The sequence below is a fragment of the Pseudomonas sp. TNT2022 ID642 genome (genome assembly GCF_028656995.1).
Lineage (GTDB): Bacteria > Pseudomonadota > Gammaproteobacteria > Pseudomonadales > Pseudomonadaceae > Aquipseudomonas.
Genome location: NZ_JAMDGW010000001.1, coordinates 230,687 through 288,357, shown reverse-complemented (window position 1 = coordinate 288,357; position 57,671 = coordinate 230,687). Strand labels below are relative to the sequence as shown.

The window sequence follows — 57,671 nt, the reverse complement described above, 5'->3', positions numbered from 1 at the left end:
AGCGCCCTTACATCGAACATTTGCTGGTCAGCGGCGAGATCGATGTCGGCGTATTGATCCTCTCCAACCTCGAAGATCGCCACGCCTTGCAGACCGAAGTGCTGACCCACTCGCCGCACCGTTTGTGGCTCCCGGCCCAGCACCCACTGCTGGAGCACGACAGCATCAACCTCGCCGACGTTGCCCGCGAACCGCTGATTCAACTCAACGTCGATGAAATGGATCGCAACGCCCAGCGTTTCTGGCGCGGTTCCGGGCTGCAACCAAAAATCACCCTGAGAACCGCGTCCACCGAGGCGGTGCGAAGCCTGGTCGCCGCAGGTTTGGGCGTGTCGATTCAGCCGGACATGACTTATCGCCCATGGTCGCTGGAGGGCGACATCATCGAAGCGCGTCCGATCGCCGACCTCAATCAGACCTTGGACGTGGGCCTGGCCTGGCGCCGTGGCACTGCGCGCCCCGCTCTTGTCGACCCATTCCTGACCGTGGCCCGCGAACAACCCCACGGCGGACGCAAGCCATCTATTTAATCGAATGCTGCCTTCAGTATTTAGAATTTGTCGACCTCGGAGCCGCGCACTAGTCTTGCTGCATCTATAAGACGGTCGGCTCCCGATATCAGGGAGCAACAATGGCCACACAAGAAAAGAGATCGCGGAAAATGGCTGGCGTGCAGACCCCGATGTGTACCGCGTTGTTGATCGATGGCGAATTGGTCGCCGGGGAAGGTTTTGTCGAGCCGATTCTCAACCCCGCCACCGGTGAAATCCTCACGCACATCGCCGAGGCCAGCACCGAGCAAGTCGAAGCCGCCATCCTCGCCGCCCACCGCGCCTTCGCCGAATGGTCGCGCACCACGCCGCAGCAACGTTCCAACCTGCTGCTCGACATCGCCAACGCCGTGGAAAAACACGCCGACCACCTCGCCCGCCTCGAATCGCTGAACTGCGGCAAGCCTTTGCACCTAGCGCGTCAGGACGATCTGACGGCGACCGTCGATGTATTCCGTTTCTTCGCCGGCGCGGTGCGTTGCCAGACTGGTCAGTTGAGCGGCGAATACCTGCCGGGCTACACCAGCATGGTGCGCCGCGATCCGATTGGCGTGATCGCCTCGATTGCGCCGTGGAACTACCCGATCATGATGGCCGCGTGGAAAATCGCCCCGGCCCTCGCCGCCGGCAACACGCTGGTGTTCAAGCCCTCCGAACACACGCCGCTGTCGATCCTCGCCCTGGCGCCGGCGCTGGCCGAAATCCTCCCGCGCGGGGTGATCAACATCATCTGCGGTGGCGGCGAAGGCGTCGGCAGCCATTTGGTCGGCCACGCCAAAGTGCGAATGGTCTCGCTGACCGGCGATATCGTCACCGGACAGAAAATCCTCCAGGCCGCCGCGAAAACCCTGAAACGCACGCACCTCGAACTCGGCGGCAAAGCCCCGGTGATCGTCTGCAACGACGCTGACATTCAGGCCGTGGTCGAAGGCGTGCGCACCTACGGTTACTACAACGCTGGCCAAGACTGCACCGCCGCCTGCCGGATCTACGCGCAAGCCGGGATTCACGACAAATTGGTCGCCGAACTCGGCGCCGCCGTCAGCAGCCTGCGCTTCGCCGGCAAACGTGATGCCGATAATGAGATCGGCCCGCTGATCAGCACCCGCCAGCGCGACCGCGTCGCCAGTTTCGTCGAGCGCGCCCTCGGTCAGCCGCACATCGAACGCGTGACCGGTGCGGCGGTGCATTCCGGCGCCGGTTTCTACTATCAGCCGACGCTGCTCGCCGGTTGCAAACAGAGCGACGAAATCGTCCAGCGCGAAGTGTTCGGCCCGGTGGTCACCGTGACCCGTTTCGACGAACTCGCGCAGGCCGTCGACTGGGCCAACGACTCCGAATACGGCCTTGCCTCGTCGGTGTGGACACAGAACCTGGACAAGGCCATGCAAGTCGCCGCGCGCCTGCAGTACGGCTGCACATGGATCAACAGCCATTTCATGCTGGTCAGCGAAATGCCCCACGGCGGGCTGAAACGCTCCGGTTACGGCAAAGACTTATCCAGTGATTCGCTTCAGGACTACAGCGTGGTGCGGCACATCATGGCCCGCCACGGCCAGCATCTCTGACTACGCTAATAACAAGCCGCCAACGGCATGCTTCACCGCGTTCACAACTGCCCCGACCATAATTTAAAGAAGAGGGTTCAACCATGTTCGTGCACAAGACCGCACTGCTCAGTGCAATCACCACGGCCCTGCTGGCCAGTGCCAGCCTGCAAGCGGCCGAGCCGTTAAAGGCTGTCGGTGCTGGCGAAGGTCAGCTGGATATCGTTGCGTGGCCGGGTTACATCGAACGTGGCGAGAGCGACAAAGCCTACGACTGGGTGACCGGTTTCGAAAAAGAAACCGGCTGCAAGGTCAATGTAAAAACCGCCGCCACCTCGGACGAAATGGTCAGCCTGATGGCCAAGGGCGGTTATGACCTGGTCACCGCGTCGGGCGATGCGTCGCTGCGGTTGATCGTCGGCAAGCGTGTGCAACCGATCAACACTGCGTTGATCCCGAACTGGAACACCCTCGACCCGCGCCTCAAAGATGCGCCGTGGTACGTGGTCAACAACCAGACTTACGGCACCCCGTACCAGTGGGGCCCGAACGTGCTGATGTACAACACCAACGTATTCAAGACCGCGCCGACCAGTTGGAACGTGGTGTTTTCCGCGCAGGATCTGCCCGACGGCAAGCCGAACAAGGGCCGCGTGCAGGCCTATGACGGGCCGATCTACATCGCCGATGCGGCGCTGTATCTGAAATCGACCAAGCCCGAATTGGGCATCAAGGATCCGTACCAACTCACCGAAGATCAGTACAAAGCCGTGCTCGATCTGTTGCGCGCGCAGCAGCCGCTGATCCACCGCTACTGGCACGACACCACGGTGCAGATGAGCGACTTCAAAAACGAAGGCGTGGTGGCGTCGAGTGCTTGGCCGTATCAGGTCAATGGTTTGATGAACGAGAAGCAGCCGATTGCTTCGACCATTCCGAAAGAAGGCGCTACGGGTTGGGCCGACACCACCATGTTGCACGCCGAGGCCAAACACCCGAACTGCGCGTACAAGTGGATGGACTGGTCGCTGAAGCCAAAAGTACAGGGTGATGTGGCGGCGTGGTTTGGTTCATTGCCAGCGGTGCCAGCGGCGTGCAAAGAGAGCGAATTGCTCGGCGCTGAAGGCTGCAAAACCAACGGTTTCGACCAGTTCGACAAAATCGCCTTCTGGAAAACCCCGCAGGCTGAGGGCGGCAAGTTTGTGCCCTATAGCCGTTGGACTCAGGACTACATTGCGATCATGGGCGGCCGCTAAGCCCGGGAGCACCTCGGTCTAGCTCCCTTTCCCCCTCGCCCCCCTGGGGGAGAGGGCTGGGGTGAGGGGGTAGCTTTTGCCTTTGCTCTTGATTGAAGGGCAACGGCCAATAAAGCCACCCTCACCCCCCGCCCTCTCCCGGAGGGAGAGGGAGCTAAAAGCAATTTCAGCGCCCTGCACACCTACTGTAGGAGCTGCCGCAGGCTGCGATCTTTTCGACGCACACACGACTTTTTTGAAAGCCCGTTTTACCGGAGCACCGCACCATGACGCTTGCAGTCCAGTTCACCAACGTTTCCCGGCAGTTCGGCGACGTAAAAGCCGTTGACCGGGTTTCCATCGATATCGAGGACGGCGAGTTCTTTTCCATGCTCGGCCCATCCGGCTCGGGCAAGACCACCTGCCTGCGGCTGATCGCCGGGTTCGAACAACCGAGCGCCGGTTCGATCCGCATCCACGGCGCCGAAGCGGCGGGTTTGCCGCCGTATCAACGTGACGTCAACACAGTGTTTCAGGATTACGCGTTGTTCCCGCACATGAACGTCCTCGACAACGTCGCCTACGGTTTAAAGGTCAAAGGCGTCGGCAAAAACGAGCGGCATAAACGCGCCGAAGAAGCCTTGGACATGGTCGCCCTCGGCGGTTACGGCGCCCGCAAACCGGTGCAGTTGTCCGGCGGTCAGCGCCAGCGTGTGGCCCTCGCCCGCGCCTTGGTCAATCGTCCGCGCGTGCTGTTGCTCGACGAGCCTTTGGGCGCCCTCGATCTGAAACTGCGCGAGCAAATGCAAAGCGAACTGAAGAAGCTGCAACGCCAGCTCGGCATCACCTTCATCTTCGTCACCCACGATCAAACCGAAGCGCTGTCGATGTCCGATCGCGTCGCCGTGTTCAACAAGGGCCGCATCGAGCAGGTCGACACGCCGCGCAATCTGTACATGAAACCGACCACCACATTTGTCGCTGAATTCGTCGGCACCTCGAACGTGATTCGTGGCGATCTAGCGCGCCAGATCAGCGGCCATCCCCAGCCGTTTTCGATCCGCCCGGAACACGTGCGGTTTGCCGAAGGCCCGCTGGCCAGTCACGAAATCGAAGTCAGCGGCCTGCTCCACGACATTCAGTACCAAGGCAGCGCCACCCGTTATGAATTGAAGCTGGAGAACGGTCAGACCCTGAGCATCAGCCACGCCAACAATCAGTGGGTCGATAGCAGCGCACAACACCAGACCGGCCAGCGTCTGAGCGCGCGTTGGGCGCGGGAAGCGATGATTCCGTTGCACGACACCGTGACGAGCGGGGTGTGACATGAGCACGCTCGCGATGACTGCATCGCCGCCGTTGCGCCGGTTTTCCAACCTGCTCTACCGCAAGCCCAACCTGTACTTGTCGATGCTGCTGGTGCCGCCGCTGCTGTGGTTTGGCGCGATCTACCTCGGCTCGCTGCTGGTGCTGTTGTGGCAGGGTTTCTACACCTTCGACGACTTCACCATGGCGGTCACCCCTGACCTGACCCTGGCGAATTTTGCCGCGCTGTTTCAACCGTCGAACTTCGACATCATCCTGCGCACGCTGAGCATGGCCATCGTCGTGTCGATCGCCAGCGCCATCGTCGCGTTCCCGATCGCCTATTACATGGCGCGCTACACCACGGGCAAGACCAAGGCGTTTTTCTACATCGCGGTGATGATGCCGATGTGGGCCAGTTACATTGTCAAGGCGTATGCGTGGACGTTGCTGTTGGCCAAGGGCGGCGTGGCGCAATGGTTTGTGCAGCACCTTGGATTGGAGCCGGTGTTGCAGTTCATTCTGGGGATTCCCGGCGTCGGTGGCAGCACCTTGTCGACCTCGCATCTGGGGCGGTTCATGGTGTTTGTCTATATCTGGCTGCCATTCATGATCCTGCCGATTCAGGCGTCGCTGGAACGTCTGCCGCCATCGCTGTTGCAGGCCTCCGCTGACCTTGGCGCCAAGCCGCGTCAGACCTTTATGCAGGTGATTTTGCCGCTGTCGATTCCGGGCATCGCGGCGGGTTCGATCTTCACGTTTTCGCTGACCTTGGGTGATTTCATCGTGCCGCAACTGGTCGGGCCGCCGGGCTATTTTGTCGGCAGCATGGTGTACGCGCAGCAAGGTGCGATCGGCAATATGCCGATGGCCGCCGCGTTTACGTTGGTGCCGATTGTGTTGATCGCGGTTTACCTTTCGATCGTCAAACGACTGGGGGCTTTCGATGCGCTCTAATTCAGAAAAGCAGGGGGAGAAAGCCTCTCTAGGCCTGAAAATAGCAGCCTGGGGCGGGTTGGTGTTTCTGCACTTCCCGATCCTGATCATCTTCCTTTACGCCTTCAACACCGAGGAAGCCGCGTTCAGCTTTCCACCGAAGGGCTTCACGTTGCACTGGTTCAGCGTGACGTTTTCGCGACCGGATGTTCTGGAGTCGATCAAGCTGTCGCTGCAAATCGCCGCCATCGCCACATTGATTGCGATGGTGCTCGGCACGCTCGCATCGGCCGCTTTGTACCGCCGGGATTTCTTCGGCAAACAAGGCATTTCACTGATGCTGATTTTGCCGATCGCGCTGCCGGGGATCATCACCGGGATCGCGCTGCTGGCGACGTTCAAGACGCTGGGGATCGAGCCGGGGATGTTCACCATCATTGTCGGCCACGCGACCTTCTGCGTGGTGATCGTCTACAACAACGTCATCGCCCGCCTGCGCCGTACTTCGCACAGTTTGATTGAGGCCTCAATGGACCTCGGCGCCGATGGCTGGCAGACCTTTCGCTACATCATCCTGCCCAATCTCGGCTCGGCGTTGCTGGCCGGCGGCATGTTGGCGTTTGCGCTGTCGTTCGACGAAATCATCGTCACCACGTTTACCGCCGGGCATGAGCGCACGTTGCCGTTGTGGCTGCTCAATCAACTGAGCCGGCCACGGGATGTGCCGGTGACCAACGTCGTCGCCATGCTGGTGATGATGGTGACCATGTTGCCGATCCTCGGCGCGTACTACCTGACGCGTGGCGGCGAGAGTGTCGCCGGTAGCGGCGGCAAATAACCGAACAACTGAAGAAACCGAATCCCGTGTAGGAGCTGCCGAAGGCTGCGATCCTTTGATCTTGATCTTCAAAGCAACATCAAAAGATCGCAGCCTTCGGCAGCTCCTACATGGGTTCGGTTTCCGCAGAACAATAAAAGTATTAGTGAGGACAACAGACATGCAAACCAAACTCCTGATCAACGGCCAACTGGTCAACGGCGAAGGCCCGGCGCAACCGGTGCTCAACCCTTCACTTGGCGAAGTCCTGGTAGAAATCAACGAAGCCAGCGAAGCCCAGGTCGATGCCGCCGTGCGCGCCGCCGACAACGCCTTCGCCGACTGGTCGCAAACCGCGCCGAAAGACCGTTCGCTGCTGCTGCTCAAACTCGCCGACGCCATCGAAGCCCACGGCGAAGAACTGGCCAAGCTCGAATCCGATAACTGCGGCAAACCCTACAGCGCCGCGCTCAACGACGAGATTCCGGCGATTGCCGACGTGTTCCGCTTCTTCGCCGGCGCCAGCCGTTGCATGAGCGGCTCGGCCGGCGGCGAATACCTGCCCGGCCACACCTCGATGATCCGCCGCGACCCGGTCGGTGTGATCGCCTCCATCGCGCCGTGGAACTACCCGCTGATGATGGTCGCCTGGAAAATCGCCCCGGCGCTGGCGGCCGGTAATACCGTGGTGCTCAAGCCATCGGAACAAACCCCGCTGACCGCGTTGCGTCTGGCCGAACTGGCGTCGGAAATCTTCCCGGCCGGCGTACTCAATCTGGTATTTGGTCGCGGTCCTACCGTTGGCAGTCCGTTGGTTACCCATCCGAAAGTGCGCATGGTTTCGCTGACCGGCTCCATCGCCACGGGCGCCAACATCATTTCCAGCACTGCCGACAGCGTTAAACGCATGCACATGGAACTGGGCGGCAAGGCGCCGGTGATCATCTTCGACGACGCCGATATCGATGCGGCGGTGGAAGGTATTCGTACCTTCGGTTTCTACAACGCCGGGCAGGACTGCACCGCCGCGTGCCGGATCTATGCGCAGCAAGGTATCTACGACAAGTTCGTCGAGAAACTCGGCGCGGCGGTCAGCAGCATCAAGTACGGCTTGCAGGATGATCCGTCGACTGAGCTGGGGCCGCTGATCACAGCGCAACATCGCGATCGCGTTGCCGGGTTTGTCGAGCGTGCTGTGGCGCAATCGCACATTCGTTTGATCACTGGTGGCAAGGCTGTTGACGGTAACGGCTTCTTCTTTGAACCGACGGTGTTGGCCGATGCGCAGCAGGACGATGAAATCGTCCGCCGCGAAGTGTTTGGGCCGGTGGTTTCGGTGACCAAATTTACTGATGAAGCGCAGGCGCTGGAGTGGGCCAACGATTCGGACTACGGCCTCGCCTCCTCCGTGTGGACGGCAGATGTCGGACGCGCGCATCGCCTGTCGGCGCGTTTGCAGTACGGCTGCACGTGGGTGAATACGCACTTCATGCTTGTCAGCGAAATGCCCCATGGCGGTCAGAAATTGTCCGGCTACGGGAAAGACATGTCCATGTATGGGCTGGAGGACTACACCACGGTTCGGCATGTGATGTTCAAGCATTAACAGCGAAAAGATCGCAGCCTGCGGCAGCTCCTACATGATGGACGCCGCTCTTCTGTAGGAGCTGCCGCAGGCTGCGATCTTTTCCGCGACACACGGACGATGTCGGCGATCCACCACCAGGCTTCACCGAAACCAAAACAATAACTACCGAACCGGGCGGCGCCCACAAAGCCCCGCCACGGCCTCGGCCATCCGAAATCTGCCGATTTCACGGAGCAATCACACATGAGTGCCTCACCCGATCTCGCCGCAGCCGTTGCCGACAGCGATGCCGAACAACTGCGCAAACTGGGCTACACCTCGAACTTCAACCGCAGCATGAGCCTGTGGGAAAACTTCGCGTTGGGCTTCACTTATCTGTCACCGGTCGTAGGGGTTTATACCCTCTTCGGCCTGTGCCTCGCCGCCGGCGGCCCACCGATGTTCTGGGCCTACTTGCTGGTCGGTTGCGGCCAGTTGCTGGTGTGCCTGATCTTCGGCGAAGTGGTTTCGCAGTTCCCGATTTCCGGCGGGGTTTACCCTTGGGCACGCCGATTGGTCGGTAAAAAATGGGCATGGATGGTCGGCTGGATCTACTCCATCGCCCTGTGCGTCACCATTGCTGCAGTTGCGGTCGGCGCTGGCCCGTACCTGGCCGCCATGCTCGGCTTTGAGCCAAGCAACAACACCAACATCGTCATCGCCCTGGTGCTGACCCTGTTCGCCACACTGGTCAACCTCAGCGGCACCAAAGTGCTGGCGCGCATTGCCATGTTCGGCTTTCTCTGCGAACTGGTCGGCGCGGTGATCGTCGGTGTTTACCTGCTGGTGTTCGAACGCCATCAACCGCTGAGCGTGCTGTTCAACACCTTCGACATCAGCGTCGACGGCTCGTACCTGCCGGCGTTCCTCACTGCCTCGCTGGCGGGAATGTTCCTCTACTACGGCTTCGAGGCTTGCGGCGACGTCGCCGAAGAAACCCCGAACCCGAGCGCAAAAATCCCGGTGGCCATGCGCATGACCATCTACATCGGCGGCATCGCGGCGATGTTCGCCTGCCTGGCGCTGATCCTCGCCGTGCCGGACATGCAAGCGGTGATCAACGGCACCGACAAAGACCCGGTCACCACCATCCTCAACAACGCCTTCGGCCCGGTCGGCTCGAAAGTGGTGATGGGCGTGGTAATGATTTCCTTCATCTCCTGCGTCATCAGCCTGCAAGCCGCGGCGAGTCGTCTGCTGTACTCCTACGCTCGCGACGAAATGGTCATCGGCAGCCGACTGCTGAAAAAGATTTCTCCTACCACCCAAGTACCGGTTGCCGCACTGTTCGTGTCCGGCGTCCTGCCGGCCCTGATCATCGCCCTCGGTTTCTTCCTGCAAGACGCCGTGGCCACCATCGTCAGCTTCGCCGCCATCGGCATCTACCTCGCGTTCCAGATGATCGTGCTGGCCGCGCTGTACGCCCGCAGCAAAGGCTGGAAACCCAGCGGCAAATTCACCCTTGGCGCATGGGGCTGGCCGGTGAACATCGGCGCGCTGGTGTACGGCGTTGGCGCCATCATCAACATGGCTTGGCCACGTACGCCGGATGCAGCGTGGTATGTGAACTATGCGATGGTGTTGAGTACTGCGATCGTGATTGGTTTGGGGCTGGTTTATATGTGGATTGGCAAGCCGTATGACCATGGCAAGGCGCCGGCTGGGGATGCGTGGAAGGTGAGTCGCTAAGAGCCTGTGATCCCGGCACCGACAAGGTGCCGGGGTTCAGGCAAGCCGTGAAACATCATCAAAAAGAAAGCTCTGCCTGATCGTGCTTCAACAGGGAAATACGGTCGAACAGTTTGATTTTTTCATTGGCTTTTTGCTTGGCGTGATCGGACATGAATGCAATCAACTCTTCGAGCTGACTAACGTCTCCGACTACTTTGAATTGCTTTTCCTTGTTGACGAAAACAAGCGACTTCTTCTTTCTCGACAACAATTCAATGACGTTGCTGAGCGTACCGGTGCTCTTTGCATCCCAGATCATCAAGCCGTAGTCAGCCGCTTCGGCCATGACGACGTCTTTCTCGGTGAAGAAAGCTCTCGACCCTTTGGAATGCTTGGAGTCGACTGTTCTGGCGGGCCAGTGCCCTAGGTTGTTCCTCGGCGCCGAACCGCTGCAGAACACCGTGGTTCTGGATCGTTCGAGACTCAGCAGGTACTCCTGAATGGAGGTATCGGCGCCCCCAGCATCACCCACCACCACCTCAAAATCTGACGCTACGATATTATTGATGCGCTCTTTAACCTTCGGATCAAGGTTCTTGATGTTGATAGAGCCGGCAATAAATACAGTCGTCATTGAATTCACTTCCAAGTTAGCGCTGCGACGTAAATTTTCCCTACCTTCGGATATTTACGCAAAACAGCGCAGGCCGCGTCCATGGACGCCCCGCTATCAAACAAATCATCTACAACCAAAACATTCCAGCGCCCATCAGTGGTGATTTCATCATTGACGCTGAAACTGTCTCCAATCGCAGCAACCTTGTCTGCTTTCGAATGCAAATCCTTGAGCGACTTTCCCGTGGTCGCTTTTCGAAGCAAATCCGAGAAAACCGGCCGACCGATAATTCGTCCCAACGCCTGGGCAACCTCAGTTACCGGTTGTCGCTGACGAATATTTGAAGCAGGCATAGGCACTACAAACCCGACCTGATCCAGTTTTGGGAAGACATTTGTCGCTACTGCCTGAGCAAGTGGGCTGACCTGAGTCCAGTCCTTCTGGTATTTGAGCCGGTAGGTCGCCTCGCCAATCTCAGTGCGCTGATTATCGAAGCATGGGTGTCCGCGATCATCGTTGCCAAGAAAGGTACTACTTACCATGTGTTTGTCCAGCACCCAGCCCTGATCCCAAGGGCCGTTGATCTGCTTGAGAGACACCTTCATTGAATTCTCCGTTATTCCTAACAATCCTTTGAGCCCTGAAACCAAGGGCCGAGCATCTGCAGCGATGCGCAAGATTCAAACAAATAACGGAAAAAACACTGGTTAGGGGCGGGCTCGCTGGCACCTATGCAAAAACAGGCATTTCCTACAGATACGACCCTCAGAGATAAATCCTCTTTCCTACAGAAGGTATCGATAGAGCCGACTTGGCGTAGTAGGTGGCTAGCCGATAGGCTTTCTCTCGGCAGCGAAATCAGCGGCCCGGTGTCGGAGCCGGAGTAAATATCAAAACGGCGTGACCGCACTCATTTGAGTGGCGGCTCTATTCTCAATATTGGAGTCGAAAAATGCCTAACCACGTACAAATTCCTTCTGAAAGCTCCGCTTTCTTCACCCCCGTCGTCTTCACCCGCCACAACCGTTTCCTCCACGCCTTCATGCAAGATCACGAAACCTGGTTCTGTGTTCAGGATCTCGGTCGCTTGATGGGCTATCCGCTGAACGAACGCCTTACTCTGAAACTCGATCCCGACCAGCGTCGCCATGTCCTTCTGCGTCGGGACGGCGAAATCATCGATTGCGCGATGGTCAGCGAATCCGGCCTGTTCGCCCTGCTCGTCCATCACTTCGTCCCGGAAAACCGACACCTGCGCCAATGGCTGAGCCATGAAGTCATCCCGATGCTGCGCGAAACCCATTCAAGCTCTGTGAAAAACCACCCCAGCGTGAGTTCGATGCATTGGGCAGGCGTTACCGTGCCGTTGCTGCACTGGCAACAGCAGGCGTGGGTCAAATGGCGGGATGTGCCGGAGTTAATGCACGGCCAACGGCCGTATCCGGTTCTGGCCACTTGCAGCTAAGGCTCATAAACAAAAAACCTGTGGCGAGGAAGCTAGCTCCCTCGCCACAGGTTTAGCGTGTCCCCTCTAGCGAGTTGAATTCAGATGAGTAGAACTGCTCTCAAATTTCCTCAGATTGAGGAAGTCATTCCCTGTGATGAAAGCTTTGCGATCTCTTACCTGAAACTAAACGACAGTGCCGAGCTTCAGAAAGCCATTGCCGTCGGCATCACCGATGCCGAGGCAGGCAATTTGATTGGCCTGGCCACCGTAAGAGCCAAATGGCTTTCACGGTGCCCACCCCAGCGTTAAAACCGCGAAACACTCCGCATCGCATCCACCAGATACCGCATCGCAATCCGGTCATTCTCCGAAAGCTCCCGATAACGCTCAACCAGCTTCACTTCGTCAGAGCTGAGCCGACGCCTTTTGCGGCCGCTGCCCAGGCAGGGAAAGATGCCCAGCATGTCGGTGATACCTTGTATTTTTGCCATGGACGATGTCCTTCAATACTTCAAAGAATTGCTAAACCACCACATCGCCCTGCCCCTTACAGCAGCGCCGTGTGCCCTACCGGTCAGCACCGGTCATGCCCATAGAATAGAAATTAAATCGGCGCTGAAAAGCGGTTTTTAGAGTAATTAGTCGAAAAAAGCAGATATGCCGTGTAAATCAGAATGCCCTGTCAGATATTTAACCGACATGTCTTGTTTCATTGACACACTGGCGCGGTGAATCAACGAATTTTGCATTGCGAGCGAACCGTTTAAGCTAGCGGGCATCTGTTAATAGTCCGTTGCGTTTGGCCGAAGGCTTGTCCGAACCGTTATTTTTGATCCAGCACGTGCCAGGAACGGCGCGGGATTGCTCACGACAGGTTGTATTTATGCACCGCAGGAATTTGCTCAAAGCGTCCATGGCCATTGCGGCTTACACCGGTCTTTCGGCCACTGGCCTGCTGGCCACCCGCGCGTGGGCGGCCAATGGCGGCGCCGCCGATGGCGAGGCGCAGGCCTTCGACTTCGAAGCGCTGAAGCGCCAGGCCAAGCAACTCGCTGGCAGCGCCTATCAGGACACCAAACAGGTGCTGCCGCCAACCCTGGCGACCATGACCCCGCAGAACTTCAACGCGATCCGCTACGACGGCGAACATTCGCTGTGGAAGGAAAACAAGGGCCAGCTGGACGTGCAGTTCTTTCACGTCGGCATGGGGTTCCGTCAGCCGGTGCGCATGTACAGCGTCGACCCGAAGACCCGCACCGCGCGCGAAGTGCACTTCCGCCCGGCGCTGTTCAACTATGAAAACACTTCGGTCGACACTCAGCAGTTGAAAGGCGATCTGGGTTTTGCCGGGTTCAAACTGTTCAAGGCGCCAGAGCTGGATCGTCATGACGTGGTGTCGTTCCTCGGCGCCAGTTATTTCCGCGCGGTGGATGCGACTGGCCAATATGGCCTCTCCGCTCGCGGCCTGGCGATCGACACTTACGCGAAAAAACGCGAAGAATTTCCTGACTTCACCAAGTTCTGGTTCGAGACACCGGACCAGAACGCCACACGTTTTGTGGTCTACGCACTGCTTGACTCGCCGAGCGCCACTGGCGCTTATCGTTTCGACATCGACTGCCAGGCCGAGCGCGTGGTGATGGAAGTCGATGCGCACATCAATGCGCGCACGGCGATCGAGCAATTGGGCATCTCGCCGATGACCAGTATGTTCAGCTGCGGCACCCACGAACGCCGTATGTGCGACACCATTCACCCGCAAATCCACGACTCGGATCGCTTGGCGATGTGGCGCGGCAACGGCGAGTGGATCTGCCGTCCGCTGAACAACCCGGCGACCCTGCAATTCAATGCGTTTGCAGATACCGATCCGAAAGGTTTCGGTCTGGTGCAGACTGACCACGAGTTCGCCAACTACCAGGACACCGTCGACTGGTACAGCAAGCGCCCGAGCCTGTGGGTAGAACCGACCACCGCGTGGGGCGAAGGCTCGATCGATCTGCTGGAAATCCCTACCACCGGCGAGACCCTCGATAACATTGTGGCGTTCTGGACCCCGAAAAAACCGGTCGCTGCCGGCGATTCGCTGAACTATGGCTACAAGCTCTACTGGAGCGCATTGCCGCCAGTGGGTACGCCGTTGGCACGGGTGCACGCGACCCGTTCCGGCATGGGCGGATTCACCGAAGGCTGGGCACCGGGCGAGCACTATCCGCCGGTGTGGGCGCGCCGTTTTGCCGTGGACTTCAACGGTGGCGGTCTGGATCGACTGCCGCCGGGCACCGGGATCGAGCCCGTGGTGACCTGCTCGAACGGCAAGGTGCAGGATTTCAGCGTGCTGGTGCTGGATGACATCAAGGGTTACCGGATCCTGTTCGACTGGTACCCGACCAATGACAGCGTCGAGCCGGTGGAACTGCGGTTGTTTATCCGCACCAATGACCGCACGTTGAGCGAGACCTGGTTGTACCAGTACTTCCCGCCGGCGCCGGACAAGCGTAAATACCCTTGATGATTTGAGGCGCCTGCACGGGCCTCATCGCTGGCAAGCCAGCTCCCACAGTGTTTGGTGTTGATCACAATTTTTGTGTACGACGCCAAACCTGTGGGAGCTGGCTTGCCAGCGATGACGGCAGTATTTCAACAAAAGATCATCAGACAAAACAAAGCCCCGGCCATCACTGACCGGGGCTTTTTGCCTTACCGCTACCAACTCAATCGCGCAAATCAGACTCATGAATCGGCTGATCCCGATGAGTCGCCCGCTGATACTGCGCCGGCCACACCGCTTTGCGCCCACCCAGATCATCGTCCGCGTGCAGCGGCCAATACGGATCACGCAACAGTTCGCGGGCGAGGAAGATGATGTCGGCCTGACAGGTGCGCAGAATGTGCTCAGCCTGCGCCGGCTCGGTAATCATTCCCACGGTGCCTGTGGCGATGCCTGACTCCTTACGCACGCGTTCGGCGAAGCGCGTCTGATAACCCGGCCCCACCGGAATTTCGGCGTTGGCCGCTGTCCCGCCCGACGACACGTCGATCAGATCCGCGCCAAGGGTGTGCAGGCGCCGCGCCAGCTCCACGGTTTCATCCGGGTTCCAGCCGTCTTCTACCCAGTCTGTGGCCGACACGCGAACAAACACCGGCAACTCCTCAGGCCAGACCGCCCTTACTGCTTCGGTAACTTGCAGCACCAGACGAATACGGTTCTCAAACGAACCACCGTACTGATCGCGGCGCTGATTACTCAACGGCGAAAGAAACTGATGCAGCAGATAACCATGCGCCGCATGCACCTCAACCACACTGAAACCAGCCGTCAAAGCACGTTTGGCAGCATCGACAAACGCCTGAATGACGTCGGCAATCTGCCCCTCATCCAGCTGTTTCGGTTGCGTGTGCTGCGGATCGAAAGCAATCGGCGACGGCCCGACCGGGGTCCAGCCGCCATCTTCCGGTTTGACGCTGCCATGCTTGCCGATCCACGGCCGATGGGTGCTGGCCTTGCGCCCGGCGTGAGCCAATTGAATGCCGGCGACTGCGCCTTGGGACGTGATGAATCGGGTAATGCGTTGCAGCGGTTCGATCTGTTCGTCGTTCCACAGGCCCAGGTCTTCGGCGGTAATCCGCCCGTCGGCCGTGATCGCCGTGGCTTCAGTGAAGACCAGACCGGCGCCGCCCACCGCGCGGCTGCCGAGGTGCACCAAGTGCCAGTCGTTGGCCAGGCCGTCGACGCTCGAGTATTGGCACATCGGTGAGACGGCGATGCGGTTGGGCAGGGTCAGTTGGCGTAGGGTGAAGGGTTCAAGCAGCAGACTCATGGGGCACCTCTCAAATCAGTGGGCAGGCTCCAGGGTTCTGTTTGAATAGTCGACGAGTGACAGGAAAAAGGTGCAGCACCCGCCCCCGCGGGCAAAAAATTCGACAAGACGTCACAAGGCCAATCAAGCAGTGCTTAGAGCCTAGTCGACAACGGGGGATCGCGGGAAATTCAAGAAAAGATCGTCCGATCGCGGCCCGAACCTTCGGCAGCTCCTACAGGAAACCGCATTCCCATGTAGGAGCTGCCGCAGGCTGCGATCTTTTGATCTTCAGCGCGGTTCGATATGGGCAATCATCAGTTGTACCGTCTCATTACCCCGAAACTCGTTAACGTCGAGCTTGTAAGCCAGCTCAACCCACTGAATCGTCGGATTCGGCCAGATATCCCGGTCGATACCAAACGCGATGCCATCCAGCTTCACCGAGCCGCATTCACTCTTCAGCACCACTTTCAGGTGTCGCTCGCCTACCACGCGCTGCTCAACCAACTGGAACACGCCATGAAACAGCGGCTCCGGGAAGTGCTGCCCCCAAGGCCCGGCATGGCGCAAGGCGCGGGCCAGTTCGAGGTGGAATTCTTCAACCGCCAGCGTGCCATCGGTCAGCATGCGCCCGGTCAGGTCTTCTTCGCGAAGCTGCCTACGCACCTCAGCGTCAAAGGCCTCGGCGAAAAGCGGAAAATTCTCCTGCGGCAAGGTCAGACCAGCGGCCATTGCGTGACCGCCATACTTGGCGATCAGGTTTGGATGCTGCGCCGCTAGCACGCTCAACGCGTCACGAATGTGGAAGCCCTGCACCGAACGGCCCGAGCCCTTGAGCAAACCATCACCCGCATCGGCGAAGGCAATGGTCGGACGGAAGTAACGTTCTTTCATCCGCGACGCGAGAATCCCGATCACGCCCTGGTGCCATTCCGGATCGAACAGGCACAGGCCAAACGGCATCGACTCCACCGGCAAGTCCTTGAGCTGCGCCAGCGCTTCACGCTGCATGCCCTGCTCGATGGATTTGCGATCCTGATTCATGCCGTCCAGTTGCGCGGCCATTTCCCGGGCCAGGTTGGCGTCGGCGGTGAGCAGGCATTCAATGCCCAGACTCATGTCATCCAGACGCCCGGCGGCATTCAGACGCGGGCCGACGATAAACCCGAGATCGGTAGAGGTAATACGTGCAGCGTCACGCTTGGCCACTTCAAGAATCGCTTTGATCCCCGGCCGTGCGCGACCGGCGCGAATCCGTTCCAGGCCCTGATGCACCAGAATCCGGTTGTTGGCGTCCAGCGGCACCACGTCGGCGACGCTGCCCAGCGCCACCAGATCGAGCAGCTCGCCAATGTTCGGCTGCGGCTTGTTCTCGTACCAGCCAAGGCTGCGCAAGCGTGCGCGCAACGCCATCAACACATAGAAAATCACCCCGACGCCGGCCAGCGCCTTGCTCGGGAACTCACAACCGGGCTGGTTCGGGTTGACCAGCGCATCGGCCTGCGGCAGCTCATCACCGGGCAAGTGGTGGTCGGTGATCAAGACCTTGAGGCCCGCACGCTTGGCTGCCGCCACGCCTTCGACGCTGGAGATGCCGTTGTCGACGGTGATCAGCAATTGCGGCTCGCGGGTCAGCGCAACTTCGACGATTTCCGGGGTCAGGCCGTAGCCATACTCGAAGCGGTTCGGCACCAGATAATCGACGTGCGCAGCGCCCAACAAGCGCAAACCGAGCATGCCAACGGTACTGGCCGTCGCGCCGTCCGCATCGAAATCGCCGACGATGAGGATGCGCTGACGTTGCTCCAGCGCCGTCACCAGCAAGTCCACCGCTGCGTCTATGCCCTTGAGTTGCTGGAACGGGATCAACCGCGCCAGGCTCTTGTCCAGCTCAGCCTCGGACTGCACGCCCCGCGCCGCGTACAAGCGGGTCAACAGCGGCGGCAGATCACCGAGAAAAGGCAGAGTGGCAGGCAGTTGACGAGGTTCGATACGCATGGGGTGACGGAGACTTCTCTTGATTACGTGGGATTATTCCGGTGGTGACGCGGGATCAGCCGCGCTCACCTTGCAGCCATTGCAACTGGACTTCGTGCTGACCACGATCGTCGGTGACGAAGATCGTCCCTTCGCTGATCATCACGTCCCACTTGATAACGCGGGGCATGTCCTTGGCCAGGGTTTCCAGCACTTCTTGCGGAACCGCAGCGATGTTGACGTTTTTCAGGTTCTTGATCGCCGGGATCACCTTGGTTTCCCAGACGCGCAAGCTGCCGTAAGCGAGCAAGCTGGTGCGCTCGGTGCGACGCGAGCACCAGGTCAGACGGTCGGCGTCCGGCTGGCCGACTTCGATCCAGTGCAGAACACGATCATCCAGGCTCTTTTCCCACAGCGCAGGTTCATCCACGTCTGACAGACCACGGCCAAACGACAACTGCTCGTTGTACCAGAGGGCGTAGGCCAGCAGCCGCACGGTCATGCGCTCTTCGGTTTCCGAAGGGTGACGGGCGATGGTCTGCTTGACGCTCTCGTAGACACTGCGGTCGAGGTCGGTGAGGTTCAGTTCAAATTTGTAGGTAGTGGACGGCTGGGCCATGAACGGGCTTCTTGATACGAGGAAAGTCGGCAAGTCTAACCGATGCGGTAGGCAATCATCGAATTGATGGCGATCAACCTGCGGCGTCTGACAGCCGGCTATGTTAAAACGCTGTATCTGCTTAGCCTTGTCCTACAGGATTCAGTATGCCGTTCGCCAACAAACCGCTCAGCGGTGTGAAAGTCATTGAATTGGGTACATTGATTGCCGGGCCGTTTGCCTCGCGCATTTGCGGCGAGTTCGGCGCCGAAGTGATCAAGATCGAATCGCCGGACGGCGGTGATCCCTTGCGCAAATGGCGAAAACTGTACGAAGGCACGTCGCTGTGGTGGTTCGTTCAGGCGCGCAATAAAAAGTCGCTGACGCTGAACCTCAAACACCCTGACGGTTTGGCGATCCTGAAAAAACTGCTCAGTGAAGCGGACATCCTCATCGAGAACTTCCGGCCCGGTGTGCTGGAAAAACTCGGCCTGAGCTGGGAAACCCTACACGCCTTGAACCCGAAACTGGTGATGGTGCGCCTGTCCGGTTTCGGTCAGACCGGTCCGATGAAAGATCAACCGGGCTTCGGCGCGGTGGGCGAGTCCATGGGCGGTTTGCGTTACATCACCGGTTTTGAGGACCGGCCACCGGTGCGTACCGGGATTTCCATCGGCGATTCGATTGCTGCGCTGTGGGGCGTGATTGGCGCACTGATGGCGCTGCGTCATCGTGAGGTCAACGGTGGCACCGGTCAGGTTGTCGATGTGGCGTTGTATGAAGCCATTTTTGCGATGATGGAAAGCATGGTGCCGGAGTTCGACGTGTTCGGCTTTATCCGCGAGCGCACCGGCAACATCATGCCGGGCATTACGCCCTCTTCTATTCACACCAGCGCCGACGGCAAGCATGTGCAGATCGGCGCCAATGGTGACGCGATCTTCAAACGCTTCATGCTGATCATCGGCCGCGAAGACCTGGCCAACGATCCGACACTGGCCAGCAACGACGGGCGCGACAGTCGCCGCGACGAGTTGTACGGCGTAATTGATCGCTGGGTCAATTCGTTGCCCCTGCAAACCGTGCTCGACCTGCTCAATCAGGCCGAGGTACCGGCCAGCCGGATCTTCAGCGCCGAGGACATGTTCAACGATCCGCAATACCTGGCCCGAGAGATGTTCCTGCAGGCCAAACTGCCCGACGGCAAAGATTTCAAGATGCCGGGCATTGTGCCGAAACTCTCTGAGACACCGGGCAGTTCAGAATGGGTCGGGCCGCAACTGGGTGAACACAATACGCAGGTACTTCACGAACTTGGCTATGACGAGAGACAGATCGCCAAGTTGCGCGAAGACGGAGCCATTTAAGCTGAAACGCCGGCAGACATCGCACAGCAACCGCGCCCATCACTGGTGGACGTGGCGGTTGTTCGGCTTGCTGTTTTTGCTCACGCTGTCGACCGGCGCGCAGGCGAAACCGACGCTGATCTGGTTACTGCGCGACCTGCCGCCACTGACCATTTTCGAAGGCCCGAAAAAGGGCCAGGGCGTGATCGACCAACTGATGCCGCTGCTGATCGCCGGTATGCCGCAATACGAACACACGCTGATGCGGGTCAATCGCGCCCGTGGTCTGCAGATGCTCCATGAAAACCCGTTTGCCTGTGACCCCGCGCTGCTTTGGAACAAGGAGCGGGCGCAGTGGGTCGCCTATTCGATCCCGGCGATCCGCGCGGTGAGCAACGGCCTGGTGGTTCGCCAACAGGATCGCGCGGTGCTTGATTCCTATCTGGTGGACGGCGAAGTCGATCTGTCGGCATTGCTGGCCGCCACCGACAGAAAAGTCGGTGTGGTCGCTGAGCGCAGTTATGGCGAATTTATCGACAATATTCTGCATCAGGCGCCCAGCGGCGCATTGACTGCCCATTACGGCAACGATGCGCTGACCAATCTGCTGTCGATGCAGCGTCTGGGGCGTTTGCAGGTAGTGCTGGGTTACTGGCCGGAGATCCGCTATCAGGCCAGACAGGCGCAGATTGCCGAGGATGAACTAGTGTTCTATGCGGTTCGCGGCACGGGAAAATACCTCTCGGGCTATGTGGCGTGCTCCGACACCACCCTGGGACGCCAGGCCATCAGCGAGATCAATCAACTGCTGCGGACCCTGCCCCACGAACACCTCAATCAGCTTTATGCCGCCTGGCTGGACCCCGAGCGCCAAGCGGATTATCTGCAAGAGGCCCGTGCATTTTTCGAACACCAGGCCGCGCAGTAAGCAAATCGCAGACAAAAGAAACCCCGAGAAGTGGGGAGACGACTCGGGGTTAAACGTGGCCTACATAAAGACCCGTAGCAGCAAGCGACAAGCACCGGAGCACAATGCTTGATCCTGCTGTTATGGGGTCTGACTGACAGGGATGCAGGAAGGTTCCCACAAAAAATATTTCATCTTTACAGCGCCGCACGCTTGTCCAGTGCAGCGTTGCGCAAGGCGGCGATCACACAAGGCTCCAGCCTCCCTTCAGCGATCAGAACGTCGCGGTGCAAGCCGTCAACGACATCGGTCAACTGGCGCTTGTCGCTCAGCTGTGCCTGATTGAATTCGCGTTCCACCACAATGGCGCCGCTGCTGTTCTTCAAGGTCACCAGGCATTCGCCGTGGGAACCGCTTGGCGACAACGAAACCTGATACGGGCTCAGAGCCTCACCGAGCAATAGACTGATACTTTCCATCTCGATCTCCACTCAATAGTCCGAAAACTGTGTGCCTGGGGCGTGTTCACAATAAATGACCACCGGCCCGAGAAGAAAGTTCTGCATACCGATCGCCCCATTCCTGGAGAGTCACCGGTCTGTCAGAGCATGCACGGCGAAGATGACAGAAAAATAACCGTATCCGTCAAACCCCTAGCGGCGGCGAAGCGGCGATCAGGTAACTGTCGAGCAAACCGCGCATCAACACCGCCGACACCGGGGTTTGCAGGCGCCCCAGCAATCGCAAACGGTGCTCGCACAGCAAGGGTTCAAGATCGTTCAGCAGGCTCGGCGCGACCGTCCCCAGCAGGATCAACGCACGCGCCTCACGCTGAACCGCCAGATGCTGGATCAGCGCCAGGCCGTCGCCGCCCTTGAGTTGCGGATCGCAAATCGCGATGTCGACCACGCCGCGATGGCTCAAGGAAGACAGGGCCGAAGCCAGCGACGGCGCCGTCAGCACGTCATAGATGCCAATGGCATTGAGCATTTGATGCAACGCCATCAGCTGGAACGGATTGGGTTCAAGTATCAGGACTTTAAGCGAGCGCATAAGCGACCTCTGAAGCGACAATCGCGGACTCTCACCGCAGTTGTTGTCACTCTAGGGCAGCCGTCCTAAGCCTCCCATCGGAAAAGTAGCCGCGTCGTATAGGACATTTCCCATCTTCACTGCGGACATCGGCACCCGCTCTCTGTACGACGCTGGGTAATGTCCGTCCAGCCCCCCAAAAGCCCACGCAACTTACCGTCGGCACTGTAGAACGGTACCGTCCACTGATAGACCTCACGGGGACCGCTCTTGAACTGCAATCGTCGTTTGCTGAAGCGCGACTTGCGCGTGCGCAACTGCACCATGAACTCATCGTGCAACAGCAGCGCCGTGGCGTCGGGCAGCGACTCAACCTCAATCAGCAACCGCCCCTGCACCTGATCCAGTCGAACCGACAACGCCTCCTCATAGCTGCGATTGCACATGACCAGCCGTCCTTGCAGATCGCGGACGAACACCGGATCAGGCATTGAGTCGATCAGCGCATGCTGAAACGCCAGTTGATCGCCCAGATCCTGTTCCGCCGCGCGCCGCAACTTGATCACTGCCGTCAAACGCCGATTCCACACCAGCGACAACAAGCCGAACACACCGAGCCCGCCCATGCCCCAACAACCCCATTCAAGCATCTGTTGCCAGAACGACGGCACGGGCGCCGGAGCAATACCTTCCAGCCATTTCAGGCGGATCGCCCGCAACTCCGCCGCAGGAAATGCCTCAAGGGCCTTGTTGAGGATACTCAGCAGCACCGGCATGCCTTTGCGCACGGCCAGGTTGTCGGCCTCCCATTTGCCTTCGACCAGCCCCCCCACCTTGAGCAACCCCAAAGGGTAAAGCTGTGCGCCGATTTCGTTTTCGATGGTGGCGTAGGCTTCGCCGCTCTCGACCAGCGCCCGCGCCTCGGCGTAAGTCTTGACCGAGCGAATCTCGATCGTCGGGAAGTCACGCCTGATCATGTCTTCCAGCGCATGCCGGGCCGGCAGCACCAGTACCCGTTGACTCAGTTGCTCGAAGGATTCGAGCCGGGGCGCATCAGCGCGGCCGACGAATACCCAGCCCGCACCACCGAAAGCGTGGCTGTAATCCAGAAACGCCTTGCGCTCCTCGCTCATGGCCAGGGTCGTACTGATATCCGCCGCCCCGCTCTCCAGACGTTCGAGCATGTGATCGGTGGAAAACGATTCCTGATGCACAAACCGCAACCCGGTCATCGCCGTCACTCGCTTGAGTACATCGTTGTTCAAGCCGCTCCACTGCCCGTGCTCATCCTGAAACAGATACAACGGGTACTGCAACGACGTCACCGTCACCTCGGGGTTGTCGCGAATCCATTGTCGCTCGTGTGCGGCCAGTTCGATGGGCTGGACTTTGGCAGCCAGGACATCGTCATGCAGCGCCAGTTGCGCCGCCTCACTGCTGCGCATCAAAGCCAGTAATGCGAACAAGAACAGCCCACCCAGTGCCGGTTTCAAACCTCTATAAAACAGCATTGCCACTTCCTTCGTGATCGACTCACCCGTCCTTCGTGGGTGAAAACCCGAGCAGTGTGGCAGCAGAAACAAAAAAGCCCGTCAGGAGACGGGCTTCAAAATGTGACAGTTTTACTGACTTAAAGCGGCTTGCCGCGGTTGCCATGCTGGCTGACAAAGGCTTGCACGGCTTTCAGCTCGTTTGGCAAAACGGTGCAACGCTCGTTTCGCTCAAACAAATCAGAAAGATGTGCAGGTAGCTCGAGCGCTTTTCCTACACCGGCTTTCTCCACTGCATCCGGGAATTTCACCGGATGCGCGGTGCCGAGAATCACCATCGGGATATCGAGGCTACGACGGCATTCGCGCGCAGCCTTGACGCCGATGGCAGTGTGCGGATCCAGCACTTCACCGGTTTGCTCGTAGACTTCGGCGATGGTTTCGCAGGTCTGCGCATCATCCACAGCCAGCGAGTCGAACAGTTTGCGCGCTTCGGTCCAGCGCTCTTGTTCGACGCTGAAACCACCACCTTGCTTGAAGGTATCCATCAGGCCGGCAATCGCCGCGCCGTTGCGACCGTGCAGGTCGAACAGCAGGCGTTCGAAGTTCGACGAGACCATGATGTCCATCGACGGCGACAGCGTGGCGTGCAGGGTTTCCTTGACGTACTGATTGCCGCTCATGAAGCGGTGCAGGATGTCGTTGCGGTTGGTGGCGACGATCAACTGGTTGATCGGCAGGCCCATGTTGCGTGCCAGGTAACCGGCGAAGATGTCACCGAAGTTGCCGGTGGGTACCGAGAACGACACCGAACGCGCCGGGCCGCCCAACTGCAGGGCCGCATGGAAGTAATAAACGATCTGGGCCATGATCCGCGCCCAGTTGATCGAGTTCACCGCCACCAGACGCGTGCCTTTGAGGAAACTCTGGTCGGCGAAGCTCGCCTTGACCATTTCCTGGCAGTCATCGAAGTTGCCTTCGATGGCGATGTTGTGGATGTTCTCGCCGAAAATCGTGGTCATCTGGCGACGCTGCACTTCGGACACACGGTTGTGCGGGTGCAGGATGAAGATGTCGACGTTTTCGCAGTGCTTGCAGCCTTCGATGGCGGCCGAACCGGTATCACCGGAGGTGGCACCGACGATCACCACGCGCTCACCGCGTTTTTCCAGCACGTAGTCGAGCAGACGACCGAGCAGTTGCAGAGCGAAGTCCTTGAACGCCAGGGTCGGGCCGTGGAACAGCTCCATGACCCATTCGTTGCCGTTCAACTGACGCAGCGGCGCCACGGCGCTGTGGGCGAACACGCCGTAGGTTTCTTCGAGAATCTTTTTGAAATCGGCGTCCGGAATGCTGCCGGTGACGAACGGGCGCATCACCCGGAAGGCTAATTCGTGATACGGCAGACCTGCCCAGGAAGCGATCTCTTCCTGGGTGAAACGTGGCAGGTTTTCCGGAACGTACAGACCGCCGTCGGTCGCCAGACCAGCCAGCAGGACGTCTTCGAAATTCAGGGCCGGTGCCTGGCCGCGGGTACTGATATAACGCATGATTTCAAACCTTCGGTTTGAGCTTCAAGCTACGAGCTACAAGCTGCAAGTAAAAGCCAGACCGCTTTTCTCTTGCCGCTTGCAGCTCGAAGCTTGCAGCTGCTTCTGTTTAGTTCAGGTGCTCGACGCGGATCCGTACAACCGGACCGTTGACGCCGGCCAGCGCTTCGAGGGCGGCGATGGCATCGTTGATGCGCTGTTCGACGACACGGTGGGTCAGCAGGATCATTGGCACCAGACCGTCATGTTCCTCGACTTCCTTCTGCATGATCGACTCGATGTTGATGCCGCGCTCCGACAGGATGCTCGCCACCTGAGCCAACACGCCCGGATGGTCCTTGGCCTGAATGCGCAGGTAATAAGCACTTTCGCAGGCTTCGATCGGCAGGATCGGATGGGCCGACAGCGAATCCGGCTGGAAGGCCAGATGCGGCACGCGGTTTTCCGGGTCGGAAGTCATGGCGCGAACCACATCGACCAGGTCGGCGATCACCGACGAAGCGGTTGGCTCCATGCCAGCGCCAGCGCCGTAGAACAGCGTCGAACCGGCAGCGTCACCGTTGACCATCACTGCGTTCATCACGCCGTTGACGTTGGCGATCAGACGATCGGCCGGGATCAGCGTCGGGTGTACGCGCAACTCGATGCCGGCAGCAGTGCTGCGCGCCACGCCGAGGTGCTTGATGCGATAGCCCAGCGCTTCGGCGTAATTGACGTCAGCGGTAGTCAGCTTGGTGATGCCTTCGGTGTAAGCCTTGTCGAATTGCAGCGGGATGCCGAACGCGATGGAGGCCAGAATCGTCAGCTTGTGCGCCGCGTCGATGCCTTCAACGTCGAAGGTCGGATCGGCTTCGGCGTAACCCAGTGCCTGGGCTTCGGCCAGCACGTCTTCGAAGGTACGGCCCTTCTCGCGCATTTCGGTGAGGATAAAGTTACCGGTGCCGTTGATGATCCCGGCGACCCAGTTGATGCGGTTGGCGGACAGGCCTTCTCGGATCGCCTTGATCACCGGAATGCCACCGGCCACAGCTGCTTCGAATGCGACGATCACGCCTTTCTCGCGAGCCTTGGCGAAAATTTCATTACCGTGAACGGCTATCAGAGCCTTGTTCGCGGTGACCACATGCTTGCCATTCTCGATGGCCTTGAGTACCAGCTCGCGGGCAACGGTGTAGCCGCCCATCAGCTCTATGACGATGTCGATCTCAGGGTTCGTGGCCACTTCGAAGACATCGTTGGTAATCGCAATACCGGTCGTCTGGAACTGAGGCTTTGGCGTGCGCATGGCAATTTGTGCCACTTCGATTCCACGCCCGGCACGACGAGCGATTTCCTCGGCGTTGCGCTGAAGTACGTTGAAGGTACCGCCACCGACGGTCCCTAACCCACAGATGCCTACTTTGACCGGATTCACTGTGAACTCCCCATAAAACGGCCGACGCGGGGTCGGCCGGAAAACAACCGCGTGCTCGCGGCTCTCTATTAATGGCCCGGCGATGCTGCTGCCAGGCCATGATCGTCACGGCTGACCGTGACGATGCGAATTTACTTCGCGCCCAACGCCAGTTTGGCGACTTGTGGCGCAGGCTGGTAGCCCGGAATGACTTGTCCGTCGGCCAAAACGATGGCCGGTGTGCCGTTCACGCCGATCGACTGACCGAGGGCAAACTGTTTGGAAACCGGGTTATCGCACTTGGCGGCCTTGATTTCCTTGCCATCGACCATTTTGTCCATGGCGGCTTTCTTGTCTTTCGAGCACCACACGGCTTGCAGTTGCTCGTCACCCGGCGAGCCGAGGCCCTGGCGCGGGAACGCAACGTAGCGCACTTCGATGCCGCGCTTGTTCAGCTCCGGCACTTCGGCGTGCAGCTTGTGGCAGTACGGGCAGGTGGTGTCGGTGAACACGGTGATGTGCGATTTGGTTTCGCCCACGGCCGGGTAAACCACGGTTTCGGCGACCGGGATGGCATTGACCAGTTTGGAGATGCCCAGGCGTTCGGTCTTCTCGGTCAGGTTGACCGGTTTGCCGTCCTTGAGCTGGAACAGGTAGCCCTGAACGATGTACTGGCCATCGGCGCTGGCGTACAGCACGCGGCTGCCTTTGAGTTTGACTTCGTACATGCCTGGCAGCGGGCTGGCATTGATGCTTTCTACCGGAACCTCGAGTTCGAGTTTTTCCAGGCTTTGACGAATCGCTTTGTCGGCCGCGTCATCGGCGACGGCAAAGGTGCTGACCAACGCAATGGCTGCGGCGGCGAAAATCTGGGTCAGACGCATGAGAACTCCTGAAGGCGGACAAATGGAACGATCAGAACGCCCGTGCCGGAACACCGGGTCATAACCGTCCATCGTGCAAACCGGCAAAGCCTAACACATAAGGTCACGGTGGCCGAATGCGCCTGTCGCCACTCATCACCCCCGCCTTATGTAGGAGCTGCCGAAGGCTGCGATCTTTTGATTCTGTTTTTAAGATCAAAAGATCGCAGCCTTCGGCAGCTCCTACAGGGGGAGGTATGTAGTCAGCCGCGCGGGTGGTGTTTGGCGTGCAGATCCTGCAATCGAGCGCGGGCGACGTGGGTGTAGATCTGCGTGGTGGAAAGGTCGCTGTGGCCGAGCAGCATCTGCACCACGCGCAAGTCTGCGCCGTGGTTGAGCAGGTGCGTGGCAAACGCGTGACGCAAGGTGTGCGGCGACAGCGATTTGCCGATCCCGGCAACCTTGGCCTGATGCTTGATCCGGTGCCAGAAGGTCTGGCGGGTCATCTGCTCGCCGCGCTGACTGGGGAACAGCACATCGCTGGGCCGGCCACCGAGCAGTTCGCCGCGCCCGTCGCGCATATAACGCTCGACCCAGACAATTGCCTCCTCGCCCATTGGCACCAGGCGCTCCTTGCTGCCCTTGCCCATCACCCGCAACACACCTTGGCGCAGGTTGACCTGTTCCAGCGTCAGGCTGACCAGTTCGGTTACGCGCAGGCCACAGGCATACAGCACTTCAAGCATGGCGCGGTCACGCTGGCCGATCGCCTCGCTCAGATCCGGTGCTTTAAGCAGGGCTTCGACGTCCGCTTCCGACAGGGACTTAGGCAACGGCCTACCGAGTTGCGGCATGTCGACGCGCAACGTCGGGTCGACACTGATCAGCTTTTCCCGCAGCAGATAGCGATAAAAGCCACGCACCCCGGAGAGGAATCTGGCAGTGGAGCGCGGTTTGTAGTTCTGCTCCAGGCGCCAAGCCAAGTGATCGAGGATCAGCTCACGGCCGGCGTTGATAAGCTCCAGATTCTTCTCCCGCAACCAGCCATTGAACAGCGCCAGATCGCTGCGATAAGCGCCGCGGGTGTTATCGGACAGGCCTTTCTCCAGCCATAAAGCGTCGAGGAATTGGTCAATCAGCGGATGGTCGATGGCAGGCATGGGCGCTCAAGACACACAGCCTCATGGACTGTGCGCAAATGTAGAGTGAACTGTAGGAATGGGCGCTAGTCTTTCATAGCCGGCTATTTCAAGGAACAGGGAGCATCAATGAACGAGCAGCAAATTCTCTTGGCATTTGGCGGGATTGGCGCGGCGGCGCTGGGTTGCCAATGGCTAGCCTGGCGCCTGAAGCTGCCGGCGATTCTGTTTTTGTTGCTGACGGGGATTCTGGTCGGCCCAGTGCTGGGCTGGCTCGATCCGCAGGAAATGTTCGGGCCGCTGCTGATGCCGCTGGTGTCGCTGGCCGTCGCGCTGATTCTGTTCGAAGGCAGCTTGACCCTGCACCTGTCGGAGTGGAAGGAGATCGGCAGCGTCGTTCATCGTCTGGTGACCATTGGCGCGATCTCGACCTGGATCGTCATCGCGGTCGCTACGCACTTCCTGCTCGGTTTCGACTGGATGCTGGCCATCCTGTTCGGCAGCCTGACGCTGGTCACCGGCCCGACCGTCATCGTACCGATGCTGCGCGTGGTGCGGCCGAAAGCCTCGATCGCCAATATTTTGCGTTGGGAGGGCATCGTCATTGACCCGATCGGCGCCCTCCTCGCCGTGGTGGTTTACAGCTTCATCATTGCCAGCGCCGAAGGACATGGCCTCAAGCAGAGCCTGTTCACCTTTGGCGGCGTGATTCTCTGCGGCGCGGTGTTCGGCATTGTCGGTGGCTGGCTGCTCGGCACGGTAATCCGCCGGCAGTGGCTACCGGAGTATCTGCATAACCTCGCATCGTTGGCGGCGGTGCTGGGGATTTTCATCGCTTCGAACGCCGTGATGCACGAGTCGGGACTGTTGGCGGTGACGCTGATGGGCATGTGGCTGGCGAACATGAAGGGCGTGGATGTGCGGCATATCCTGCACTTCAAGGAAAACCTCAGCGTGCTGCTGATTTCCGGCCTGTTCATTTTGCTGGCGGCGCGCCTGGATCTGTACGCGTTGATCGGACTGGGGCCGCTGGTACTGATTCTGCTTTTGGTGATTCAACTGATCGCCCGGCCGTTGAACGTGTTGCTCAGTACAGCGGGATCCAGCCTGAGCTGGCGCGAGCGGGCGTTGCTGTGCTGGATTGCGCCACGCGGGATAGTCGCGGCGGCGGTCTCAGCGATTTTCGCGATTCGCCTGCATGAGGCGGGGCACGAGGGCGCGTTGCTGCTGGTGCCGCTGACCTTCGCGGTGATTATCGGCACCGTCGTGCTGCAGAGCGCCACGGCACGACCGCTGGCTCGCCTGTTGAAGGTTGCAGAACCGGCGCCGAGCGGTTTTCTGATCGTCGGCGCCAACGGTCCTGCGCGGGAGTTGGGCAAGTCGCTGCAGCAACTGGGCAGCCGCGTGCTGCTGACCGATTCAAGCTGGGAGAATATTCGTGCGGCGCGCATGGAAGGTTTGCCGACGTACTTTGGCAATCCGGCTTCGCAGCATGCCGATGCGCATCTGGATCTGGTCGGGCTGGGGCATTTGCTGGCGCTGTCGCCGTCGGGTGAACTCAATACCTTGGCGGCGATGCGGTTCCGTCATGACTTTGGGCATCAGCGTTTGTTTGGCTTGGCGAGTGGACAGGAAAGCCGTCGCAGCGACAAGCACCGGGCGAGTCTTGAGCATCGTGGCAATCAGTTGGGCAGCGAGGCTTTTACCTACGCGAAACTGGCCAGTCAGATGGGCCAGGGCGCCGAGTTGTACAGCACGACGCTGACGGATGGCTTCGGATGGGAGGATTACCGCGCACTGCATGGCAATCGCGCCACGTTGTTGTTCATGCGCGATGACAGTGGCTGGGTGCATGTGGTGACACCGGAGACTGCTTTGAAGCCTGGGGCGGGGTGGACGCTGCTGGCGTTGATTCAGCCTGAGATCAGCGGCGCCTGAGCTGACGCCTTCGCGAGCAGGCTCGCTCCCACAGGGGACCGCGATCCAATGTGGGAGCGAGCCTGCTCGCGAATGGCGCGACTCGGTATCAGATCAAGCCGCAAAACCCGGCAACACCGGCACCGGCCGCTTGTCATCATCAATGGCAACGAAGCTGAACTGGCCATGAATCGCCTTCTCGCGGCCATCACAGCTCATGCTTTCAACAAACACTTCCACCTCGACCTTGAGGCTGGTGTTGCCGACCTTGATCACCTTCCCGACCAACTCGACGATGGAACCGGCCGGGATCGCGTGATTGAAATCGATGCGATCAGTGGACACGGTCACCAGTGGCAAGCGGCAGAAGCGTGTGGCGGTGATGAACGACACTTCGTCCATCCATGCCAGCGCAGTGCCGCCGAACAGGGTGTTGTGGTGGTTGGTGGTCGGCGGGAAGACAGCCTTGGTCACGCGGGTCACCGAGAGTTCGGTACGGCGTTGGATTTCCTGGTCGCGGGGGGTCATGTCGGACAGCTCGTAAACAGTGGATCGCGGATCGAAAGCAAGGTCAAAAGATCGTCTGATCGCAGCCCGAGCCTTCGGCAGCTCCTACAAAGGGGGGAATTTCGGGCAACAAAAAAGCAGCCCGTAGGCTGCTTTTTTCTGCATCGGAAGCTGGACTTAAGCCAGTTTTTCCTTGATGCGAGCTGCTTTACCCGACAGGTCGCGCAGGTAGTACAGCTTGGCTTTACGTACGTCACCGCGACGTTTAACAGCCATGCTGTCGATCTGCGGGGAGTAGGTCTGGAAAGTACGTTCTACGCCAACACCGTTGGAGATTTTACGAACGGTGAACGCACTGTTCACGCCGCGGTTACGCTTGGCGATTACAACGCCTTCGAACGCTTGCAGACGGGAACGATCGCCTTCCTTCACTTTCACCTGAACGACAATAGTGTCGCCTGGGGCGAAGGTAGGGATTTCTTTGGTCATCTGCTCTGCTTCGAGTGCAAGGATGATTTTGTTGGTCATGCTGTGCTCCTAAGGTAAATCGTTCGATCTACCATCGATACGTTGTTAACTATCGTCCCGCTCGCGGATGTATTCCTCGAGCAGCTTCTTCTCTTCTCCAGAAAGCGAGCGGCTTTCCAGAAGATCGGCGCGTCGTTCAAAGGTCCTACCAAGGGACTGCTGTAAACGCCAACGCCGGATATGCGCGTGATTGCCACTCAGCAACACGTCGGGAACACGCTGATCCGCATACACCTCAGGTCGGGTGTAGTGCGGGCAATCCAGCAGACCATCCGTAAAGGAATCTTCCTCAGCGGAATCCGCATGCCCTAAAGCTCCAGGCAGCAGTCGTGTAACCGCATCGATCAGGACCATCGCCGGCAGCTCGCCGCCAGACAGTACATAGTCGCCAATCGACCACTCTTCATCGACATGAGCCTCAATAAAGCGCTCGTCAATGCCTTCATAGCGGCCGGCAATCAGGATCAATGCATCCGATTGTGCCAGCTCGCGTACCGCCGACTGAGTCAGTTGACGGCCTTGGGGGGACAGGTAAATCACCTTCGCCGCCTCCCCGGCTGCTGCCTTGGCCTGAACCAGAGCATCTTCCAGGGGCTTGATCTTCATCACCATGCCCGGACCACCGCCAAACGGGCGATCGTCCACAGTGTGATGCCGATCCGTCGTGTAATCTCGCGGATTCCAACAGGTCAGCTGCAAGAGCCCCTGTTTGACCGCACGACTGGTGATGCCGTAGTCGCCGATGGCGGAAAACATCTCGGGAAACAAACTGATCACTTCTACGCGCAAATTAGCCACGTTTAGAAGTCCGCATCCCAATCCACCTTCATCTCGCCCGCTGCGAGGTCGACGGCCAACACGCATTGCTCCGTATAGGGCAACAGGCGTTCGCGATCATCCAGGCTGCCAGCGCAAGGCTTGACGACCATTACATCATTGGCGCCGGTTTCCAGAAGATGATCGATTTTCCCGAGCAATTGCCCAAGGGTATCGATGACCTTCAGACCTTCCAGCTGGTACCAGTAGTACTCACCGTCGGTCAATTCAGCGAACAGATTGCGCGGCACGCAGATCTCATAACCGGCCAGAAGACGAGCTTCTTCACGATCATCGAGACCCTTGAGCTTCGCGACCAGGAACTTGTCGCTCCCGCGTCCACTGACCAGCTCGACCTGTTTCACATTGCCTTCGCGCTTGAGCGTCCAGGTTTTGTACTGCAACAGGTTTTCAGTCGGATCAGTAAAGGAATAAACCTTCACTTCGCCGCGAACGCCATGAACAGAATAAATTTTGCCAATAACGATCAAATCATCGGCAACAGCAGGCGTCGCGTTCATATTGCTCAGGCCGCAGCCTTGGCAGATTCCTTCAACAACTGAGCAACGCGCTCAGAAGGTTGTGCACCAACGCTCAGCCAGTAGGCTACGCGCTCTTGGTTCACGGACAGACGGGTTTCCTGACCACGGGCAACAGGGTTGAAGAAGCCAACCTGTTCTTTGTGGGAGCCGTCACGCGGGTTACGCGAGTCGGTTACGGTCAGGTGGTAAAACGGGCGCTTTTTGGAGCCGCCAAGGGCAAGACGGATTGTTAGCATGTGAACATCGTTCCTGTAGTCGGTGCTGCAAATCTAAATGCACAGCGGGCATGGGTGCCCGAAAGGCCGCATATTCTAAGGAATATCCGGACTTTTGCAAATGACTTTTTCCGGCGCCTATGGCATGCCGTGCGGATTTGCATATAGAGCCGTCGATGAAAACGGCCAGTCAGCTCCCGCCGAGTGCGGGTTTGCTGTTGATCCTGCATCCTTGCAGGGTCTGCGCCGGTGCGACGACCGGCGAAGTCTTAGTGTCCTGCCTCACCCATTTCGCTCACTTTTGGCGAGCAGAATGGGCGAGACGGGACACCTCACATTTTTGGCATGCCGCCGCCGGGCAACATACCGCCCATGCCGCGCATCATTTTCGCCATACCGCCCTTGGCGGAGAATTTCTTCATCATCTTCTGCATCTGCTTGTGCTGCTTGATCAAGCGACCGATGTCCTGCACCTGAGTGCCGGAACCCATGGCGATCCGACGCTTGCGCGAACCACTGATCAGCTCAGGGTCGCGGCGCTCGGCCGGGGTCATGGAATTGATGATGGCTTCCATCTGTTTGAATTGTTTCTCTGCGGCGTTCTGGGCATTACCCATCTGCGACAGGTTGACGCCGCCGATGCTCGGCAGTTTGTCCATGAGCCCGCCGAGGCCGCCCATGTTCTTCATTTGTTGCAGCTGATCGCGGAAGTCTTCGAGGTCGAAGCCCTTGCCCTTCTTCAGCTTCTTGGCCAGTTTGTCGGCCTTGTCCTTGTCGAGGGTCGCTTCGGCCTGTTCGATCAGGCTGAGCACATCGCCCATGCCGAGGATCCGCGAAGCGATACGCTCAGGGTGGAACGGGTCGAGCGCTTCGCTCTTCTCGCCCATACCGATGAACTTGATCGGCTTGCCGGTGATGGCGCGCACCGACAGTGCAGCACCGCCACGGGCATCGCCGTCGACCTTGGTCAGGATCACACCGGTCAGCGGCAGTGCATCACCGAAGGCCTTGGCCGTGTTGGCCGCGTCCTGACCGGTCATGGCGTCAACCACAAACAGGGTTTCGACCGGGTTGATCGCGGCGTGCAGCGCCTTGATCTCGCCCATCATCTCTTCGTCGATGTGCAGACGACCGGCGGTGTCGACGATGACCACGTCGATGAATTTCAGTTTTGCTTCTTTAATAGCGGCGGTGGCGATGTCCACCGGTTTCTGGCTCAGGTCGGACGGAAAGAACGTCACGCCGATGTCGTTGGCCAGGGTTTCCAGCTGTTTAATAGCTGCCGGGCGGTAAACGTCCGCCGACACGACCATGACCGACTTTTTCTTGCGCTCTTTAAGGAAGCGCGCCAGTTTGCCGGCGGTGGTGGTTTTACCCGCACCTTGCAGACCGGCCATCAGAATCACGGCGGGCGGCACTGCGCTCAGGTTCAGATCTTCGTTGGCCGCGCCCATCAGGCTTTCGAGTTCAGCCTGGACGATCTTCACGAACGCCTGGCCCGGCGTCAGGCTGCGCGACACCTCGGTGCCGACAGCGCGCTCCTTGACCGAATTGACGAAGTCCTTGACCACCGGCAGGGCGACGTCGGCTTCGAGCAACGCCATGCGCACTTCACGCAGGGTGTCTTTGATGTTGTCCTCGGTCAGCTTCGCTTTGCCGGTGACATGGCGCAGCGTCTGCGAGAGACGGTCGGTTAAGTTTTCAAACATTGCGCGATCCTTTCAGGCCCTGTGTAGACCGGGATAATGGCGGCCCAGACCGGAATCAACATGTGCTCGGCGAGCCTGCGGCGTGGGCAGGTCGCGGATTATAGCGAAGACTGCGGCTGGCGGACACCTCGCTGTCAGCTTCCTGAGTCTTTCGTGCCATGGCGGTTCTATGCCAAACTCAGCCCCTTTCGGGCTTGCCTAACAGGATTTATGCTCCCCTTGTCACCCAGTTTATTGACCACCCTCGCCGCCGCCCTTCTATATGCCGCTGCGACCCTTTATCAGAGCACCCGTCTGGCCACCGGCGCCAAGGCGAACAAGCGCCTGCTGGTTACCCTCGGCGTTTTCGCCGTCGTGGCCCACGCTGCCAGCCTGCTCACGCATTTGCTGACGCCGATCGGTCTGGGCCTGGACTTCTTCAGCGCCTCCAGCCTGATCGCCGCAGCGGTGATCGCCTTGACGCTGATCGCCTGCTCGCGCATTCCGGTGGAAAACCTGCTGGTGCTGCTGTTCCCGCTCGGTGCGGTCACGGTGCTGCTGGCGCAGTTCGCGCCGACCGGCACTGTGCAGATCATCGATGAAGAGCCGGGTATCCTCGCGCACATTCTGTTGTCGATCCTCGCCTACGGCATGTTCACCATCGCGGTGTTCCAGGCCTTGCTGCTGCTGGTGCAAGACCACCAGCTCAAGCACAAGCATCCGTCCGGGCTGATCAAGAACTTCCCGCCGCTGCAAACCATGGAAAGCCTGCTGTTCGGCTTCCTCTGGGCCGGCTGGACACTGCTGTCGCTGTCGCTGATTTCCGGCTGGCTGTTCGTCGAGAACCTGTTCGCTCAGCATCTGGTGCACAAGACCCTGCTGGCGTGCCTGGCCTGGATCGTCTTCAGCGTACTGCTCTGGGGCCGTAATCGTCTCGGCTGGCGCGGTCACAAGGCGATTCGCTGGACTCTCGCCGGTTTCTGTCTGCTGATGTTGGCGTATTTCGGCAGCAAACTGGTTCGTGAATACATCCTGCACATCTGACGGGCGGCATAAATGGACGCTTTGCCCATAGGGCCGATGCTCGCGGTATTTGTCCTGCTGATTTTATGGTCAGGGCTGTTTACCGCCGTCGAAATCGCGCAGCAACACCTGCTCGCGCAACGCACCGCCTCGCGCGCCAGCGATAAACCGCTGGCGAAGCTGAGCTTCCCGCTCGACAGCCTGATTCTCTGCAATACCCTTTGCCGCGCCCTCGCCGTGATCATCGCGACGCTGCTGGCGATCTTCCTCTGCGAAGAAAACGGCCCGTGGGCGGCGTGCCTCGGTGCCGGCGCAATTCTGCTGGTGTTTGCCGATTACTTCCCGCGTACCGTCGCCCAGCGTTATCCCGATGCCGTACTGGCGTTCGGCAACACCTTGCTGGCGGTGCCACTGAAGATTGTCTATCCGTTTGCCTGGCTGTTCAGCCGTACCAGCGGTTTGCTGATGACTCCATTTGCGCGCAAGGTTCAGGTCGTGCAGCAAAGCGAAGATGACTCGCCTGCCGATCGCTACGACGATCTAGAACACCCGGTCCGGGCACACCCGGTTTCCGGCATTCATGCGTTGGACAACATCACGGTCAACGACATCCTGGTGCCGCGCAGTGACGTCGACGGCATCAACCTCGACGATTCTCTCGAAGAGATCATTGAGCAACTGCGTCACAACAAACGTACGCGCCTGCCGGTATTTCACAGCGACATCAATCAGGTTGAAGCGGTGCTCAATACCCGGCAGATCCGCCATCTGCTGAGCAACGGAGATCTGACGCTCGAAGCCTTGCTGGCCGCCAGTTACGAGCCGTACTTCGTGCCGGAAAGCACGCCGCTGCAACTGCAACTGCTGAACTTCCACAAGCAACAACGCCGCCTCGGCATGGTGGTCGACGAGTACGGCGAAGTGCTTGGCATCGTCACTCTGGAAGACATTCTCGAAGAAATAGTCGGCGAGTTTGAAAGCGAGCACAGCCTGGATAATCCGCATATTCATCCGCAGGGCGATGGCCGCATGGTGATTGACGGTGCCGCGTCGATCCGCGAGCTGAACAAGTGCCTGGGTTGGCATTTGCCGAGCGATGGGCCGAAAACCCTGAACGGGCTGGTGACTGAAGCACTGGAGACGATTCCCGAGAGTGCGGTTTGCTTGAAGATCGGGCGCTATCGGCTGGAGATTCTCGAGACCGAGGAGAACCGGGTGAGCAAGGTGCTGATTTGGCATACCTCGTCTGTGCCTGCTTTGCTGCCTGCCCGATAAATCAAAAGATCGCAGCCTGCGGCAGCTCCTACAGGGGAACGCATTTCAAATGTAGGAGCTGCCGCAGGCTGCGATCTTTGCTCTTGTTTGATCGTTAGCCCCCTTCCTATAATCGAGGCGCTTACCCAAGCCCCGCCGAACCTCGTGCTTACCCCGCACCTGACAGGTTTCGGCCATTTCTGCATTACACCGGCGACTGTTCCTACCTGAAACAGCGACCGCACCTCATCCCACATCCCTGGGTGCTCGACCATAATAATTCGCTCCAACGGAGCTCATGACTGTCAGGGATCACCGCATGACGACCAGTACCGCTTATAGCGACACCGCGCCTGCCCAACCGACGAATTCCGCTACCCGCGTGGCGACGGCGAGTTTTATCGGCACCGCGATCGAGTTCTACGACTTCTATGTTTACGCCACGGCCGCCGCGCTGGTGATCGGGCCGGTGTTCTTTCCGCAGACGTCGGGCACGGCGCAGATGCTATCGGCGTTTCTTACCTTTGGTATCGCATTTCTGGCGCGACCGCTGGGCTCGGCGTTGTTCGGCCATTTTGGTGACCGTATCGGGCGCAAATCGACGCTGGTGGCCTCGCTGCTGTTGATGGGCGTGTGTACGACGCTGATTGGCGTGCTGCCGGGATACGCCACCATCGGGGCCTGGGCGCCGATTCTGTTATGTGTGCTGCGCTTCGGTCAGGGCTTGGGATTGGGTGGCGAATGGGGCGGTGCCGCCCTGCTCGCCACGGAAAACGCGCCGAAAGGCAAACGTGCCTGGTTTGGCATGTTCCCGCAGCTCGGCCCTTCGATTGGTTTTCTCGCGGCCAACGGTTTGTTCCTGACGCTGGCCATGACCCTTGATGACGAGCAGTTCCGCAGCTGGGGCTGGAGGATTCCGTTCCTGCTCAGTGCCGCGCTGGTGATGGTCGGTCTGTACGTGCGGTTGAAGCTGCACGAAACGCCGGTGTTCGCCAACGCTATCGCCCGCCAGGAACGGGTAAAGGTGCCGCTGGTCGAGCTGTTCAGCCAGTATTGGGCACCGACGCTGCTGGGCGCGGCGGCGATGGTGGTGTGCTATGCGCTGTTCTATATCTCGACGGTGTTTTCCCTGAGCTACGGCGTTTCCACGCTCGGCTATAGCCGCGAAACGTTTCTTGGCTTGCTGTGCTTTGCCGTGTTGTTCATGGCCGCTGCGACGCCGCTGTCGGCTTGGGCGAGCGACCGTTATGGGCGCAAACCGGTGCTGATCATCGGTGGCGTGCTGGCGGTTCTTTCCGGTTTTCTGATGGAGCCGTTGCTGACTCAGGGTTCGACTTGGGGCGTGGCGCTGTTTCTGTGCATCGAGCTGTTCTTGATGGGCGTGACGTTTGCGCCAATGGGGGCACTGTTGCCTGAGCTGTTTCCGACCCATGTGCGTTATACCGGCGCGTCGGCGGCGTATAACCTGGGCGGCATTGTCGGGGCCTCGGCGGCGCCGTTCTTTGCCCAGAAACTGGTGGCGATGGGTGGTTTGAGTTATGTCGGCGGGTATGTGTCGGCGGCGGCGGTGCTGAGTTTGATTGCGGTGCTGTGCCTGAAGGAAACGAAGAATAACGACCTGAATCAGATTGCCTGACAGAAGATCAAAAGCTTCGCGAGCAGGCTCGCTCCCACAGGGTTTTAGGGTTGGTCACAGATTCTGTGTTAACCCAATCCCATGTGGGAGCGAGCCTGCTCGCGAATGTCGCAACTCGGTTTAGAGTTCTACGACAACAGCCTGAGCAGCGCGGGTCGCCTTGGCACGGGCAGCCTCGATCGACTCATCCCGCGCCAGCGCCACACCCATGCGACGCTGACCATTCACTTCTGGCTTACCAAACAGACGCAACGCCGTGTCCGGCTCGCTCAGCGCAGCGCCGAGGTTGGCGAATGCGGTCTGAGTCGACTGCCCTTCCACCAGAATCACCGCCGAAGCCGATGGCCCGAACTGACGAATCAGCGGCACCGGCAGGCCCAGAATTGCCCGGGCGTGCAGAGCGAACTGCGACAGATCCTGGGAAATCAGCGTCACCAGACCGGTGTCATGCGGGCGCGGCGAAACTTCGCTGAACCACACCTGATCACCCTTGATGAACAGCTCAACGCCAAACAGACCACGGCCGCCCAGCGCTTCAGTCACCGCTTTGGCAACGCGCTCGGATTCAGCCAGAGCAATCGGGCTCATGGCTTGTGGCTGCCAGGATTCCTGATAGTCGCCCTTCTCCTGACGGTGACCGACCGGCGCGCAGAACGTGGTGCCGCCGATGTGGCGCACAGTCAGCAGGGTGATTTCATAGTCGAAATCGATAAAGCCTTCGATGATCACCCGACCTTTGCCGGCGCGACCGCCCTCCTGCGCGTAATCCCAGGCTTTCTGCACGTCATCGACGCTGCGCAGCAGGCTCTGACCTTTACCCGACGAACTCATCACCGGTTTGACGACGCAGGGGAAGCCCAGGTCCTCAACGGCCTTGCTGTAGTCCTCGAAGGTGTCGGCAAAGTGGTAAGGCGAGGTCGGCAGGTCCAGCTCTTCGGCGGCCAGACGACGGATGCCTTCGCGGTTCATGGTCAGTTGCGCAGCACGCGCGGTCGGGATCACGGTGAAGCCTTCGGCTTCCAGCTCAACCAGAGTGGCAGTGGCGATGGCTTCGATTTCCGGCACGATAAAGTGCGGCTTCTCGGCTTCGATCACTGCGCGCAGAGCGGCGCCGTCGAGCATGTTGATCACGTGGCTGCGATGCGCAACTTGCATGGCCGGCGCGTTGGCGTAACGGTCGACAGCGATCACTTCAACGCCCAGGCGTTGCAGTTCGATCACCACTTCCTTGCCCAACTCACCACAGCCACACAGCAATACGCGGGTCGCGGTTGGCGACAATGGAGTTCCGATACGGGTCATCTCAGGTCCTCAAAGAAGCGGATCATCGAGGAAAGCAACGCCAGACGCGCTTTCCATGGGGAGAAAGCGCGGCATTTTACATGAACCCGAGGGTTTGGCTTCAGCCGGCGACGGCCTGTTTGCGATCGCGCCAGGCCATGATCAGCCAGACGGCGGTAACCCCGGCGAATTTCGACAGCAAAGCGGTGATGATCACCGGTGGCGTCAGCAAGTCGATCATGCCGAAGAAGATGAAAGTATCGAGGGGAATGCTCAGCGCCGAACTGATCCACAAGCGGTCGCGCAAAGGTCGCTTGGTGATGCTGAACACCAGCCAGTCGATGCACTCGGAGACCGCGAACGCCGTGGCACTGGCCAGCGCGATGGAGGGATCGGAGGTGACGTAGGACAGCACCAGCGCCGCCAGCATTGCCACGATGGCGCCGTGGCCGAAACGGGTTTGCACCATATCGCGCAGCACGAAGACCAAGCCGCCCCAGGCCGACCAGATGATGTCCAGGTGTGGCGCGGTGGAGAAGGCGAAGTTGATCAGCACGACGCTGCTGATGTAGGCGATGAGGAAAATCATGGAGGCGACCTGGCAGATTGGCGCACAGATTACTGGACCGGCAGATCAAGAGCCACCCCCTCACCCCAGCCCTCTCCCCCAAGGGGGGCGAGGGGGAAAGGGAGCAGATCTTCGTTGAATCGAATCCCGAGTTCGACTGGAGAACGCAGGCCGGTACGGACCGAACAATCAACCCGGTCATTCCCTCCCCCTTCAAACGAAGGGAAGGGAGCCTGTTGGGGGCCTTTCAAATCTTGAGGCCGACTCGACATGTCAGGTCGGCGTATAGCGAAAGACACTTCGGTCAGTCCCCTCTCCCCCTGGGAGAGGGCTAGGGTGAGGGCACTCTCAAGCCGATCACGACTTCGAAGGGATCATCCACACCAACCCACTCGCCTTCGCTCGCTCATGACACAACCCCAACACCACACGGCGCTCGTCATTGCTCATACGGCCCCAGCGGGTGATCTCCTCGACCGTACGCTGGCAGCCGGTGCAGATGTCAGCCTCATCCAGCGCACAAATATTCACGCACGGCGAGGCGACCGGTCTTTCGGGCGTGCTCATTCTTCCTGCTCAACCAGATCGCGCGCATAACGCTGTGAGTTATGCACATAGTGCGCGGCGCTGGCTTCGAGCATCTTCTTCTGCGCCTCGGTCAGCTCACGCACGACCTTGCCCGGCGAGCCCATCACCAGCGAGCCGTCAGGAATTTCCTTGCCTTCGCCGATCAGCGAGTTGGCGCCGATGATGCAGTTCTTGCCGATCTTCGCGCCGTTGAGAATCACCGCATTAATACCGATCAAGCTGTAATCACCGACCGTGCAGCCGTGGAGCATGGCGTTATGGCCGATGGTCACGCCGGTGCCAATGGTCAGTGGAAAGCCCATGTCGGTGTGCATCACTGTGCCGTCCTGCACGTTGCTGTTCTTGCCAATCAGGATCAGCTCGTTGTCGCCGCGCAGCACGGCGTTGAACCAGACGTTCGCACCCTCTTCGAGTTTGACCTTGCCCACCAGCACGGCATTGGGGGCGACCCAGCTCTGTGGATGGGTCTCGACACGGGCGTCGCCCAAGCGGTATTTCATCTTGTTTCCCTCAGGGCTCACGGTGAATGACCGTTCGGACGACGGCTTCAGGTATTGATAAAGCTTTTGGGTGGCTCATGCAGGCTGATTTTCGCGTCATAGAGCAGGTTGATCAACTCTACGATCATGATCGCCGTCAGCCCCCAGATCTTGTATTCACCAAATCGATAACTCGGTACGTACCAGCTGCGACCCTGATAGTCGATGCGGTGAGTGTGTTCGCGCGGGTCTTTGCGGAAGAACTCCAGCGGCACACTGAACACGGCTGCGATTTCGGCATCATTGGCACGGTACTCGACAAAATCGGGAATGACGCCGACATACGGTGTGACCTTGATGCCGTGCAGGGAAATCAGGGGGCTGAGTGGACCAATGACTTCTACCAGGCCCGGCGGCAGGCCGATTTCTTCTTCGGCCTCACGTAGCGCGGTAAAGATCAGGTCCGGGTCTTCCGGATCGCGGCGGCCGCCGGGGAAGGCAACTTCGCCACCGTGGGTCGAAAGCCCGCTGGCGCGCAGGGTCAGTACCAGTTCCGGCTCGTCACTGCGGGTGATCGGCACCAGAACGGCGGCCTCGGGGAAACGTGTGTCGGTCTCCAGCGTGCGCGGTGTGTGGTTGCTTACCCTATGCAGTAGCTCGTCCAGCATGAGTGTTCTCGATCAGTGCCTTACCCCGCATCATGCACCAATCAATGCGAGCGCCCAAGCCCCCGAAACCCGTCGTGTCGCGAAACGACAACTTGCCGACCGGCACCGCTGCACGCCAAGATAGGCGCAGCATTCAGGAAGCCCAGCATGAAATTTTGCAGCCACTGCGGTAACCCGGTCACCCAGCGCATTCCCGAAGGCGATTCGCGGCTGCGATTTGTCTGTGACAGCTGTCAGACCATTCACTATCAGAACCCCAATATCGTCGCCGGCTGCGTGCCGACCTGGGGCACCAAAGTGTTGCTCTGCCGTCGTGCCATCGAGCCGCGCCTCGGTTACTGGACATTGCCCGCCGGTTTCATGGAGAACGGCGAAACGATCGAGCAGGCCGTCGTGCGTGAAACTGCCGAAGAAGCCTGCGCCCGTGTGCGCAATCTGAGCATCTACACATTGATCGATGTGCCGCACATCAGTCAGGTGCATGTGTTCTTCCGTGCCGAACTGGTCGATCTGGACTTTGCCGCCGGCCCCGAGAGCCTTGAAGTGCAACTATTCGACGAAGCCGACATTCCCTGGGACGAGCTGGCTTTCCGCACAGTGGGGCGTACCTTAGAATGCTTCTTCGCTGATCGGCGCGTCGAGACGTATCCTGTGCGTTCGGAATCGATTCCGCCGTTGGTGCAGCCGGTGATTGTCGGTTAGAAGATCAAAAGATCGCAGCCTGCGGCAGCTCCTACACAAAACCTGTTTGCTTCACTCCTTGGGGAATCGTTTCAATGCGCTGGTTGCTTGCCCTGTTCTGCCTGTCGTTCGTTACCGTCTCCCAAGCGTCCTTCGTGACCACCGTGACGCCTGCGAATACCCCGCTCATCGAGAAAGTCCTGGTGCTCAAATCGGCGCATCAACTGCAACTGATCGCTGACGGCAAGCCGCTGAAAACCTATCGCATCTCTCTGGGCAAAGGCGCTAAAAAAGGTCCGAAACTGATTGAAGGCGACAAACGCACACCGGAAGGTTTCTATTGGATCGACTGGCGCAAGACCAGCGACAAATTCAATCTGTCGATGCACATTTCCTACCCGAACATCAGCGACTCGGCCCGCGCCCGGCGTGAAGGCGTCGAGCCTGGCGGGATGATCATGATCCATGGCACGCCGGATTCGGAAGAAACCCCGGAAGACCTGTTCCACACCCTCGACTGGACTGACGGCTGCGTCGCCATGCGTAACGTCGACATGCGCGAAGTATGGAATCTGGTGCCGGACGGCACGATGGTCGAAATCCGCCCTTAACTTCCTCACGACCATTGGTCGGCATTAAAAAATAAATCAAAAAGATCGCAGCCTGCGGCAGCGCCTACAAGGGTGATACCACTCTCAACTGTAGGAGCTGCCGCAGGCTGCGATCTTTTGCTTTTCCTAGTCCAGCACTAATACCACTTGAAACCACACCCCCTGAATACCGCCAATTCATTAGACATGGCGCTGTTTCATCGCGTTGACATGGTATTCAAGTGGTATTAATTTCCGCCCCACAAGCGAGCCACAACAATCCTATACTCGCGACGGAAATGCCCTACATGAACGACCTCCACGCCCTACGTCCCGATGACTCCCAGCCGACGCCGCTGTACCTGCAACTGGCACGCAACCTGGAAGCTGCGATTCATGCCGGACAGTGGAAATCCGAGCAGGCGATGCCCTCGGAACGCAATCTCTGCGAGCAACTGGGCATTTCCCGAGTGACTGCACGCAAGGCACTGGAAGTCCTCCTTGATCAAGGCCTGATCCGTCGCCTGCAAGGTTCCGGGACCTTCATCACCCCACGCCTCGAACAACCGCTGTCGCGCCTCTCCGGATTCAGCGAGATGCTGCGTTTGAAGGGTTTCGTGCCTAGCTCGAAATGGCTAGAGCGCGAAATCACCCTGCCGACCCACGAAGAACTGATCCGCCTCAGCCTGTCGCCGAACGACAAGGTCGCGCGCATGAAGCGTCTGCGCAAAGCCGATGACACCGTTATGGCCATCGAAATGAGCACCCTGCCCGCCTCGATCATGCCCAAGCCGCAACTGGTCGGCGATTCGCTCTACGAATACCTCGACGGCATCGGCAAACCGATCGTCCGCGCCTTGCAGCACATCCAGGCAATCAACGCCTCGGACGAGTTCGCCGCACTGGTCGGCATCGCCCCCGGCACTGCGATGCTGCTGATGACTCGCGTCGGCTACCTGGAAGACAACACACCGATCGAAGTCACCGACACCTATTGCCGTAACGACTATTACGACTTTGTTGCAGAGCTGCGCCGCTAGGCGGCCCAAAGCGAGAATCAAAATGTCCGAAGACAACATCCTCACCGCCAGCGGCTGGGTTCGCGGCCGGCTGATCCACGAACACGGCAAAGTCGTGTCGATCGAAGGCGTGCCCTGCGATCCGGCGAGTAATGACTTGCCGTATCTGCTGCCGGGCTTCATCGACCTGCACGTCCATGGCGGCGGCGGCAAAGACATCATGGAAGGCGCCAGCGCCTTCGAAACCATCACCAGAACCCACGTGCGTTTCGGCACCACCTCGCTGCTGGCCACCACCATGACCGCGCCGAGTGCCGAGATCTCCAGCGTTTTGAAAGAAGTCGGAGCATTCTGCGAGCAGCGTCCGAAAGGTACCGCGCGGGTCCTCGGCGTGCACCTCGAAGGCCCGTATATCAACCCCGGCAAACTCGGCGCGCAACCGAATTTCGCCCACACCGCGTTGATGGCCGAAGTCGAAGAATACCTGGCGCTGGCACCGATCCGCGTGATCACCATCGCCCCGGAAATCGCCGGTCATGACGGTTTGATCCGAGAGCTGAGCAGCCGTGGCGTGCGCATGCAGATCGGTCACACCCTCGGCAGTTACGAGGAAGGTGTCGCCGCGCTGGATGCCGGCGCCACCAGTTTCACCCACCTCTACAACGCCATGAGCCCGTTGCATCACCGCGAGCCGGGCATCGTCGGCGCCGCATTGGCTCACGCCAAATACGCCGAGCTGATTCCGGATTTGCTGCACGTGCATCCCGGCGCGATTCGCGTGGCTCTGCGCTCGATCCCGTGCCTGTATTGCGTCACCGATTCGACCGCTGCCGCCGGCATGCCCGACGGTGAATACAAGCTCGGCAGCCACACGGTGACCAAATGCCTGGGCGGCGTACGCCTGCCCGACGGCACCCTGGCCGGCAGCACGCTGACCATGGATCAGGCCCTGCGCAATCTGGTGAAGATCGGTTTGCCGATCAGCGAGGCCTCGCAACGTCTTTCACAATTCCCCGCCGACTACCTCGGCATTACTGAACGCGGGCGTCTGCAACCGGGGGCCTGGGCCGACTGCGTGCGGCTCGATCGCTCACTCACACTGACCGCCGTCATGGTCGAAGGAGAAGACATTGACTTCAAAAATGCTTGAGGAGGCGCTGTCCTCGTTCGAGGCCGTGCAAGCCCAACTGCAACAGCTCGACCCGCAAATGATCGAGATCGCCGGGCGCCTGCGCCGTCAGCCACCACAAGTGGCGATGACCGTTGCGCGCGGCAGCTCCGACCACGCGGCGAGCTACTTCGCCTACCTGACCATGCAGCAACTGGGTGTGCCGGTGGCGTCGTTGCCGATGTCGGTGGTGACCATGCAGCAGGCGCCGTTGAAGGTCAGCGGTCAGGTCGCGTTCGCGTTCTCGCAGTCGGGACAGAGCCCGGATCTGGTCAACAGCCTGCGTCTGTTGCGCAAGCGTGGCGCGCTCAGTGTGTCGATGGTCAACGCTGCCGATTCACCACTGGAAGCTGCCTGTGAATTCAGCGTGCCGCTGCTCGCGGGTACTGAAAGCAGCGTCGCTGCGACCAAGAGTTTTATCGCCACCCTCAGCGCCAGCGCCCGGTTGATCGCGCACTGGAAAGAGGACAGCGAATTGCTCGAAGCCGGCAACGCCCTGCCCGAAGGCCTGCGCGAAGCAGCGAAACAGGACTGGAGCGTGGCCATCGAAGCGCTGCGCGATTGCGAGCGTTTGATGGTCATCGGCCGTGGTGCCGGTTTCGCCATCGCTCAAGAGGCCGCGCTGAAATTCAAGGAAACCTCGGCAATTCAGGCCGAAGCCTTCAGCAGCGCCGAAGTCCGTCACGGCCCGATGGCACTGATCGACGAACACTATCCGCTGCTGGTCTTCGCCCCACGCGGCGCCGAACAGGCTGGTCTGTTGAGTCTGGCGGCAGAAATGCGTCAACGCGGCGCCCGCGTGTTGCTGGCCGCGCCGGACGACGTGAGCGAACGCGATCTGACCCTGACCCGCGCCGAGCACCCGGCCCTCGATCCGATTCTGGCAATTCAGAGTTTCTATGTGATGGCTGCCGGTCTGGCCGTGGCCCGTGGCATGGACCCGGATCAGCCGCGCCACCTGAGCAAAGTGACCCGCACGCACTAATTGAAGCAAGCCTGTAGGAGCTGCCGAAGGCTGCGATCTTTTGATTTTGATCCAAAAAAACAAGATCAAAAGATCGCAGCCTTCGGCAGCTCCTACAGGGACATCGAACCGAGATTTAACCGATGAGACCGAGCCATGCACAACAACAATAAAGAGCTGACCCTCAGCGCCCCGCTCAGCGGCCCGGTGCTCACGCTCGCCAAAGTCCCGGACGCGGTGTTCGCCAGCGGCGCGATGGGCGATGGCATTGCCATCGATCCGATCAACGACACGCTGTATTCGCCGTGCGCCGGGGTGATCATCCATGTCGCGCGCACCGGCCACGCCCTCACCGTGCGTGCCGACAACGGTGCGGAAATCCTTTTGCATCTGGGTCTCGACACCGTTGAACTGAACGGCGAAGGCTTTTCGATGCTGGTCAAGGATGGCACGCGCGTCAGCAAGGGCCAGCCGTTGCTGCGCTATGACCTCGACAAGGTCGGCCAGCAATGCAAAAGCCTGGTCAGCCTGTTGATCCTGACCAACAGCCAGGATTTCCAGGTACGGCCGATCACGTTGAAAGCGGTGAAAGTCGGCGAGCCGCTGCTGCACATTGTGGCGCGCAACGGTTCGGCAGCGCACGCTGAAGTCGTCGGCGGGCCCGAGGTTCATGGTCATGTACTGGTGGCTCATCGCGGTGGTTTGCATGCGCGCCCTGCCGCGCTGATTCGGCAGACTGCGCAAGGTTTCAAGAGCCAGTCGCAACTGCACTTCGCCGGCAAATCGGCACCGTGCAACAGCCTGATCGGTCTGATGGGCCTGGCGGTTGGCGAGCAGGATGAAGTGCAGGTCAGCTGTCAGGGGCCGGATGCCGAAGCGGCGCTGCAGGCGTTGCTAACGGCGTTGGCCACGGCGCTGCCGGATGATCATCACTCTGCTGCGCCGATCCATGTTGCGCCTCTTAAACGTCCGGCCGAAGCAGGTGTGTTGCACGGTGTCTGCGCCGCGCCGGGATTGGTTGGCGGGCCACTGTTTCGCTTGAACGCGATCAGTTTGCCGGTGGATGCGGGCAATCACGATTCGCTGCAACAACAGCAGGTGCTTGAAGCTGCACTGATTCAAGTGCGCAGCGAAATCGACGGCACCCTCACCCAAGCGAAAAAGCACAAGAACACTGATGAAGAAGCAATCTTCGCCGCGCATTTGGCACTGCTGGAAGACCCGGCACTGCTCGATGCCGCGCAGCAATCCATTGAACAAGGCACTGCGGCGACTCACGCCTGGAGCCAGTCGATCGATGTGCAGTGCGAAGTCCTGCAACACACCGGCAGCGCACTGTTGGCGGAACGCGCCAACGATCTGCGCGACCTCAAACAACGCGTGCTGCGCGCGTTGCTCGGTGAGGCCTGGCATTACGATGTGCCGGCCGGCGCCATTGTTGCTGCACATGAGCTGACGCCATCGGATCTGCTGCAACTAAGCGCTCAAGGTGTCGCCGGGTTGTGCATGGCCGAGGGTGGCGCGACTTCACATGTGGCGATTCTGGCGCGCGGTAAAGGCTTGCCGTGCATGGTGGCGCTGGGTTCGACGCTGCTTGATCAGCCGCAAGGTCAATCGGTCGTGCTCGATGCCGACGGCGGTCGCCTGGAACTGACCCCCAACGCTGAACGTCTGGCCGAAGTGCAACAGGCGCAAATCGACCGCCAACAACGCCGCGACGCGCAACAAGCCAAGGCCCATTTGCCGGCCGAAACGCGAAATGGCGTGCACATCGAAGTCGTCGCCAATGTCGCCTCCAGCAGTGAAGCGGCGGACGCCTTCGCCAACGGTGCCGATGGTGTTGGCTTGCTGCGCACTGAGTTTTTGTTCGTCGATCGCCAGACCGCCCCGGACGTCGAAGAACAGCGTGCTGCCTATCAAGGCGTGCTGGATGCAATGGGCGATCACTCGGTAATCATCCGCACCATCGACGTCGGCGGCGACAAGCAACTCGATTACCTGCCGCTGCCGATCGAAGCCAACCCGGTGCTCGGTTTGCGTGGCATTCGTCTGGCTCAGGCGCGTCCGGAAATCCTCGATCAACAATTGCGCGCACTGCTGCAAGTCAGCCCGCTGCACCGCTGCCGGATCCTGCTGCCGATGGTCACCGAAGTGGATGAGCTGCTGCACATCCGCCAGCGCGTCGATGCGTTGTGCATCGAACTGGGTGTGACTCAGCGCCCGGAAATCGGCGTGATGATCGAAGTCCCCGCCGCCGCGCTGCAAGCCGAACAACTGGCCGAACACGCCGACTTCCTCTCGATCGGCACCAACGACCTGTCGCAATACACCCTGGCCATGGATCGCGATCACGCAGGTTTGGCAGCCCGCGTCGATGCCTTGCATCCGGCGCTGCTGCGTTTGATCGCCATGACCTGCGAAGGCGCGGCGGTGCACAAGCGCTGGGTCGGCGTCTGCGGCGCCCTCGCCTCCGACCCGCTCGCCACGCCCGTGCTGATCGGTCTGGGCGTCACCGAACTCTCCGTCAGCCCGGTGCAGATCGGCGAAATCAAGGATCGCGTGCGCCAGGTCCACGAAGCCGAATGTCAGCGCCTCAGCCGCGACCTGCTCAAGCTGAGCAGCGCCGCCGCCGTCCGTCACGCCTGCCACCAGCATTGGCCGCTGCCCTAACAACAAGCTCTCTATAAAGAGCCGGGAGAACCACCATGTACCAACTCTTCATCGAAGGCCTGCAACGCCTCGGCCGCGCGCTGATGCTGCCGATCGCGATCCTGCCGATTGCCGGCCTGTTGCTGCGTCTGGGTGACACTGACCTTTTGAACATCGCGATCATCCACGACGCCGGCCAAGTGATCTTCGCCAACCTGGCGATGATCTTCGCCATCGGTATCGCCGTCGGTTTCGCCAAGGACAACAACGGCACCGCCGGCCTGGCCGGGGTGATCGGTTATCTGGTGATGATCTCCACGCTCAAGGTGCTCGATGCGAGCATCAACATGGGCATGCTCGCCGGGATCGTCAGCGGCCTGATGGCCGGCGCGCTGTACAACCGCTTCAAGGACATCAAGTTGCCGGAGTACCTGGCATTCTTCGGCGGCCGACGGTTCGTGCCGATTGTCACCGGGTTCGCGGCGGTGGGTCTAGGCGTGGTGTTCGGCTACATCTGGCCGCCAATCCAGCACGGCATCAACGCCTTTGGCGCCTTGATGATGGAAAGCGGCAGCATCGGTGCGTTCGTGTTTGGCGTGTTCAACCGCCTGCTGATCGTGACGGGCCTGCACCACATCCTCAACAACATGGCGTGGTTCGTGTTCGGCAACTTCACCGACCCAACCACCGGGGCTCTGGTCACGGGTGACCTGTCGCGCTACTTCGCTGGCGATCCAAAGGGTGGCCAGTTCATGACCGGCATGTTCCCGATGATGATCTTCGGCCTGCCGGCGGCGTGTCTGGCGATGTACCGCAATGCGCTGCCGGAACGCCGCAAGGTCATGGGCGGGATCTTCCTGTCGATGGCGCTGACTTCGTTTTTGACCGGGGTGACCGAGCCGATTGAATTCGCCTTCATGTTTCTGGCGCCGCTGTTGTACCTGCTGCATGCGCTGCTGACCGGGTTGTCGATGGCGATTACCAATGCGTTGAACATTCACCTCGGTTTCACCTTCTCCGGTGGTTTTATCGACATGGTGCTGGGCTGGGGGCGTTCGACCAATGGCTGGTTGGTGATCCCGGTCGGGCTGGCCTATGCCGTGGTGTATTACGCGGTGTTTGATTTCTGTATCCGTCGCTTCAATCTGAAGACGCCGGGGCGCGAAGATGTGGCGGTGAGTGAAAAAACCGTGCTCACGGAAAACCAACGCGCCAGTGCTTACATCAAGGCATTGGGCGGAGCAGAGAATTTGCTCACTGTCGGCGCGTGCACCACGCGGTTGCGCCTGGAGATGATCGATCGCAACAAGGCGTCGGATGCGGATCTGAAAGCGCTAGGTGCGATGGCAGTTGTTCGCCCGGGCAAAGGCGGGAGCTTGCAGGTTGTTGTCGGGCCGATGGCGGACAGCATTGCGGATGAGATTCGCCTGGCGATGCCATCTCTGGGACGTACCGTTCAGGTTGAAACCGCTGTTGTTGCTGATGAGCCAAAAGCCATTGGGATTGCCGGTTCCGAGGCGCAGCAATGGCTGACCGCGTTGGGCGGTGGCGACAATGTGCTGCAACTGGACTGCATCGCGATGACGCGAATTCGCCTGCAATTGGCGAACGGCAAAGCATTGTCTGAAGCACAGTTGAAAGAGTTGGGGTGTCAGGGCGTCAGCCAGCTGGAGGGTGGAGTCTGGCATTTGCTGGTCGGGGACAAGGCGGCGAGTTTGAGTGGGGCGCTGGACAGCCTGATCAATCGCAGCGAAGTCAGCGCCAAGGTCTGACCTGCCATAGCCTCCGTGCAGGAGCTGCCGCAGGCTGCGATCTTTTGACTCTGTTTTTTGGCAGTCAAAAGAAAGATCAAAAGATCGCAGCCTCGTTGCACTCGACAGCTCCTGCAAGAAGTATGAATCACCCTTTGTAATCTGAACCTGTCAACTGTCAGGTCTGACAGTTGACCGACCTTCATGAGGCCATTACGTTAAAAGAATCAGGCCGTTTCAACGCCGTAGCCTTGATGTTCCGACACTGACTGACGGAGGTCTGCAACATGGCAAAGAAAATGACTGATGCAGAGCAGCGTGCGCACCTAGAGGAAAAATATCGGGAGCTTGATCTAGATGGTGACGGCAGCATTACTCTTGAAGAGTTCAGCAAAAATACCCAGGGATTCGCAAAGGAACTCAGAAGGGAAGTTTGGGAATCCTTCAATTTGAACAGGGATGATGGCCTGGATCTGGACGAATACCTCGCTAGCCAAGTTGTAAAACCAAATTGAGCCTTACCGGCTGATTTGAAAAACCCGGTCAATACCGGGTTTTTCGTTTATCAGGTTTGTGGATCGACTCGATCCAGCACCAGGCCTACGGCGGCCTCGCTGGCGTTCTTCAATACATATGTACCACCATCACCTCTGCCACCCTCGCCATGCTGAAGACTCTTCCCACCAGCATGGAGGCTGTGCCGATGAGCACTTCCACTGTAGCCACGCCCGCCGAGATCAGTAACGATCTCAATCAGATCGGCCATCATCTTTTCAATATCGAAACCCCGCTGCTGCCTGAACATTCACCGACGGCCGAGCAGGCTTACCTGAAACGCCTGAACGAACAGCTGAAAACTTACCGCCAGAACTTCCTGCAGCGTAGTCGCGAGCTTTATCAGGCGCTGGAAACCACTGACCTGCACAGCGAAGAAGGAAAGAAGCTGATCGCGACACTGAAAATCAAGCTCGACACGCAATTGATCAATATGGATCTTCGCGATCTGATCGACGACAAACCCGCCAGAACGTTCTTGAAGAACGACGCCGGCTCCACCGCCATCGGCCACGAGGCACGACAGGCCGTCAAGGATCGCCTGCTACCGCCGGAAGCCGGCGTGCTTCTGGAAAAAACGGCACTGGGACCGATGCTGCGTCCGGCCATGTACGCTTTGCAGTTCAGCTACCAGGATGTCACCGTCGAGCTGGCCGGTGCTTTTGTCATCACTGAAAAGGACAGCCACCGGGTCAGCGACCTGCTGACAGATCAGAGCGTCGGCTATGTTGTGTTGTTTACGCCGGCAAGAGGTGTCGAGTACTTCGACTCTCTGGCAGATCTCGATACTCAACTGCTTGAGTACTTCAAACAAAGCACCGGCTCTGGCGAATTCATGCGGATGCTGCCCACGCGCTATCACCATGTCGGCGCAGCCGGGATCTGGCCGTTGCAACTGTCGCCGATCGACAGCAAGCCACTGTTTGAACATACCTGCGATGTGCTGATCGATAAACGCACGCAGGATATCGAGCGCGCGTTGAGCTTCGACGACAATCCGCAACAAGACGCTACCCGGTTGCTCACGGCTCTCGACCGGGCCATTGCCGGAGCACTGCCGGATCTCGCGCAGCGTCTGGAACTGAAAGCGCAAACCTTGTTCGAACGCCACCTGCGTAACAGTGCTCCGGGCTGGTATCGCAGCGCCAGCACCACGAAGCAGACCGAGCTGGCGCAGCTGACAGGCAACTATCATCAGGCACGGCAAAAGCTGCTTGATCTGATGGGGCCGGTGGCCAGCCTGATGACGCTGGCCCGGCAGCAGTGGCTTGAGCGCCTCAGCGATGACCTGGAAATTGATGACCTGGAACCGCAAAACCTGCAGATCAGCACGCAACGTCGGGTCACCGGGTTTGGTGTCTTCAAGCACCAGCGCAACCTGCTCGATCTGTCCTTGCGCGGGCCGCATACCGGGGATGAATTGTCGGGTTCGGAGTTTCTCAGCTATACCACCCTCACTTACAACGACGCCCCCTTGCCGGAGTCGTACTCGGACGTGACGCCGGCATGGCTGGTCGAGCAAGCGCTGAGCCTGCAGCCTCGCATCGACTTCAATCACTTGCAGAAAGCAATGCAGGCGCGGCCTGTCATCAGACCCGCCATCGAGCACATGCTGGATCAACGGATCCTCGCGCTGGCGTATTCGGCTGTGCTGCAAGGCCATCTGCTCGAGAGTGATCTGCAACTGATCCGGGATTTGCGCAGCGGCAGCCACTCACGCCTGCGTGCTTCGACACTGTCCGTGCATGGCGCACAACTTCAGGATTTGTGGGTACTGCGGCAAAGCAACAGCACAGGCGCCATCACCCGGGTATTGCTCTGCACGCCACAAGCACCGCGAGAACGGCAGTTCCAGGCGTTTGCCAGCGAGCTCGAATGCCAGACGCACATTCTGGGTTGGGCCAGCCACAGCGATGATGCCGACAGCATGGCCGGGTATCTGATCAGCCGTGCACCGATGCGTTTTCGCCAAAACCTGCACAAAGTGCTCTCAGGTCTGAGTCTCAAACCTGAGGACCACGAGTATAAAAAGGTCACCTTCGAAAACACCGGCAACCATGTCGTCTGCCTGCGGGCGATGGCGGATCACGTGTTGGCCACGCGGCTCGACGACTATGACTTCAGCACACCGGCATGGTATCGCTCGGCCACGGCAGCCAACCGCAGAAAGCTGTCGACACTGACCGAAGAGGCCGAGGGCGCGTTGCAGGCATTCGACAAACACGAGTTATCGGATAGTCGCTTTCCGACGTTTGAAGCCTTCCTGCATGAGCAAGCCAAAAAAAGTCTGAACCGAGTGCTCAAACGCCCGGCCAACGATGTTGATCCGGACACAGTCTGGGCCTACTCGCCCCTCTCTATGGTGCGTTCATCGACACCGGAACCGCAGAATTATACCCAGCTGTACCGCGATGGGTATGCTGACGGGGTCGGCTTTCTCGATGAAAAATTTTCCCGCTCGGCGCGTTTCAAAGGTCCGCCGGATGTCGATATCAGCAACCTGACTGCGCAGAATGTCGCACGCTCAGTCACCGGGGTCTGGATCGGTGATCAGTACACCACCAAAGTCAAAAACGACCTGCAAAGCCCTGCCAGCAGAGGCTACGATTTCAGGCGCAACACCACGCTGGCCATTACCCAGCGCCAGATGAAAAGCGCGGCGCTGGAGTGCCGTCTGCAAGGCCACATTGCCAGTAGCGATCTGGCATGGCTTGAGCAGAGCATCGACAGCATGGGGGACGCATCGAAGCAGAGGCAAACGAGATACCCGATCCACCGACTGATGGTCGACGGCGAATGGGTGCTCGACAACTGGCTGTTCAGCCATGAAAAAAATCCGGTGCTGCTCTATACCCCCGGCGCCCCCGATGGCGTCGGCTTTCGCGAAGCCAGACTGTTCAATTATCTGCTGAAACAGCAGGACGGTATGGTCGAATACCTCACCCGGCGGGTAGGCGTTCAATCCCAGACGAAGATTCGCAACTACCTTGAAACCGCCAAAAACAAATTGCCCAAGGACCTCGACAGAACCACCTCCAGCACTGCATGTTACGACTCGACCCACGCGGTGGTACCCGTCAGCGACCTGCGCCAGGGTTTGTACAACATGAAATTGCAGCGCAAGATCGACGACGTCAAGGCCACGACGAAAAGCCGTGCCGAGATGATCTCCGGTCTGGCCTGGATGTGCGTCGAATGGTTCACCGCCATCGCCACTGCACCCTTTCCACTGCTGAGTCTGAGCACCGGTCTGTTGCTGGCATTCAAGGACGCCATGCTCGCCCTGCACGCCTATCGTCACGGTGAAAGCAGCGAGGCGCTCAAGCATTTTCTCGGCTATCTGTTCAACAGTACAGGCGCGCTACTGACCGACCTGCGCCCCGCCCTTCGCTCGCTCAACCCCGTCAACCGTCGTTTACGCCTGAGCGCCGGCAGCGTGGACAGCACCAGCACCAGCACCACCAGCGTCGACACCATCGGCAGTACCGTTAGTACCGGCAGCGTCCGCAAAGAACAAGCGCGTGTCATGACCCTGGTTAATCAACTTGAGCCCAACCCGCTGACGTCGGACATGCGACCGGTGGTCTACAGAGGCCAGTCCCTTTGGGCATCAAACAAGACCGACGCCATCGGTCGATATTTGCTGCATCGCCGCGACCCTGAAACCGGCAGATTTCTATCGACCGCCATTCTGGCCGAACCCAACTCCGACGGTGTGATGGTGCGCAGTGGCATTTCCGGCGGTGCGCCGAAATACGAGCAAGTGCATGAGACGCCCGGCCCGCACAAGGACTATGGCATGCCGCCGAAATACCGGGACCGTATCGAGACGATGATGAACCCGCAAACCAGAGAAGACATCCTCATGCGCAGCCAGGATTACGTGGGCGACTCGCCGCAATTGGCAATCGTCGGAGTGATCGAACAACTGGCCTCCACTCGCAAGGTCTACCTGGAAAAGGTCGAACAACTGACCCGGGATGCAGGGCTTCACTTTGCCGGCATGCGTTTGCCCGCGCGCGGCAGCGTACCTGTCGTCGAGCCCGGCACGACATTTCCACAATTGATCGCGAGCGACACGTTTGCCGGCAAAAATCTGGTCATCGGTGCGCTGCCAGAATCCACCGCCAGCAAACAGACCCTGATCACCCATATGGATGCGCTGGTCGACAGTGGCTTCAAGCGCATCTATGTCGAATACCTACCGGGTGACGTCTTCCATCTCAAACTGGAAAAATTCAACAAGGGTAAATCCTGGCGCCACATCAAACGCCATCTGAAGGCCGTCGATAAGGCCCTGGGCCACGGACCCGACGCGCCATTCTCTTACGTGGCCCTGGTGCGCACGGCTCGGGAGAAGGGTTTGAAAGTCAAAGCACTGGACGCGTCTACCAGTTACAAGGTGGACAGCGCCCTGGTGCTGGCCGACGTCTCGCCCTTGACCCCCCGTGGTAACGAAATCAGAAATTTCTACTCGTCCAAGACCCTTGCCGCCGATATTGCCGATGCACCTGAAGAGCGCTGGATCGTCATGACTGACCAGACGCGTATGAACACGTTTGAAAGTACGCCGGGGCTGGCCGACCTGCACGACGCCGTCGCTATTCGCATCGAGGATCTCGCGCCGGGTCAGCCAGCACGCATCGGCGTGGATACACCTGGCAATATCGCCGGCGATACAGCGGCCAAGGGCGATTATCATGTGGCACTGCCCACGTCACACAAGATCCGTCAGACATTGCTTCAATCACCAGAGACTGCAGGCCCCAGCACCTCGCACTTCAGTGAATTCGACGTACCGACGTCGATGCGTGACGATATTGTTCAAATGCGCAGGGAGCGCTACTCATTGGACCCCCGCTACCGTCCGCCTGGAAAAGCGCAGGGGGAGGCATACGATGCCTTTATGGCCAGTCGTGCACGTTTGGAGAAGGTGGCGAGAGACGCTTTCACCGACTTTACGCCACCACCCGCCGTCACGTTGCCACAGGTTGTCGATGGCAGCAATTTCACCGTTTTTTCCAAACAAATGGCCGACGATGGCTTGAACCTGTTGATCGGTGAGGGGCATGCCCATGTATCAAGCAAGGCGCTGCTCAAAGCCTACATGAAGGGGCTCAAGAAGGCCGGGTACAAAACACTGTACATGGAGCACCTGATGACCGATCTGCACCAGGTCGACCTGGATCTTTTTGTTCGCACCCAGCGTATGCCCGAGCGACTCAAAACCTTCCTGAGGGAACAGGACAGCGGCCACATGCCTTTCTACATCGGTAACGATACCTATACAGAGGTGGTTCAGGCCGCCGCCAAATACGAAATACGTATCAGGGCACTCGATTGCACCGCCAGCTACCATCTCAAAGGTCTGAATGACCCGGACCTGTCACGAAACGAGATGTTCAGCTATTTCGCCACCCAAGTCATCGAGGCCGATCAACTGGCGAACGGACCGCACAAATGGGTCGCCCTGATTGGCAGTGCGCACACCAATTACAACCTTGGCGTGCCTGGCCTGGCCGAGACGCTCGGAGCCGTGGGTGTCCATGTGCGTGATACCGCTCCTGAACTGGCCCGCGGTATCCGTCGCGGGGTATGGGAAGTCACGGAGCCTGGTTCCAGTCCTGCTACCCGTGCTTTACGTGCTGACTTCACGATGGAAGTCGCTGTTCCCGGAACCAGCAGGCCCGCGCCGGTTGTATCTCCCGATCGGAGCAAGTTGACCGAGTCCGGACACTTCCTGATCGAACGCCCCGGCACGGCCGAAACCAGGCTGGTGCACAAGTCAAACACCGGCGACATTGTCACCACGCCAATCCAGGTGGATGACAAAGGCTTGTTTTACATTGATCGGTGGGGCAAGAAAGATCTGCGCTTCAAATATTTGCAGAAGCTGATCGATATGCTTGAAGAAGACAAGAATTTGACCGCCGTCGGATAAAAGCTACCCGCAACAAAAAACCCGCTGAGATCACTCTCAGCGGGTTTCATGTTTCAGCAGCAAGGAAGATCAGAAATCTTCCAGCCGCCACACTTCATAAGCGGGCGTCTCGTAGGGATGGCTCAACTTGAGCGCCGCCACAACGGCAACGATCAACTCATCCGCCACCACCAGCTCAACCTTCCATTCCTCAACCCGCTCGATCTGCCCCGCCTCTCCAATAAACGGCTGACTACCGTCCAAAGGTCGAAACTGGCCCAGACCGAGCACCTGCCACGCACAGTGGTCATAGTCACCGATCCGCCCACCACCGGCAGCGAACACAGCGCTTTTGACCACTTCGACATGACTGTCAGGAACAAAAAAACCGAGCTTGTACACAGGCCTTAGTTCACCCAGACGCGCGCATTACGGAACATACGCATCCAAGGTGCATCTTCGTTCCAGTCTTCCGAACGCCACGAGTTCTGCACGGCACGGAACACACGCTCCGGGTGCGGCATCATGATCGTCACACGGCCATCACGGCTGGTGAGACCGGTAATCCCGCGCGGCGAGCCGTTCGGGTTGGCCGGATAACGCTCGGTGACCTTGCCGTGGTTGTCGACGAAACGCATCGCCACGCAACCCGACAGATCGGCTTCCAGCAGTGCCTCTTCGCTGGAGAACTCGGCGTGACCTTCACCGTGAGCAATGGCGATCGGCATACGCGAACCGGCCATGCCCTGCAGGAAGATCGAGTTCGATTCCTGGATCTGCACCATCGCCACACGGGCTTCGAACTGCTCAGAGC

51 protein-coding genes (2 of these 51 running past the window's edge) are annotated in these 57,671 nt (G+C 59.3%); 25 read left to right on the top strand and 26 right to left on the bottom strand.

The window, feature by feature from the left end:
• The 8 genes from M5G26_RS01280 to M5G26_RS01245 form a co-directional block, all read left to right on the top strand.
• Positions 1 to 530 carry the 3' portion of a LysR family transcriptional regulator gene (locus tag M5G26_RS01280; protein ID WP_007949637.1) on the top strand. 385 nt of this gene lie to the left of the window's left edge, so 530 of the gene's 915 nt are visible here — the last part of the coding sequence; its start codon lies off the left edge, out of view; its stop codon occupies positions 528 to 530.
• Between the two features lie 131 nt (positions 531 to 661).
• The gene (locus M5G26_RS01275; RefSeq protein ID WP_273914448.1) at positions 662 to 2,119 is read left to right on the top strand and encodes a gamma-aminobutyraldehyde dehydrogenase; all 1,458 of its coding nucleotides are present in this window, start codon (positions 662 to 664) and stop codon (positions 2,117 to 2,119) included.
• Between the two features lie 83 nt (positions 2,120 to 2,202).
• Positions 2,203 to 3,354 carry a putative ABC transporter substrate-binding protein YdcS gene (ydcS, locus tag M5G26_RS01270; protein ID WP_273914252.1) on the top strand — a complete coding sequence of 384 codons (1,152 nt, stop codon included), beginning with the start codon at positions 2,203 to 2,205 and terminating at the stop codon, positions 3,352 to 3,354.
• A 266-nt stretch (positions 3,355 to 3,620) separates the two neighbouring features.
• A complete protein-coding gene (locus M5G26_RS01265; RefSeq protein WP_273914251.1) occupies positions 3,621 to 4,658 on the top strand; it encodes an ABC transporter ATP-binding protein in 1,038 nt (345 codons plus the stop codon).
• Between the two features lie 16 nt (positions 4,659 to 4,674).
• Positions 4,675 to 5,595 (top strand): ABC transporter permease, encoded by a 921-nt coding sequence (locus M5G26_RS01260; protein ID WP_007908947.1) that lies wholly within the window; start codon positions 4,675 to 4,677, stop codon positions 5,593 to 5,595.
• Entirely contained in the window at positions 5,585 to 6,412 is an 828-nt protein-coding gene (locus M5G26_RS01255) for an ABC transporter permease (protein WP_273914250.1), read from the top strand. Before M5G26_RS01260 ends, M5G26_RS01255 begins: the two co-directional genes overlap by 11 nt.
• Positions 6,413 to 6,572: 160 nt before the next feature.
• Positions 6,573 to 7,997: a gamma-aminobutyraldehyde dehydrogenase gene (locus M5G26_RS01250; protein WP_273914249.1), complete on the top strand. Its 1,425-nt coding sequence runs from the start codon at positions 6,573 to 6,575 to the stop codon at positions 7,995 to 7,997.
• Positions 7,998 to 8,222: 225 nt separating this feature from the next.
• Positions 8,223 to 9,707, top strand: a complete 1,485-nt coding sequence (locus M5G26_RS01245) for an APC family permease (RefSeq protein ID WP_093436757.1) — start codon at positions 8,223 to 8,225, stop codon at positions 9,705 to 9,707.
• A 58-nt stretch (positions 9,708 to 9,765) separates the two neighbouring features.
• On the opposite strand, the gene M5G26_RS01240 is transcribed toward M5G26_RS01245, so the two are convergent.
• Both M5G26_RS01240 and M5G26_RS01235 read right to left on the bottom strand, forming a co-directional pair.
• Positions 9,766 to 10,323 carry a hypothetical protein gene (locus M5G26_RS01240; RefSeq protein ID WP_007908951.1) on the bottom strand — a complete coding sequence of 186 codons (558 nt, stop codon included), beginning with the start codon at positions 10,321 to 10,323 and terminating at the stop codon, positions 9,766 to 9,768.
• A gap of 5 nt (positions 10,324 to 10,328) precedes the next feature.
• On the bottom strand, positions 10,329 to 10,910 hold the full coding sequence (locus M5G26_RS01235; RefSeq protein WP_007908952.1) for a ComF family protein: 582 nt from the start codon (positions 10,908 to 10,910) through the stop codon (positions 10,329 to 10,331).
• Positions 10,911 to 11,257: 347 nt separating this feature from the next.
• Between M5G26_RS01235 and M5G26_RS01230 the strand changes: the two genes are divergently transcribed.
• Positions 11,258 to 11,770 (top strand): BRO-N domain-containing protein, encoded by a 513-nt coding sequence (locus M5G26_RS01230; RefSeq protein WP_122598070.1) that lies wholly within the window; start codon positions 11,258 to 11,260, stop codon positions 11,768 to 11,770.
• 287 nt (positions 11,771 to 12,057) lie between these two features.
• Here M5G26_RS01230 and M5G26_RS01225 read toward each other — a convergent pair whose 3' ends face one another.
• Positions 12,058 to 12,243 carry a hypothetical protein gene (locus M5G26_RS01225; protein ID WP_007908956.1) on the bottom strand — a complete coding sequence of 62 codons (186 nt, stop codon included), beginning with the start codon at positions 12,241 to 12,243 and terminating at the stop codon, positions 12,058 to 12,060.
• Between the two features lie 392 nt (positions 12,244 to 12,635).
• On the opposite strand from M5G26_RS01225, the gene M5G26_RS01220 reads away from it, so the two are divergent.
• Positions 12,636 to 14,264 (top strand): glucan biosynthesis protein D, encoded by a 1,629-nt coding sequence (locus M5G26_RS01220; RefSeq protein WP_273914248.1) that lies wholly within the window; start codon positions 12,636 to 12,638, stop codon positions 14,262 to 14,264.
• Between the two features lie 202 nt (positions 14,265 to 14,466).
• Here the strand turns inward: M5G26_RS01220 and M5G26_RS01215 are convergent, their stop codons facing one another.
• From M5G26_RS01215 to M5G26_RS01205, 3 genes are all read right to left on the bottom strand, one after another.
• Complete coding sequence (locus tag M5G26_RS01215) at positions 14,467 to 15,573, bottom strand: NADH:flavin oxidoreductase/NADH oxidase (RefSeq protein ID WP_095112560.1); 1,107 nt, start codon at positions 15,571 to 15,573, stop codon at positions 14,467 to 14,469.
• 270 nt (positions 15,574 to 15,843) lie between these two features.
• Complete coding sequence (gene recJ, locus M5G26_RS01210) at positions 15,844 to 17,553, bottom strand: single-stranded-DNA-specific exonuclease RecJ (protein WP_273914247.1); 1,710 nt, start codon at positions 17,551 to 17,553, stop codon at positions 15,844 to 15,846.
• 55 nt (positions 17,554 to 17,608) lie between these two features.
• Positions 17,609 to 18,151, bottom strand: coding sequence for a YaeQ family protein (locus tag M5G26_RS01205; RefSeq protein WP_007908961.1), 543 nt, complete (start codon positions 18,149 to 18,151; stop codon positions 17,609 to 17,611).
• A 146-nt stretch (positions 18,152 to 18,297) separates the two neighbouring features.
• On the opposite strand from M5G26_RS01205, the gene M5G26_RS01200 reads away from it, so the two are divergent.
• The gene (locus tag M5G26_RS01200) at positions 18,298 to 19,497 is read left to right on the top strand and encodes a CaiB/BaiF CoA transferase family protein (RefSeq protein WP_134174822.1); all 1,200 of its coding nucleotides are present in this window, start codon (positions 18,298 to 18,300) and stop codon (positions 19,495 to 19,497) included.
• The gene (locus M5G26_RS01195; RefSeq protein WP_166674943.1) at positions 19,451 to 20,404 is read left to right on the top strand and encodes a TIGR02285 family protein; all 954 of its coding nucleotides are present in this window, start codon (positions 19,451 to 19,453) and stop codon (positions 20,402 to 20,404) included. Before M5G26_RS01200 ends, M5G26_RS01195 begins: the two co-directional genes overlap by 47 nt.
• A 176-nt stretch (positions 20,405 to 20,580) precedes the next feature.
• Here M5G26_RS01195 and M5G26_RS01190 read toward each other — a convergent pair whose 3' ends face one another.
• From M5G26_RS01190 to xerD, 7 genes are all read right to left on the bottom strand, one after another.
• Positions 20,581 to 20,862, bottom strand: coding sequence for a DUF3509 domain-containing protein (locus M5G26_RS01190; protein ID WP_134174817.1), 282 nt, complete (start codon positions 20,860 to 20,862; stop codon positions 20,581 to 20,583).
• Between the two features lie 166 nt (positions 20,863 to 21,028).
• Positions 21,029 to 21,436: a response regulator gene (locus M5G26_RS01185; RefSeq protein WP_150691942.1), complete on the bottom strand. Its 408-nt coding sequence runs from the start codon at positions 21,434 to 21,436 to the stop codon at positions 21,029 to 21,031.
• Between the two features lie 116 nt (positions 21,437 to 21,552).
• A complete protein-coding gene (locus M5G26_RS01180; RefSeq protein ID WP_150691941.1) occupies positions 21,553 to 22,926 on the bottom strand; it encodes a transporter substrate-binding domain-containing protein in 1,374 nt (457 codons plus the stop codon).
• A gap of 119 nt (positions 22,927 to 23,045) precedes the next feature.
• Positions 23,046 to 24,455, bottom strand: a complete 1,410-nt coding sequence (gene thrC / locus M5G26_RS01175; protein WP_134174811.1) for a threonine synthase — start codon at positions 24,453 to 24,455, stop codon at positions 23,046 to 23,048.
• A gap of 109 nt (positions 24,456 to 24,564) precedes the next feature.
• On the bottom strand, positions 24,565 to 25,869 hold the full coding sequence (locus M5G26_RS01170) for a homoserine dehydrogenase (protein ID WP_007908972.1): 1,305 nt from the start codon (positions 25,867 to 25,869) through the stop codon (positions 24,565 to 24,567).
• A gap of 131 nt (positions 25,870 to 26,000) precedes the next feature.
• The gene (gene dsbC, locus M5G26_RS01165) at positions 26,001 to 26,732 is read right to left on the bottom strand and encodes a bifunctional protein-disulfide isomerase/oxidoreductase DsbC (protein WP_134174809.1); all 732 of its coding nucleotides are present in this window, start codon (positions 26,730 to 26,732) and stop codon (positions 26,001 to 26,003) included.
• A gap of 242 nt (positions 26,733 to 26,974) precedes the next feature.
• Positions 26,975 to 27,871, bottom strand: a complete 897-nt coding sequence (gene xerD, locus M5G26_RS01160; RefSeq protein WP_273914246.1) for a site-specific tyrosine recombinase XerD — start codon at positions 27,869 to 27,871, stop codon at positions 26,975 to 26,977.
• A gap of 108 nt (positions 27,872 to 27,979) precedes the next feature.
• Between xerD and M5G26_RS01155 the strand changes: the two genes are divergently transcribed.
• Positions 27,980 to 29,788 carry a cation:proton antiporter gene (locus M5G26_RS01155; RefSeq protein WP_273914245.1) on the top strand — a complete coding sequence of 603 codons (1,809 nt, stop codon included), beginning with the start codon at positions 27,980 to 27,982 and terminating at the stop codon, positions 29,786 to 29,788.
• Positions 29,789 to 29,881: 93 nt separating this feature from the next.
• On the opposite strand, the gene M5G26_RS01150 is transcribed toward M5G26_RS01155, so the two are convergent.
• From M5G26_RS01150 to ffh, 6 genes are all read right to left on the bottom strand, one after another.
• Positions 29,882 to 30,295, bottom strand: a complete 414-nt coding sequence (locus tag M5G26_RS01150) for an acyl-CoA thioesterase (RefSeq protein WP_093436815.1) — start codon at positions 30,293 to 30,295, stop codon at positions 29,882 to 29,884.
• A gap of 156 nt (positions 30,296 to 30,451) precedes the next feature.
• A complete protein-coding gene (rplS, locus tag M5G26_RS01145) occupies positions 30,452 to 30,802 on the bottom strand; it encodes a 50S ribosomal protein L19 (RefSeq protein ID WP_003175895.1) in 351 nt (116 codons plus the stop codon).
• Positions 30,803 to 30,847: 45 nt separating this feature from the next.
• Complete coding sequence (gene trmD, locus M5G26_RS01140) at positions 30,848 to 31,600, bottom strand: tRNA (guanosine(37)-N1)-methyltransferase TrmD (protein ID WP_008081628.1); 753 nt, start codon at positions 31,598 to 31,600, stop codon at positions 30,848 to 30,850.
• A gap of 2 nt (positions 31,601 to 31,602) precedes the next feature.
• Positions 31,603 to 32,139, bottom strand: a complete 537-nt coding sequence (rimM, locus tag M5G26_RS01135; protein ID WP_034154824.1) for a ribosome maturation factor RimM — start codon at positions 32,137 to 32,139, stop codon at positions 31,603 to 31,605.
• Between the two features lie 5 nt (positions 32,140 to 32,144).
• Positions 32,145 to 32,396 (bottom strand): 30S ribosomal protein S16, encoded by a 252-nt coding sequence (gene rpsP, locus M5G26_RS01130; protein WP_016986371.1) that lies wholly within the window; start codon positions 32,394 to 32,396, stop codon positions 32,145 to 32,147.
• Positions 32,397 to 32,707: 311 nt separating this feature from the next.
• Positions 32,708 to 34,084 (bottom strand): signal recognition particle protein, encoded by a 1,377-nt coding sequence (ffh, locus tag M5G26_RS01125; RefSeq protein ID WP_007908988.1) that lies wholly within the window; start codon positions 34,082 to 34,084, stop codon positions 32,708 to 32,710.
• A 210-nt stretch (positions 34,085 to 34,294) separates the two neighbouring features.
• Between ffh and M5G26_RS01120 the strand changes: the two genes are divergently transcribed.
• The 3 genes from M5G26_RS01120 (at position 34,295) to M5G26_RS01110 (ending at position 37,976) form a co-directional block, all read left to right on the top strand.
• Positions 34,295 to 35,107, top strand: coding sequence for a cytochrome C assembly family protein (locus M5G26_RS01120; RefSeq protein ID WP_137219473.1), 813 nt, complete (start codon positions 34,295 to 34,297; stop codon positions 35,105 to 35,107).
• 12 nt (positions 35,108 to 35,119) lie between these two features.
• Positions 35,120 to 36,361 (top strand): transporter associated domain-containing protein, encoded by a 1,242-nt coding sequence (locus tag M5G26_RS01115; RefSeq protein ID WP_273914244.1) that lies wholly within the window; start codon positions 35,120 to 35,122, stop codon positions 36,359 to 36,361.
• A gap of 298 nt (positions 36,362 to 36,659) precedes the next feature.
• Positions 36,660 to 37,976, top strand: a complete 1,317-nt coding sequence (locus M5G26_RS01110) for an MFS transporter (protein ID WP_150691936.1) — start codon at positions 36,660 to 36,662, stop codon at positions 37,974 to 37,976.
• Between the two features lie 120 nt (positions 37,977 to 38,096).
• Here the strand turns inward: M5G26_RS01110 and purT are convergent, their stop codons facing one another.
• The 5 genes from purT to M5G26_RS01085 form a co-directional block, all read right to left on the bottom strand.
• Positions 38,097 to 39,278: a formate-dependent phosphoribosylglycinamide formyltransferase gene (purT, locus tag M5G26_RS01105; protein ID WP_016986367.1), complete on the bottom strand. Its 1,182-nt coding sequence runs from the start codon at positions 39,276 to 39,278 to the stop codon at positions 38,097 to 38,099.
• A gap of 100 nt (positions 39,279 to 39,378) precedes the next feature.
• Positions 39,379 to 39,846, bottom strand: coding sequence for a VUT family protein (locus M5G26_RS01100; protein WP_038357729.1), 468 nt, complete (start codon positions 39,844 to 39,846; stop codon positions 39,379 to 39,381).
• Positions 39,847 to 40,182: 336 nt separating this feature from the next.
• Positions 40,183 to 40,392, bottom strand: coding sequence for a DUF1289 domain-containing protein (locus M5G26_RS01095; protein WP_273914242.1), 210 nt, complete (start codon positions 40,390 to 40,392; stop codon positions 40,183 to 40,185).
• Positions 40,389 to 40,913, bottom strand: coding sequence for a gamma carbonic anhydrase family protein (locus tag M5G26_RS01090; protein ID WP_134174792.1), 525 nt, complete (start codon positions 40,911 to 40,913; stop codon positions 40,389 to 40,391). Before M5G26_RS01090 ends, M5G26_RS01095 begins: the two co-directional genes overlap by 4 nt.
• A gap of 47 nt (positions 40,914 to 40,960) precedes the next feature.
• Positions 40,961 to 41,560: a CoA pyrophosphatase gene (locus M5G26_RS01085; RefSeq protein WP_034154815.1), complete on the bottom strand. Its 600-nt coding sequence runs from the start codon at positions 41,558 to 41,560 to the stop codon at positions 40,961 to 40,963.
• A gap of 147 nt (positions 41,561 to 41,707) precedes the next feature.
• On the opposite strand from M5G26_RS01085, the gene M5G26_RS01080 reads away from it, so the two are divergent.
• From M5G26_RS01080 to M5G26_RS01040, 9 genes are all read left to right on the top strand, one after another.
• Positions 41,708 to 42,262, top strand: coding sequence for an NUDIX hydrolase (locus M5G26_RS01080; RefSeq protein WP_273914241.1), 555 nt, complete (start codon positions 41,708 to 41,710; stop codon positions 42,260 to 42,262).
• A 74-nt stretch (positions 42,263 to 42,336) separates the two neighbouring features.
• Positions 42,337 to 42,852 (top strand): L,D-transpeptidase family protein, encoded by a 516-nt coding sequence (locus M5G26_RS01075; protein WP_077571251.1) that lies wholly within the window; start codon positions 42,337 to 42,339, stop codon positions 42,850 to 42,852.
• A gap of 287 nt (positions 42,853 to 43,139) precedes the next feature.
• The gene (locus M5G26_RS01070) at positions 43,140 to 43,871 is read left to right on the top strand and encodes a GntR family transcriptional regulator (protein ID WP_371929227.1); all 732 of its coding nucleotides are present in this window, start codon (positions 43,140 to 43,142) and stop codon (positions 43,869 to 43,871) included.
• Between the two features lie 22 nt (positions 43,872 to 43,893).
• Positions 43,894 to 45,000, top strand: coding sequence for an N-acetylglucosamine-6-phosphate deacetylase (nagA, locus tag M5G26_RS01065; RefSeq protein WP_273914240.1), 1,107 nt, complete (start codon positions 43,894 to 43,896; stop codon positions 44,998 to 45,000).
• Positions 44,981 to 46,003, top strand: coding sequence for an SIS domain-containing protein (locus M5G26_RS01060; RefSeq protein ID WP_110721222.1), 1,023 nt, complete (start codon positions 44,981 to 44,983; stop codon positions 46,001 to 46,003). The genes nagA and M5G26_RS01060 overlap by 20 nt, the downstream gene beginning before the upstream one ends.
• A 135-nt stretch (positions 46,004 to 46,138) precedes the next feature.
• A complete protein-coding gene (gene ptsP / locus M5G26_RS01055; RefSeq protein WP_273914239.1) occupies positions 46,139 to 48,652 on the top strand; it encodes a phosphoenolpyruvate--protein phosphotransferase in 2,514 nt (837 codons plus the stop codon).
• 35 nt (positions 48,653 to 48,687) lie between these two features.
• Positions 48,688 to 50,403 (top strand): N-acetylglucosamine-specific PTS transporter subunit IIBC, encoded by a 1,716-nt coding sequence (nagE, locus tag M5G26_RS01050; RefSeq protein ID WP_273914238.1) that lies wholly within the window; start codon positions 48,688 to 48,690, stop codon positions 50,401 to 50,403.
• Between the two features lie 266 nt (positions 50,404 to 50,669).
• Positions 50,670 to 50,897 (top strand): EF-hand domain-containing protein, encoded by a 228-nt coding sequence (locus tag M5G26_RS01045; RefSeq protein WP_273914237.1) that lies wholly within the window; start codon positions 50,670 to 50,672, stop codon positions 50,895 to 50,897.
• A 188-nt stretch (positions 50,898 to 51,085) separates the two neighbouring features.
• Positions 51,086 to 56,878, top strand: a complete 5,793-nt coding sequence (locus M5G26_RS01040; RefSeq protein ID WP_273914236.1) for a membrane-targeted effector domain-containing toxin — start codon at positions 51,086 to 51,088, stop codon at positions 56,876 to 56,878.
• A gap of 69 nt (positions 56,879 to 56,947) precedes the next feature.
• On the opposite strand, the gene M5G26_RS01035 is transcribed toward M5G26_RS01040, so the two are convergent.
• Positions 56,948 to 57,259, bottom strand: a complete 312-nt coding sequence (locus M5G26_RS01035) for a Nif3-like dinuclear metal center hexameric protein (protein ID WP_134174778.1) — start codon at positions 57,257 to 57,259, stop codon at positions 56,948 to 56,950.
• Positions 57,260 to 57,264: 5 nt separating this feature from the next.
• A protein-coding gene (gene purL / locus M5G26_RS01030; protein WP_150691928.1) for a phosphoribosylformylglycinamidine synthase crosses the window boundary here: on the bottom strand, positions 57,265 to 57,671 show its 3' end. 3,490 nt of this gene lie beyond the right edge of the window; only the last 407 of its 3,897 coding nucleotides appear in the window; its start codon lies beyond the right edge, outside the window — the gene reads right to left on this strand; its stop codon occupies positions 57,265 to 57,267.

Excerpts from the sequence above, each read along its gene's own strand:
- M5G26_RS01230 (WP_122598070.1), top strand. The coding sequence starts at position 11,258 with ATGCCTAACCACGTACAAATTCCTTCTGAAAGCTCCGCTTTCTTCACC.
- M5G26_RS01110 (WP_150691936.1), top strand. The coding sequence starts at position 36,660 with ATGACGACCAGTACCGCTTATAGCGACACCGCGCCTGCCCAACCGACG.
- recJ (WP_273914247.1), bottom strand. The coding sequence starts at position 17,553 with ATGCGTATCGAACCTCGTCAACTGCCTGCCACTCTGCCTTTTCTCGGT.
- M5G26_RS01220 (WP_273914248.1), top strand. The coding sequence starts at position 12,636 with ATGCACCGCAGGAATTTGCTCAAAGCGTCCATGGCCATTGCGGCTTAC.
- M5G26_RS01260 (WP_007908947.1), top strand. The coding sequence starts at position 4,675 with ATGACTGCATCGCCGCCGTTGCGCCGGTTTTCCAACCTGCTCTACCGC.
- M5G26_RS01115 (WP_273914244.1), top strand. The coding sequence starts at position 35,120 with ATGGACGCTTTGCCCATAGGGCCGATGCTCGCGGTATTTGTCCTGCTG.
- rimM (WP_034154824.1), bottom strand. The coding sequence starts at position 32,139 with ATGAACGCGACGCCTGCTGTTGCCGATGATTTGATCGTTATTGGCAAA.
- nagA (WP_273914240.1), top strand. The coding sequence starts at position 43,894 with ATGTCCGAAGACAACATCCTCACCGCCAGCGGCTGGGTTCGCGGCCGG.
- M5G26_RS01235 (WP_007908952.1), bottom strand. The coding sequence starts at position 10,910 with ATGAAGGTGTCTCTCAAGCAGATCAACGGCCCTTGGGATCAGGGCTGG.
- M5G26_RS01150 (WP_093436815.1), bottom strand. The coding sequence starts at position 30,295 with ATGACCCCCCGCGACCAGGAAATCCAACGCCGTACCGAACTCTCGGTG.
- M5G26_RS01085 (WP_034154815.1), bottom strand. The coding sequence starts at position 41,560 with ATGCTGGACGAGCTACTGCATAGGGTAAGCAACCACACACCGCGCACG.
- nagE (WP_273914238.1), top strand. The coding sequence starts at position 48,688 with ATGTACCAACTCTTCATCGAAGGCCTGCAACGCCTCGGCCGCGCGCTG.
- ffh (WP_007908988.1), bottom strand. The coding sequence starts at position 34,084 with ATGTTTGAAAACTTAACCGACCGTCTCTCGCAGACGCTGCGCCATGTC.
- rplS (WP_003175895.1), bottom strand. The coding sequence starts at position 30,802 with ATGACCAACAAAATCATCCTTGCACTCGAAGCAGAGCAGATGACCAAA.
- M5G26_RS01250 (WP_273914249.1), top strand. The coding sequence starts at position 6,573 with ATGCAAACCAAACTCCTGATCAACGGCCAACTGGTCAACGGCGAAGGC.
- M5G26_RS01215 (WP_095112560.1), bottom strand. The coding sequence starts at position 15,573 with ATGAGTCTGCTGCTTGAACCCTTCACCCTACGCCAACTGACCCTGCCC.
- M5G26_RS01180 (WP_150691941.1), bottom strand. The coding sequence starts at position 22,926 with ATGCTGTTTTATAGAGGTTTGAAACCGGCACTGGGTGGGCTGTTCTTG.
- purT (WP_016986367.1), bottom strand. The coding sequence starts at position 39,278 with ATGACCCGTATCGGAACTCCATTGTCGCCAACCGCGACCCGCGTATTG.
- thrC (WP_134174811.1), bottom strand. The coding sequence starts at position 24,455 with ATGCGTTATATCAGTACCCGCGGCCAGGCACCGGCCCTGAATTTCGAA.
- M5G26_RS01245 (WP_093436757.1), top strand. The coding sequence starts at position 8,223 with ATGAGTGCCTCACCCGATCTCGCCGCAGCCGTTGCCGACAGCGATGCC.
- M5G26_RS01225 (WP_007908956.1), bottom strand. The coding sequence starts at position 12,243 with ATGGCAAAAATACAAGGTATCACCGACATGCTGGGCATCTTTCCCTGC.
- M5G26_RS01040 (WP_273914236.1), top strand. The coding sequence starts at position 51,086 with ATGAGCACTTCCACTGTAGCCACGCCCGCCGAGATCAGTAACGATCTC.
- M5G26_RS01120 (WP_137219473.1), top strand. The coding sequence starts at position 34,295 with ATGCTCCCCTTGTCACCCAGTTTATTGACCACCCTCGCCGCCGCCCTT.
- M5G26_RS01070 (WP_371929227.1), top strand. The coding sequence starts at position 43,140 with ATGAACGACCTCCACGCCCTACGTCCCGATGACTCCCAGCCGACGCCG.
- M5G26_RS01205 (WP_007908961.1), bottom strand. The coding sequence starts at position 18,151 with ATGGCCCAGCCGTCCACTACCTACAAATTTGAACTGAACCTCACCGAC.
- M5G26_RS01255 (WP_273914250.1), top strand. The coding sequence starts at position 5,585 with ATGCGCTCTAATTCAGAAAAGCAGGGGGAGAAAGCCTCTCTAGGCCTG.
- M5G26_RS01185 (WP_150691942.1), bottom strand. The coding sequence starts at position 21,436 with ATGCGCTCGCTTAAAGTCCTGATACTTGAACCCAATCCGTTCCAGCTG.
- M5G26_RS01275 (WP_273914448.1), top strand. The coding sequence starts at position 662 with ATGGCTGGCGTGCAGACCCCGATGTGTACCGCGTTGTTGATCGATGGC.
- M5G26_RS01240 (WP_007908951.1), bottom strand. The coding sequence starts at position 10,323 with ATGACGACTGTATTTATTGCCGGCTCTATCAACATCAAGAACCTTGAT.
- rpsP (WP_016986371.1), bottom strand. The coding sequence starts at position 32,396 with ATGCTAACAATCCGTCTTGCCCTTGGCGGCTCCAAAAAGCGCCCGTTT.
- M5G26_RS01195 (WP_166674943.1), top strand. The coding sequence starts at position 19,451 with ATGACGAGAGACAGATCGCCAAGTTGCGCGAAGACGGAGCCATTTAAG.
- xerD (WP_273914246.1), bottom strand. The coding sequence starts at position 27,871 with ATGCCTGCCATCGACCATCCGCTGATTGACCAATTCCTCGACGCTTTA.
- M5G26_RS01075 (WP_077571251.1), top strand. The coding sequence starts at position 42,337 with ATGCGCTGGTTGCTTGCCCTGTTCTGCCTGTCGTTCGTTACCGTCTCC.
- M5G26_RS01080 (WP_273914241.1), top strand. The coding sequence starts at position 41,708 with ATGAAATTTTGCAGCCACTGCGGTAACCCGGTCACCCAGCGCATTCCC.
- dsbC (WP_134174809.1), bottom strand. The coding sequence starts at position 26,732 with ATGCGTCTGACCCAGATTTTCGCCGCCGCAGCCATTGCGTTGGTCAGC.
- M5G26_RS01155 (WP_273914245.1), top strand. The coding sequence starts at position 27,980 with ATGAACGAGCAGCAAATTCTCTTGGCATTTGGCGGGATTGGCGCGGCG.
- M5G26_RS01090 (WP_134174792.1), bottom strand. The coding sequence starts at position 40,913 with ATGAAATACCGCTTGGGCGACGCCCGTGTCGAGACCCATCCACAGAGC.
- M5G26_RS01265 (WP_273914251.1), top strand. The coding sequence starts at position 3,621 with ATGACGCTTGCAGTCCAGTTCACCAACGTTTCCCGGCAGTTCGGCGAC.
- M5G26_RS01045 (WP_273914237.1), top strand. The coding sequence starts at position 50,670 with ATGGCAAAGAAAATGACTGATGCAGAGCAGCGTGCGCACCTAGAGGAA.
- M5G26_RS01095 (WP_273914242.1), bottom strand. The coding sequence starts at position 40,392 with ATGAGCACGCCCGAAAGACCGGTCGCCTCGCCGTGCGTGAATATTTGT.
- M5G26_RS01200 (WP_134174822.1), top strand. The coding sequence starts at position 18,298 with ATGCCGTTCGCCAACAAACCGCTCAGCGGTGTGAAAGTCATTGAATTG.
- ptsP (WP_273914239.1), top strand. The coding sequence starts at position 46,139 with ATGCACAACAACAATAAAGAGCTGACCCTCAGCGCCCCGCTCAGCGGC.
- M5G26_RS01100 (WP_038357729.1), bottom strand. The coding sequence starts at position 39,846 with ATGATTTTCCTCATCGCCTACATCAGCAGCGTCGTGCTGATCAACTTC.
- ydcS (WP_273914252.1), top strand. The coding sequence starts at position 2,203 with ATGTTCGTGCACAAGACCGCACTGCTCAGTGCAATCACCACGGCCCTG.
- M5G26_RS01190 (WP_134174817.1), bottom strand. The coding sequence starts at position 20,862 with ATGGAAAGTATCAGTCTATTGCTCGGTGAGGCTCTGAGCCCGTATCAG.